Annotated in this window: 54 protein-coding genes and 1 tRNA gene (2 of these 55 cut by a window edge); 36 read left to right on the top strand and 19 right to left on the bottom strand. The window is 59.2% G+C overall.

Going from position 1 to position 57,671, the window contains the following annotated elements; translation table 11 throughout:
- On the top strand, positions 1-169 hold the 3' portion of the coding sequence (locus HF949_RS05795) for a sensor histidine kinase (RefSeq protein WP_292898958.1). The gene continues 1,031 nt to the left of window position 1, outside the view; the window shows 169 of its 1,200 coding nt (coding positions 1,032-1,200); the start codon falls outside the window, past its left edge; its stop codon occupies positions 167-169.
- Here HF949_RS05795 and HF949_RS05800 read toward each other — a convergent pair.
- Entirely contained in the window at positions 154-891 is a 738-nt protein-coding gene (locus HF949_RS05800) for a response regulator (protein ID WP_292898960.1), read from the bottom strand. The two genes, HF949_RS05795 and HF949_RS05800, sit on opposite strands and share 16 nt — an antisense overlap.
- Before the next feature lie 377 nt (positions 892-1,268).
- Here HF949_RS05800 and fmdA point away from each other — a divergent pair, with 377 nt between their 5' ends.
- From fmdA to HF949_RS05825, 5 genes are all read left to right on the top strand, one after another.
- Complete coding sequence (gene fmdA / locus HF949_RS05805) at positions 1,269-2,495, top strand: formamidase (protein WP_292898962.1); 1,227 nt, start codon at positions 1,269-1,271, stop codon at positions 2,493-2,495.
- A gap of 141 nt (positions 2,496-2,636) precedes the next feature.
- Positions 2,637-3,149, top strand: a complete 513-nt coding sequence (locus HF949_RS05810) for an AmiS/UreI family transporter (protein WP_292898964.1) — start codon at positions 2,637-2,639, stop codon at positions 3,147-3,149.
- 62 nt (positions 3,150-3,211) lie between these two features.
- Positions 3,212-3,517 carry an FmdB family zinc ribbon protein gene (locus HF949_RS05815; RefSeq protein ID WP_292898965.1) on the top strand — a complete coding sequence of 102 codons (306 nt, stop codon included), beginning with the start codon at positions 3,212-3,214 and terminating at the stop codon, positions 3,515-3,517.
- Between the two features lie 138 nt (positions 3,518-3,655).
- Positions 3,656-4,066: an ABC transporter permease gene (locus HF949_RS05820; RefSeq protein WP_292898966.1), complete on the top strand. Its 411-nt coding sequence runs from the start codon at positions 3,656-3,658 to the stop codon at positions 4,064-4,066.
- A 3-nt stretch (positions 4,067-4,069) separates the two neighbouring features.
- Positions 4,070-5,260: a phosphopentomutase gene (locus HF949_RS05825; protein WP_292898968.1), complete on the top strand. Its 1,191-nt coding sequence runs from the start codon at positions 4,070-4,072 to the stop codon at positions 5,258-5,260.
- A 122-nt stretch (positions 5,261-5,382) separates the two neighbouring features.
- Here the strand turns inward: HF949_RS05825 and HF949_RS05830 are convergent, their stop codons facing one another.
- Entirely contained in the window at positions 5,383-6,429 is a 1,047-nt protein-coding gene (locus HF949_RS05830) for an MORN repeat-containing protein (protein ID WP_292898970.1), read from the bottom strand.
- Between the two features lie 413 nt (positions 6,430-6,842).
- Positions 6,843-7,724: a GlxA family transcriptional regulator gene (locus HF949_RS05835; protein WP_292898972.1), complete on the bottom strand. Its 882-nt coding sequence runs from the start codon at positions 7,722-7,724 to the stop codon at positions 6,843-6,845.
- 337 nt (positions 7,725-8,061) lie between these two features.
- On the opposite strand from HF949_RS05835, the gene HF949_RS05840 reads away from it, so the two are divergent.
- The 16 genes from HF949_RS05840 (at position 8,062) to HF949_RS05915 (ending at position 26,274) form a co-directional block, all read left to right on the top strand.
- The gene (locus tag HF949_RS05840) at positions 8,062-9,045 is read left to right on the top strand and encodes a TRAP transporter substrate-binding protein (protein WP_292898974.1); all 984 of its coding nucleotides are present in this window, start codon (positions 8,062-8,064) and stop codon (positions 9,043-9,045) included.
- A gap of 17 nt (positions 9,046-9,062) precedes the next feature.
- Positions 9,063-9,563 (top strand): TRAP transporter small permease, encoded by a 501-nt coding sequence (locus HF949_RS05845; RefSeq protein WP_292898976.1) that lies wholly within the window; start codon positions 9,063-9,065, stop codon positions 9,561-9,563.
- Between the two features lie 8 nt (positions 9,564-9,571).
- A complete protein-coding gene (locus HF949_RS05850) occupies positions 9,572-10,852 on the top strand; it encodes a TRAP transporter large permease (protein WP_292898978.1) in 1,281 nt (426 codons plus the stop codon).
- A gap of 39 nt (positions 10,853-10,891) precedes the next feature.
- Entirely contained in the window at positions 10,892-11,908 is a 1,017-nt protein-coding gene (locus HF949_RS05855; protein ID WP_292898980.1) for a proline racemase family protein, read from the top strand.
- Positions 11,909-12,353: 445 nt separating this feature from the next.
- Positions 12,354-12,617, top strand: coding sequence for a hypothetical protein (locus HF949_RS05860; protein ID WP_292898982.1), 264 nt, complete (start codon positions 12,354-12,356; stop codon positions 12,615-12,617).
- Between the two features lie 601 nt (positions 12,618-13,218).
- Complete coding sequence (locus HF949_RS05865) at positions 13,219-14,205, top strand: GntR family transcriptional regulator (RefSeq protein WP_292898984.1); 987 nt, start codon at positions 13,219-13,221, stop codon at positions 14,203-14,205.
- A 10-nt stretch (positions 14,206-14,215) separates the two neighbouring features.
- A complete protein-coding gene (locus HF949_RS05870; RefSeq protein WP_292898986.1) occupies positions 14,216-15,367 on the top strand; it encodes an ABC transporter substrate-binding protein in 1,152 nt (383 codons plus the stop codon).
- A 367-nt stretch (positions 15,368-15,734) separates the two neighbouring features.
- The gene (locus tag HF949_RS05875; RefSeq protein WP_292898988.1) at positions 15,735-17,171 is read left to right on the top strand and encodes an amidohydrolase family protein; all 1,437 of its coding nucleotides are present in this window, start codon (positions 15,735-15,737) and stop codon (positions 17,169-17,171) included.
- 71 nt (positions 17,172-17,242) lie between these two features.
- A complete protein-coding gene (locus HF949_RS05880) occupies positions 17,243-18,808 on the top strand; it encodes an ABC transporter substrate-binding protein (RefSeq protein WP_292898990.1) in 1,566 nt (521 codons plus the stop codon).
- Positions 18,808-19,749, top strand: coding sequence for an ABC transporter permease (locus tag HF949_RS05885; RefSeq protein ID WP_292898992.1), 942 nt, complete (start codon positions 18,808-18,810; stop codon positions 19,747-19,749). The genes HF949_RS05880 and HF949_RS05885 overlap by 1 nt, the downstream gene beginning before the upstream one ends.
- 19 nt (positions 19,750-19,768) lie before the next feature.
- Positions 19,769-20,650 (top strand): ABC transporter permease, encoded by an 882-nt coding sequence (locus HF949_RS05890; RefSeq protein ID WP_292898993.1) that lies wholly within the window; start codon positions 19,769-19,771, stop codon positions 20,648-20,650.
- Complete coding sequence (locus tag HF949_RS05895) at positions 20,647-22,299, top strand: dipeptide ABC transporter ATP-binding protein (protein WP_292898995.1); 1,653 nt, start codon at positions 20,647-20,649, stop codon at positions 22,297-22,299. Before HF949_RS05890 ends, HF949_RS05895 begins: the two co-directional genes overlap by 4 nt.
- A 276-nt stretch (positions 22,300-22,575) precedes the next feature.
- A complete protein-coding gene (locus tag HF949_RS05900) occupies positions 22,576-23,892 on the top strand; it encodes an MFS transporter (protein WP_292898997.1) in 1,317 nt (438 codons plus the stop codon).
- A gap of 569 nt (positions 23,893-24,461) precedes the next feature.
- Positions 24,462-24,535, top strand: a tRNA-Gly gene (locus tag HF949_RS05905).
- Positions 24,536-24,641: 106 nt separating this feature from the next.
- Positions 24,642-24,905, top strand: coding sequence for a DUF6460 domain-containing protein (locus tag HF949_RS05910; protein ID WP_223019589.1), 264 nt, complete (start codon positions 24,642-24,644; stop codon positions 24,903-24,905).
- A gap of 22 nt (positions 24,906-24,927) precedes the next feature.
- Positions 24,928-26,274 (top strand): MATE family efflux transporter, encoded by a 1,347-nt coding sequence (locus HF949_RS05915; RefSeq protein ID WP_292898999.1) that lies wholly within the window; start codon positions 24,928-24,930, stop codon positions 26,272-26,274.
- 4 nt (positions 26,275-26,278) lie between these two features.
- Here HF949_RS05915 and HF949_RS05920 read toward each other — a convergent pair whose 3' ends face one another.
- Together HF949_RS05920 and HF949_RS05925 are read right to left on the bottom strand one after the other, a co-directional pair.
- Complete coding sequence (locus HF949_RS05920; protein ID WP_292899001.1) at positions 26,279-27,370, bottom strand: quinone-dependent dihydroorotate dehydrogenase; 1,092 nt, start codon at positions 27,368-27,370, stop codon at positions 26,279-26,281.
- Complete coding sequence (locus tag HF949_RS05925) at positions 27,367-27,714, bottom strand: DUF952 domain-containing protein (protein ID WP_292899003.1); 348 nt, start codon at positions 27,712-27,714, stop codon at positions 27,367-27,369. The genes HF949_RS05920 and HF949_RS05925 overlap by 4 nt, the downstream gene beginning before the upstream one ends.
- 137 nt (positions 27,715-27,851) lie before the next feature.
- On the opposite strand from HF949_RS05925, the gene HF949_RS05930 reads away from it, so the two are divergent.
- Positions 27,852-28,304 (top strand): hypothetical protein, encoded by a 453-nt coding sequence (locus tag HF949_RS05930; protein ID WP_292899005.1) that lies wholly within the window; start codon positions 27,852-27,854, stop codon positions 28,302-28,304.
- Between the two features lie 45 nt (positions 28,305-28,349).
- On the opposite strand, the gene HF949_RS05935 is transcribed toward HF949_RS05930, so the two are convergent.
- Positions 28,350-28,724, bottom strand: a complete 375-nt coding sequence (locus HF949_RS05935) for a hypothetical protein (RefSeq protein ID WP_292899007.1) — start codon at positions 28,722-28,724, stop codon at positions 28,350-28,352.
- Positions 28,725-28,893: 169 nt separating this feature from the next.
- Between HF949_RS05935 and HF949_RS05940 the strand changes: the two genes are divergently transcribed.
- Positions 28,894-29,580: a response regulator transcription factor gene (locus tag HF949_RS05940; protein ID WP_404933805.1), complete on the top strand. Its 687-nt coding sequence runs from the start codon at positions 28,894-28,896 to the stop codon at positions 29,578-29,580.
- An 8-nt stretch (positions 29,581-29,588) separates the two neighbouring features.
- Here HF949_RS05940 and HF949_RS05945 read toward each other — a convergent pair whose 3' ends face one another.
- Entirely contained in the window at positions 29,589-33,077 is a 3,489-nt protein-coding gene (locus HF949_RS05945) for a PAS domain-containing hybrid sensor histidine kinase/response regulator (protein WP_292899009.1), read from the bottom strand.
- A 200-nt stretch (positions 33,078-33,277) separates the two neighbouring features.
- Here HF949_RS05945 and mscL point away from each other — a divergent pair, with 200 nt between their 5' ends.
- Complete coding sequence (gene mscL / locus HF949_RS05950; protein ID WP_292899011.1) at positions 33,278-33,694, top strand: large conductance mechanosensitive channel protein MscL; 417 nt, start codon at positions 33,278-33,280, stop codon at positions 33,692-33,694.
- 100 nt (positions 33,695-33,794) lie between these two features.
- On the opposite strand, the gene hemA is transcribed toward mscL, so the two are convergent.
- The gene (gene hemA / locus HF949_RS05955) at positions 33,795-35,072 is read right to left on the bottom strand and encodes a 5-aminolevulinate synthase (protein WP_292900012.1); all 1,278 of its coding nucleotides are present in this window, start codon (positions 35,070-35,072) and stop codon (positions 33,795-33,797) included.
- A 134-nt stretch (positions 35,073-35,206) separates the two neighbouring features.
- Positions 35,207-35,707: a MarR family winged helix-turn-helix transcriptional regulator gene (locus tag HF949_RS05960; protein ID WP_292899013.1), complete on the bottom strand. Its 501-nt coding sequence runs from the start codon at positions 35,705-35,707 to the stop codon at positions 35,207-35,209.
- 90 nt (positions 35,708-35,797) lie between these two features.
- On the opposite strand from HF949_RS05960, the gene HF949_RS05965 reads away from it, so the two are divergent.
- From HF949_RS05965 to HF949_RS05980, 4 genes are all read left to right on the top strand, one after another.
- Positions 35,798-37,573 (top strand): N-acetylglutaminylglutamine amidotransferase, encoded by a 1,776-nt coding sequence (locus HF949_RS05965; RefSeq protein WP_292899014.1) that lies wholly within the window; start codon positions 35,798-35,800, stop codon positions 37,571-37,573.
- Between the two features lie 3 nt (positions 37,574-37,576).
- Entirely contained in the window at positions 37,577-39,391 is a 1,815-nt protein-coding gene (gene ngg, locus HF949_RS05970; RefSeq protein ID WP_292899015.1) for an N-acetylglutaminylglutamine synthetase, read from the top strand.
- Between the two features lie 96 nt (positions 39,392-39,487).
- The gene (locus HF949_RS05975; RefSeq protein WP_292899016.1) at positions 39,488-40,645 is read left to right on the top strand and encodes an osmoprotectant NAGGN system M42 family peptidase; all 1,158 of its coding nucleotides are present in this window, start codon (positions 39,488-39,490) and stop codon (positions 40,643-40,645) included.
- 323 nt (positions 40,646-40,968) lie between these two features.
- Complete coding sequence (locus HF949_RS05980) at positions 40,969-41,757, top strand: ABC transporter substrate-binding protein (protein WP_292899017.1); 789 nt, start codon at positions 40,969-40,971, stop codon at positions 41,755-41,757.
- A gap of 166 nt (positions 41,758-41,923) precedes the next feature.
- Here the strand turns inward: HF949_RS05980 and HF949_RS05985 are convergent, their stop codons facing one another.
- On the bottom strand, positions 41,924-43,381 hold the full coding sequence (locus tag HF949_RS05985) for an aminotransferase class V-fold PLP-dependent enzyme (RefSeq protein WP_292899019.1): 1,458 nt from the start codon (positions 43,379-43,381) through the stop codon (positions 41,924-41,926).
- A gap of 107 nt (positions 43,382-43,488) precedes the next feature.
- Here HF949_RS05985 and HF949_RS05990 point away from each other — a divergent pair, with 107 nt between their 5' ends.
- Together HF949_RS05990 and HF949_RS05995 are read left to right on the top strand one after the other, a co-directional pair.
- Positions 43,489-43,950: an Lrp/AsnC family transcriptional regulator gene (locus HF949_RS05990; RefSeq protein WP_223019602.1), complete on the top strand. Its 462-nt coding sequence runs from the start codon at positions 43,489-43,491 to the stop codon at positions 43,948-43,950.
- 16 nt (positions 43,951-43,966) lie between these two features.
- A complete protein-coding gene (locus tag HF949_RS05995; RefSeq protein ID WP_292899022.1) occupies positions 43,967-45,190 on the top strand; it encodes an MFS transporter in 1,224 nt (407 codons plus the stop codon).
- On the opposite strand, the gene HF949_RS06000 is transcribed toward HF949_RS05995, so the two are convergent.
- From HF949_RS06000 to HF949_RS06035, 8 genes are all read right to left on the bottom strand, one after another.
- Complete coding sequence (locus tag HF949_RS06000) at positions 45,191-45,541, bottom strand: RidA family protein (RefSeq protein ID WP_292899024.1); 351 nt, start codon at positions 45,539-45,541, stop codon at positions 45,191-45,193.
- Positions 45,542-45,552: 11 nt separating this feature from the next.
- The gene (locus HF949_RS06005) at positions 45,553-46,659 is read right to left on the bottom strand and encodes an NAD(P)/FAD-dependent oxidoreductase (RefSeq protein ID WP_292899026.1); all 1,107 of its coding nucleotides are present in this window, start codon (positions 46,657-46,659) and stop codon (positions 45,553-45,555) included.
- A gap of 357 nt (positions 46,660-47,016) precedes the next feature.
- Complete coding sequence (locus HF949_RS06010; protein WP_292899028.1) at positions 47,017-48,255, bottom strand: Gfo/Idh/MocA family protein; 1,239 nt, start codon at positions 48,253-48,255, stop codon at positions 47,017-47,019.
- Between the two features lie 13 nt (positions 48,256-48,268).
- Positions 48,269-49,288: a LacI family DNA-binding transcriptional regulator gene (locus tag HF949_RS06015; protein WP_292899030.1), complete on the bottom strand. Its 1,020-nt coding sequence runs from the start codon at positions 49,286-49,288 to the stop codon at positions 48,269-48,271.
- Complete coding sequence (locus HF949_RS06020; RefSeq protein WP_292899032.1) at positions 49,285-50,241, bottom strand: ABC transporter permease; 957 nt, start codon at positions 50,239-50,241, stop codon at positions 49,285-49,287. The genes HF949_RS06015 and HF949_RS06020 overlap by 4 nt, the downstream gene beginning before the upstream one ends.
- Positions 50,238-51,227 (bottom strand): ABC transporter permease, encoded by a 990-nt coding sequence (locus HF949_RS06025; RefSeq protein ID WP_292900014.1) that lies wholly within the window; start codon positions 51,225-51,227, stop codon positions 50,238-50,240. Before HF949_RS06025 ends, HF949_RS06020 begins: the two co-directional genes overlap by 4 nt.
- 2 nt (positions 51,228-51,229) lie before the next feature.
- Entirely contained in the window at positions 51,230-52,732 is a 1,503-nt protein-coding gene (locus HF949_RS06030; RefSeq protein ID WP_292899033.1) for a sugar ABC transporter ATP-binding protein, read from the bottom strand.
- A gap of 61 nt (positions 52,733-52,793) precedes the next feature.
- On the bottom strand, positions 52,794-53,816 hold the full coding sequence (locus HF949_RS06035) for an ABC transporter substrate-binding protein (RefSeq protein WP_292899035.1): 1,023 nt from the start codon (positions 53,814-53,816) through the stop codon (positions 52,794-52,796).
- A 351-nt stretch (positions 53,817-54,167) separates the two neighbouring features.
- Between HF949_RS06035 and HF949_RS06040 the strand changes: the two genes are divergently transcribed.
- Positions 54,168-54,494 carry a hypothetical protein gene (locus HF949_RS06040; RefSeq protein ID WP_292899037.1) on the top strand — a complete coding sequence of 109 codons (327 nt, stop codon included), beginning with the start codon at positions 54,168-54,170 and terminating at the stop codon, positions 54,492-54,494.
- Positions 54,495-54,523: 29 nt separating this feature from the next.
- On the opposite strand, the gene HF949_RS06045 is transcribed toward HF949_RS06040, so the two are convergent.
- Positions 54,524-54,742 (bottom strand): hypothetical protein, encoded by a 219-nt coding sequence (locus HF949_RS06045; protein ID WP_292899039.1) that lies wholly within the window; start codon positions 54,740-54,742, stop codon positions 54,524-54,526.
- A gap of 286 nt (positions 54,743-55,028) precedes the next feature.
- On the opposite strand from HF949_RS06045, the gene HF949_RS06050 reads away from it, so the two are divergent.
- The 4 genes from HF949_RS06050 to HF949_RS06065 form a co-directional block, all read left to right on the top strand.
- Positions 55,029-55,820: a GGDEF domain-containing protein gene (locus HF949_RS06050; RefSeq protein ID WP_292899041.1), complete on the top strand. Its 792-nt coding sequence runs from the start codon at positions 55,029-55,031 to the stop codon at positions 55,818-55,820.
- A 260-nt stretch (positions 55,821-56,080) separates the two neighbouring features.
- A complete protein-coding gene (locus HF949_RS06055; protein WP_292899043.1) occupies positions 56,081-56,590 on the top strand; it encodes a hypothetical protein in 510 nt (169 codons plus the stop codon).
- 79 nt (positions 56,591-56,669) lie between these two features.
- Positions 56,670-57,257, top strand: coding sequence for a L,D-transpeptidase (locus HF949_RS06060; RefSeq protein ID WP_441338385.1), 588 nt, complete (start codon positions 56,670-56,672; stop codon positions 57,255-57,257).
- A 294-nt stretch (positions 57,258-57,551) separates the two neighbouring features.
- On the top strand, positions 57,552-57,671 hold the 5' end (the start) of the coding sequence (locus tag HF949_RS06065; protein ID WP_292900018.1) for a TolC family outer membrane protein. The gene runs 1,281 nt beyond the window's last position; 120 of the gene's 1,401 nt are visible here — the first part of the coding sequence; its start codon is at positions 57,552-57,554; its stop codon lies beyond the right edge, outside the window.

The raw sequence follows: 57,671 nt of genomic DNA on the forward strand, positions 1-57,671 counted from the left end.
TCTTCAACCCATGTTCACAACCAAGCCGCCAGGGCAGGGCAGCGGGCTTGGCCTGTCGATGGTGGATGGTTTTGTGCGCCAGGCCGGTGGCAGGCTTGGCATTCTCAGCACACCCGGCAAGGGGACCTGTGTCAATCTCTACCTGCCTGCGCACTATTCGTCGGATTGAGGCGCAAACATGTAGCCGACACCTCGAATGGTCTTGATGAACTGTGTGTCGCGGGCATTGTCACGCAGTTTGCGACGGATCTTGCCGATCATCACGTCAATGCTGCGATCGTAGGGGTTCCAGTTGCGATTGGCGACGATATCAAGGATCTGCTCGCGCGAAAGCACGCGTCCGCGGCGCTCCACCAGTGCGGCCAGAAGCTGGAATTCCTGACTCGTGAGGCGCACGGATTCACCTCTTGGAGAGGCAAGGTGGTGGCGTGAGGGGTCAAGCTGCCAGCCGGCAAAACACATGACCGGTGAACGGCTTTTCTCCTGGGGCTCCGGCACGCTGATGCGCCTCGCAAATCGGCGCATGACGGTGCGGATGCGAGCCAGCAATTCACGTGGCTCAAACGGTTTGGTCACGTAGTCGTCAGCGCCCAGTTCAAGGCACACCACTTTGTCGATCGTGCTGTTTTTGCCAGAGAGCATGATCAGCGGCAGGTCGTGCTGGGCCCTCAGGCCGCGCGCCAGCGAAACACCGTCTTCGCCCACGGGAAAGGTAAGATCGAGAATGACCAGATCGAAATCCTCGTCCGCCATGGCCCGCCGCATCGCGCGGCCGTCTTCAGCGCTCGTGACGGCATAGCCTTCACTCGTGAGGAAACGCTGAAGAAAGCGCCGAAGACGCTGATCATCATCGACCACAAGAACGCGATGCTTTTCGTCCAAGATCCCCATGGCTCATACGATAGTCGCAAACGCTTGCGCTGGTCGAGACAGGATCGCTCTCCGATTGCTCGTAAAACTCAGCCTCCGTCTGCACGTAAAGGAAACAGACGCATCTGCCGAGAGGGGAACTCTGGTTGAAATGTCGAACAACCAATTGAAAATCATTTCATATTTTCGATTGTTCAGCCTTAAACAGTTTTTATGTGCCACCTCGGACGGTTACAAAAAATTACACAGCCTGCGTTCTCCGGAGCCAATCGGGTTACAGACCAAACCTAATCTTCTCCGGCACGGTTTCGCCTGGGTGCATCTTGTTTCCGGGCGCAAAAATGACGGGGGGCTCGAAATGGAAACCTCCGACTGGCCGTTCAAGAGGAGGAGACCCAATGCCTAAAACAGTGTTTTCTGTCGATCTCAACAAGGCGCCAGAGGATCAGGCGATAAAGACGCACAATCGCTGGCATCCCGACATTCCCATGGTTGAGACTTTCAAGCGCGGTGAAGTTTTCCGTGTCGAGTGCTACGACTGGACCGGCGGACAGATCGGCAACAATGACAGCGCCAACGACGTGCGCGATGTCGACCTGACCCGCGTTCACTATCTAAGCGGTCCATTCGGTTTCGAGGGCGCAGAGCCGGGAGATCTGCTCGTCGTCGATATTCTTGACATCGGCGCAATGCCTGAATCCGAATGGGGCTTCAACGGCCTGTTCGCCAAGGAAAATGGCGGCGGCTTCCTGACGGAGCATTATCCCAACGCAACCAAGTCCTGCTGGGATTTCCAGGGCATCTACACCACATCCCGTCATATCCCCGGCGTGCGCTACCCTGGCATCATTCACCCCGGCCTGATCGGCTGTCTGCCCGATCATGCGCTTCTGGCTGAAGCGAACCGCCGTGAGGAAGAGCTGGTTTCGACCGACCCGAACCGGGTGCCGCCGCTGGCTGCACTGCCTTACTCCGACACGGCGCTCATGGGCCAGATGTCGGGCGATGCGGCGCGCAAGGCCGCTGCCGAAGCGTGGCGCACCGTGCCGCCGCGTGAACACGGCGGCAACTGCGACATCAAGAACCTGTCGCGTGGCTCCAAGGTCTATTTCCCTGTCTACGTCAAAGGTGGTGGCCTCTCCATGGGCGACATCCACTTCTCGCAGGGCGATGGCGAAATCACCTTCTGCGGCGCCATCGAAATGGCTGGCTGGATCGACATCAGCGTCGATGTCATCAAGGGTGGTATGGCGAAATACGGTGTCATCAACCCGATCTTCAAGCCGAGCCCGATCGACCCGCATTTCGATGATTACCTGATCTTCGAGGGCATCTCGGTCGATGAGCACACGGGCGAACAGTATTATCTGGACGCGCATGTGGCCTATCGACGGGCCTGCCTCAACGCCATCGAGTACCTGAAGAAGTTCGGTTACACGGGCGAGCAGGCTTACAGCATCCTCGGCACGGCCCCGGTGGAAGGACGAATAGCCGGCATCGTGGACATACCGAATGTATGCGCCACGCTGGCCATTCCGACCGCGATCTTCGACTTCGACATCAATCCAAACTCGACCGGCCCGACCAAACAGGTCTCCGGTGTGGATGTCGCGCGAACAAGCTGAGTGGCCTGGAGCATTGGTCGGGGGAGGCGGAGCCTGCGTCCCGGTTGTTCCGGTGCTTCATCTGGCCGTGTTTAAAAAGAAACGAGTGGGACAGCCGGGGTGGGACCCGGCTGAACCCGCCTTTCGGGAGGAAGAGCTACCATGCTGCTCGGGTTTGCCTTGCTATACGTCGGCGCCGTCCTGTTCCTCAACGGGCTGTGGCTGATGGGGAAAATCGACGACAGGGAGATTGTCGTCATCAATGTGGTGTCCGGCTTTGTTACGCTCTGCGTAGCGCTGGCTTCGGCGTTCGGTGCCGGGGCTGATGCAGCGTCGATCAAATCGGCGGCGCTCACACTGTTGTTCACCACCACCTATCTCTGGGTTGCCTACAACCGCGTCGTCGCGGTGGATGGGCGCGGACTCGGCTGGTTCAGCCTGTTCGTGGCCATCACCGTCGTGCCCATCGCGGTTGAAGGACTGGCCGGCGCCCAGACCTTCACCGACACCTGGCTCGGCCTCAACTGGGCCATCTGGGCGGTGCTCTGGTTCATGTATTTCCTGCTGCTTGCCTTGAAGCGTCCGATCCTGCAGGCCACTGCAGTCTTCACGCTTCTCACGGGCATCGTCACCGGCTGGTTGCCGGGATTCCTGCTGCTTCAGGGAATGCTCTGAGCTTTTTCGTGCGGCGGCGTCAGGCCGCCGCACCACGCCATATAGAATTTTCGGAGACCAATATGCCGCTGTACAATTATGTTTGCGAAGATTGCGGACCTTTCAACGAGTGGACGTCGATGGCGGACGCAGGCAATGCGTGCGCCTGCCCAGGCTGCCAGACGCCGAGCAACCGCGATGTGGCCGCGCCAAGCCTCAGCCTGATGAACGGTACGCTCCGGCGCGCGCTGGCGCGCTCGGAAAAGAGCGGCAGCGAGCCGCGCGTGGTCAAGAAGGAACATCTTGCCGGCTGTGGCTGTTCCCTCTGCAAGATTGGCAAGAAGGGACCACCTTCGCCGCGCAAGAAATGGATGATCGGCCACTGCTGAGGCCGAAGCCGATCTGAAGACCATACTTTCGGCAAGCCCCCCGTTCCCCTGAGGCGATATACGCCAGGATGAGAGCGGTCGGGGCTTGTTGCTTCAATTCACGTTTCTCATAAACATCCTCAGTCCACCGGTGACCCCGTGGCTGGCGGTGAAAGCACCTTCTTCCCTGTGATGACGGGCATGCTGTCCGGCGTGCGTTTCGTCAGCAAATCCTATCTGGATCTGGCGCGCGTCCTGAAGCTGTCGCCCCTGCAGCGCTTCCTGCGCATCGAGCTGCCTTCCGCACTTCCGACGCTCTTTGCCGGCGCGACAGTGGCGACCACGCCTGCCATGACGGCAGCCATGACGGCGGCCATGACGGCGGCCGTGATTGGCGAGCTGATGGGCGCCAATGAGGGCGTGGGCTATCTCCTTTCCTCTGGACAGGAGAATGCCGACACAGCCACAGTGATCGGCATGGTGCTGCTCCTCTCGCTTATGGGCTGGAGCTTTTATGAACTGTTCGAAGCGTTGCGCCGTCGCATGGAGGCGCGCTTCGCGGAAGGGTGATGGATGTCTGTAAACGGTCGTGTCTTCCTGTGCGTTCTGGATTCGGTAGGCATAGGCGGTGCACCGGATGCCGGGCGGTTCGGCGATGCCGGCTCGAACACGGTTCTTCACATCGCTGAAGCCTGTGCCGCGGGCAGGGCGGAGGAGGGGCGTTCCGGCCCGCTTCATCTTCCCAGTCTTTCCGCGCTTGGTCTTGGTGCCGCACTCGAGCTCGCCTGCGGCCAGTCGGCACCGGGGCTTGCCCCTCCCGGATCAGGCGCTTCCTGGGCGGCCCTTCAGGAAGAAAGTGCGGGCAAGGACACCCAGACCGGACACTGGGAGCTGGCGGGCCTGCCACTTTCCAGAGACTGGCATTACTTCCCCCATGAGGTGCCAGCGTTTCCCCAAGACGCGATGGCGCGGTTGCGGCAGGCGGGCGGGCTGGACCGCACGCTTTTCAACGCGCATGGCTCCGGCTCGGATGTGCTGGAGCGCTTCGGCGCGGAGCACATGAAGACCGGCGCACCGATCGTCTACACCTCGGCTGACAGTGTGGTGCAGATCGCCGCCCATGAGGAGACATTCGGTCTCGAACGGCTTTTGCGACTGTGTGAGGCAGCAGCCGAGATCTTCCATCCGATGAATGTGGGGCGCATCATCGCGCGGCCTTTCGTTGGGGATGCGGAAAGCGGGTTCACCCGCACCGCCAACCGGCGCGATCTCGCCATCGCTCCGCCCGGAGAAACGATCTGCGACCGTCTGGTGGCCGCTGGTCGAACCGTGCATGGCGTGGGAAAGATTGGAGACATCTTCGCCGGCAAAGGCATTTCGCGTGTCCTGAAAGGTTCCTGCGACGATGAGCTTTTCGACCGGCTTCTGGAGACTGTCGAAACTGTTGCCGATGGTGATCTCGTCTTTGCCAATTTCGTCGAGTTCGACAGCCTTTACGGCCACCGCCGCGATGTCGCCGGTTATGCACGGGCGCTCGAATGGTTCGACCGTCGCCTTGCCGAGCTCCTCCCGAAGCTGCGTCCCGGCGATCTTCTGATGCTGACGGCTGACCACGGCAACGACCCGACCTGGGCGGGAACAGACCACACGCGCGAGCGGGTTCCTCTGCTTCTGGCCGGCGAAACGCTGCCCTGGGTTGGAAGTGGCGGCGTCTTGCCGTTCAAGAGAGTGGCGACACTGGTGGAGGAGCATCTGCTGGGCTGACAGACCGCCCTTGCGCCAGATGCGGTTCTCATCCTTCTTTTGCAAGATTCTGCTCGCCTGCCGTCAGCCCTCGCGCCGTGCCGGGAGGCAGCGGCTAGCCAAAACCACGCTTGAATGGCGCGCTATTGCCGCCTCATGTTCCCGGAAGAGCATCTGACGGGCAGGTCCCGCTTGTTCTTCATGCTCATGACCGACCATCCCTTCCAGTCGCCGGAACGCACGAGCCTCTCGGCAACGCGCCGGGCCTTTTTCTTGGCTGCAAGTTCGCCCAGAAAGAGCGTGCCGCCTTCAATGCCTGAATTCCTGTCTTCGACGCGTTTCAATCGAGCATAAAACCGGTCGAAGGATCCTTTTTTGATCCTGTATTCATCCACCGTCACCCCTGAACTGATGAGGTGGCAGCGCCGGCTGTCCCTGCCTCTCAGTCTGAACAGCAGATACTGGTCAACGCGGCGGCGTGTTGCGACTTCCGACTGGGCACGATCGGGATAAAGTTCGCCAGGGTCGATACTGTCTTCCGCCCCCCAGGTGACAAGATAGAGGCTTTTTCGGCTTCCATCCTTTTTCCCATATTTCTCGCGCGTTCTGTATTTCCGCTCCTCGACCTTCGCTTCAGCGCGGGCGCGCGCCTCTGGCGTCAGGCGACCGAAATTTCTCTCCTCAGCCTTTTTGGACGCAAGAACCACACGCCCATCCGACCATTTTGCCTTTTCAGGCCGGCCTCCTTTCGCGGTGAAGGTGCCTTCGCCCTCTCCAGGCGACCCATGAAATGTCCCTGAATAGACGTCGCCTTCCTTCGTTTCATAGGTTCCCGCGCCCTGGATCTTGCTGTCGAGGAATTCGCCCACATAAACCCCGCCGGACTTGGTGACCATGCGGCCCTTGCCTTCACGCCTGCCCTGGACCCAGGCGCCTGTGTAGTGGCCGCCGTCCTTCCAGTAATAGGTGCCATGGCCGTGCCGGCGACCATTGAGCACCTCACCGGTGTACCGATCGCCGTTCTTGTAGACGTAGTCTTTCACCTTGGCGTAGCCCTTGGTCACAGGGTTCTTTGCCGACAGCAATTCTGCCTTGGACGGGAGCTTCAATTCTCCGCGCAACACTTTTTGAACATTGCTGAAGCTTGGCTTGTGACCGGCCAGACGGAGGCGCTCCTCGATTTGCAGCATCTGCTGGAAGGGGTCCTTCTTTGCCCCATCATCGGCGGTTTGAGCCAGGGCAGGTGGCTGAATGCAAACGAGAAGTCCGAGAAAAAGCCAGGGGAGCGCAAAAGACTTCAAGATCCTGAACAATGATAGGTGTAACGCCAAAATGTCATCCAATAAAATTAACCAGCTCAATAGATTCAAGATCACTGACGTATGTCAAGCAATTGGCCGCCCAAAAATGGGGGCCAATAAGTGTCGACCGATATCGATTCTTGTTTCCCTTTGGCGGAATTGAAGACAGGTATAACTCTGCCCACCTTCGCTCCATGAGGGGAGCTCGAAGTTGCTGACGATGTGTCTTGGCGATGTGTCAGCGCTCCTACGCTCTTAATGACCGCATCTATGCCGTGCCGAGGTGACCTGAAGACGCAGCTTCAAAGCGCGCGTGCAACTGTTGGAATCTCCGCAGTTGGTTCTGCGTGATCTCTGGTCTCGGGTTGCATGGCGGTTCGATATCCCTGGGGCGTGGTACTGTATAGTGCCCGAAAGGCACGGCTGAAATGCGCCGCGTCGGCAAACCCGGTATCGACGGCAATTTGCGCAATCTTGTCCGTTGTATGGGTCAGCAGCCAGGCTCCATAGCGCAGGCGCATGTCACGGAAGTAGCGTGAAGGCGTCTGGTTGAGCTCTGCGATGAACCGCCGATCCAGCTGCCTTGGACTGATACCAGCCTGCCTGGCGAGTTCCGGAACCTGCGGCGGCTCGTTCAGCGACTGCTCCATCAAATGCACAACCCGGCGCACCGCGCTGTCGCGCACATTCTGCATCTCTCCATAGAAGTGAGCCTGGGGATGCGTTGACGGTCGTACTCCCTGAAGCATCATGTGGCGGATGCTCTGTTGTGCCTTTTCGTGGCCGCAGTGCTGCGTGATGAGATGCAGTGCCAGGTCGCACGCGCCAGCCGAGCCCGCGCAACTGATCCGGTCGCCGGCATGAATGAAAATGCGGTCGGGGACAGCGCGAATATGCGGAAACTGCTCCTTGAATGCTTCGAATACATTCCAGTGAACGCACGCGACATAGCCCTCCATGAGACCGGCCCGCGCAATGTTGAAAGTGCCGGTACAAAGGCCGATGAGTGGTGTCCCGGCTGCTGCCGCGCGATGAAGGTAGTCGTCGAGCCACCGGGGCTGCTGCCTTTCCAGATAGCCGTTGCCGCCGCAAACGGCGATGTAATCAAACAGCCCGGGGTCGGCCAACTCACTGGTGGGGGTTATCTTCAGACCGCAGCTTGCGGTGACGTCCTTGCCACCCATGATTTCCCAGCCGCAGGCGATTTGCCGACTGCGACCGCCTTTGTCCGCGGAAAGGCGCATCGCTTCGATGAAACCCGAGAATGCGTTGAGCGTGAAGGATTCGAGCAAGACGAAGCCGACACGTAATTGCTGTCCCTTTTCCGCAGGCATTCCAGTCTCTGGCCCCGCATGCCACCGCGTTTCGGCAGCTTGGTGTGAAATGCCGGTAAGCATATCGTTTTGACCAAAAAATTCAATAATGCGTCTGGAATCTTCTCGCCGAGGCCGTGTTCTACGCCTTAATCTCTGCAGGGTAGATCGCTCCGATAGAGTGCGAGACAACAAGAGGGAACAGGATATGTTCAAGAAAGCTGTGATGCTTGCGATGGCCGCCGGTCTGGCGCTGTCTGGTTTTCCTGCGATGGCTCAGCAGATTCAGCTGAAGGCCAACGTGCCTGGCAATGAAGAAGGCATCGCCTTCCGCTCTGTCCAGCATTTCGCTGATCTGGTCAAGGAAAAGACCGGCGGTGAAGTCGCCGTGAAGGTGTTTCACTCCAGTGCGCTGGGTGATCAGCCGAGCTCCCTGGAGTCGCTTCAGGTGGGAATTCTCGACATGGCGACCATCGAAACGCCGATCACGGGCGTGGATCCGGTGCTGGGCGCGACTGCCCTGCCATACATCTTCACTGATCGTGATCACATCGCCCGTGCGCTGGGCGGCGAAGCCGGCGACTGGATCCGCGAGAGACTCGCCGCAAAGGGGCTGCGCGTCATCGGTTATCTTGAAGGCGGCTTCCGTCAGATCACGAACAACATTCGTCCGATCGTCACGCCAGCAGACCTGAAGGGTGTGAAGATGCGCACTCCAGACAGCAAGTTGCGCATCGATATCTTCAACCATTACGGCGCCAATGCCTCTCCGCTTCCGTTCCAGGAACTATACTCTGCATTGCAGACCGGCGTGTTCGATGGTCAGGAGAATCCGGTCATCTGGGCAAAGAGCACCAAATTCTATGAGGTGCAGAAATACCTCTCCCTGACCAATCACCTCTACACCGTGACCTATCTCCTGATGAGCGAGAAGGCTTTCCAGAAATTGCCTGAGAACGTTCAGGCGGTTTTTGCAGAAGCCGGCGAAGAAGCTGTGAAGAAGTCCGTTGAACTGGGCATCGAGGCCGATCGCGATATCGTCGCCTTCCTCAAGGAGAAGGGTATGGAGGTGAACGAGGCCGACATCTCCGCCTTCACTGCAGCGTCGGAGGAAGTCTGGTCGAACTGGGTCGCCGAACGGGGCGATGACGCTCAGAAACTGGTCGATCTGATCCGCGCTTCGGCACAGTGAAAAACAGGAGCGCGGACGTGATCAATCGAATTCTTGAAGCGATCTGCGCCGCGCTACTTCTGGCCACGGTCGTTATCGGTTTCATGGCGGTGATCTACCGCTATGTCTTCGACAGCGCCCTTTCCTGGAGTTTCGAGGCGCTGCTTGGTCTGCTGACCTACATCACTTTCATCGGCGCCTATCTTGCGCTGCGCAAGAATGCGCATCTGCGTGTGGACTTTCTGGCGAATGCGCTCCCGCGGCCGGGGCGGCTCATGGTGTTCCTTTGCAATCAGGCGCTTATTGGTCTGATCGGGCTGCTGATGCTGCGTCAGGGCTGGCGGCAGACTGTGTTGTTCCAGGATCAGACCACGCAGGTACTCGAGATATCCAACGCATATCTCTACGCAGCCATTCCCGTGTGCGGGTTCTTGATTTGCATTGACGCAGTGACCCGCATTTTCGTCGGTCTACGCCGGTTTTCTGCAGGCCAGGAGCCGTTTGACGAGGCTCCCATGTCCGGCAAAAGCGAAATCTGAGACATCCCATGGAACTGCTCTTCGTTCTTTGCATCCTGCTGGGCCTCATCGGAATTGGCCTACCCATTGCGTTCGCACTCCTGGCGATCGCGATAGGAGTTCTGTTCTTTGGCGACGTCGATCTGGTCATCGTCGCGCAGCGTCTCTATCGGGGTGTCCAGAGTTTCCCGCTTCTGGCGGTGCCGCTCTTCATTCTGGCCGGTCAGATCATGAGCCGCAGTGGCATCTCTGCCCATCTGGTGGAGTTTGCCAAGACGCTGGTGGGACAGATGCGTGGCGGCCTCGCGGCGGTGAACATCGTCACCAGCATGTTCTTCGCCGGAATGAGCGGAACTTCCATGTCCGACACTGCGGCTGTCGGGGGCATGCTGATCGATCCCATGATCAAGCGTGGTTACAGCCGTGCCTTCACTGCTGCTGTCACGGCATCCTCTTCCACCATCGGCATCATCATTCCGCCCAGCGTTCCCATGGTCATCCTTGGAGCGTATCTGGGTATTTCGACTGGTGCCCTGTTTGCGGCAGGCATTGTCTCAGGTCTTCTGCTCGGGCTCGCGCTGATTGCGGTCGCCTGGGGCATTTCGGTCCATCGGGGCTATCCGGTCGAAGAGAAATTCAATGTCCGCGTGATGCTGAAGGCGATGCTGCGGGCGACCCCCGCATTGACAATGCCTGTCATCATCCTGGGTGGGATCCTCGGGGGTGTTTTCACTCCGACGGAAGCCTCGGCGGTGGCTGTCGTCTACGGAATACTTGTCGGCGTCGTCTATTATCGCACACTCACCATCCGTGTTCTCTACGAAACGTTCTGCGAGGCTGCGGTCCTCAGCGGAGCCGTCATGTTCGTCACTGCAACAGCTCATGTGATGGGGTATGCCTTCACCTTCGAGCAGCTCGCAGATGGTCTGCTTGGTCCCATCGCACGCATGGACATGTCCCCGGTGACCTTCCTGATCGTGCTCAGTGTAGTGTTGATCATCGCCGGCACGTTCCTGGACGGCATCGCCATGATTTTCATCGTGGTGCCGCTCTTCTTCCCGGCGGTTCAGCTTCTTGGCATCGACCCGGTGCATTTCGGCATGGTTGTCGTTTTGTGCTGGGGCATCGGCCAGCAGACACCACCTGTCGGCGCGGCGCTTTTCATCACCAGCGTGATCGCCCGCGTCAACATTTTCAGCCTCACGCTCGCCAATCTTCCCTTCGTCGCCGTGATGCTGGTGGTGCTTGGGCTGGTGATCCTGTTTCCCGAGCTGATCGTTCTCTGGGTCCCGCGCGCCCTCGGTCTCTGACCTCCTCTCAGTCTTAAGCATAGAAAAGGACTCATCGAAATGATGAACAAGAACAGATACATCGATGTGATCTACACGCACACCGATGGTGAGCCCACCTGCATCATCCATGGTGGCATCCCCTATCCACACGGTCTCGATATTGTCGGAAAGCGCCAGTTCATTCGCGACAATTACGATTACATCCGCACCGCGCTCCTGCGTGAGCCTCGCGGTCACAACGACATGGTTGGTGTGTTTGTAACGCCGCCCTCCAGCCCTGACGCGGATGCCGGTATGCTGTGGGCCGATGGCGATGATTTCATGGAAATGTGCGGTCACGGAACCATTGCGCTTTCCATGGCGATGGTCTCGCACGGTTTGGTTCACAATGTTGCGGAGCCCGTCACCAGGATCCGCTTCGAGACACCGGCCGGCATGGTCGTCTCCGAGGTCGCGTCCGAAAACGGACAGGTTCAGTGGACGCGTTTTCAAAATGTCCCGGCCTTCGTCCTGGAGCAGGATGTGCCAATTGAGCTGCCTGGCTATGGCGCCCTGACCGCCGACATCGCGTTTGGCGGCAACTTCTTTGCTGTGGTGAAATGGCCTGACCAGGATCGCCCCATCGGGCCTGAGAATGGTCGACTGCTCTCCGATATGGGCGTTCTGGTGAAAGATCAGATCAATGCAAAGATGGATGTGCGGCATCCGACCGAGAAGCATATTCAGGGGCTGAACTTCACCACGTTCTGGCAGGATCCGGATCACGCTGACAGCCTCTACCGCAATGTTCACGTGTTCAGCGATGGCAAACTCGACCGTTCTCCCGGCGGCACGGGTACCAGCATGATGATGGCGGTGTTCGAGGCACGCGGGAAAATCAAGATCGGGCAGACCATCAAGTCGGAGGGTCTGCTGGGCTGCGGTCGTTTTGAAGGTTGCCTCCTTGGCGAGACGATGCTTGGCACACAGCGTGCGGTCATTCCCACCGTGAAGGGCACCGCAAAGGTGGTCGGCTATGCGAAGTGGTTGATTGATCAGACGGACCCGGTGGGCCTCGGTTTCGTGGTGCGCTGAGAACTGCGTCCGGCCCGGTGGCCATTCAGTACAGGCTTCACCATCGGGCAGCATAAGAATTAAAGCAGGGAAGTCTCAATTCCTGTTTCACAGTGCCGCGAAGCCCAGAGCACGACCTTAAGACATTGATCGGATCGATACGCAATTCCCGGTTCAGAAAGTTCATAGAAGCATTCGTAACCGGCATTGCACCCGATCCGATCTCCTTTTATCGACCACCCACACCGCCATCCGCGCCACCTTCTCGTAACCCCGCTTGGCTCCGGGCTCCGGGTCGAGGATTCACGCGCACTGCGCAGGTATGGTCCAATCGTATCCTGAAAGCTTCCCCGCACCTTCGTTGAACCGGTCTTCTCTATTCGTCGGGCAAGCCTGCTGACAGTAGTCGAACCATCTCGGGATCCTGCCGAGCCATTTCCGTTGCTTGTTGTGATCAATGAGAAGGATGGTCGCCGCAGTCAAAACGAGATTGTCAAATGACAGCGAGGAAGCAGGAAACAGAGAAGCGGCGGTCGTTATTGGTGAAGACGCAACAAAACTCATCGAGCAGGCCATCGCCCACGGGCAGGTATTGATTGGCCAGGGCAGAGCCATGGGCGATGCGTCGATGGCGATTTATCGCGTTGTGAACACTCAGCCGCAGGAAACCGTTGTTTCAGTGATGATAGAGGGTGCGGGCCTGACACCGAAGGACGCATTGACGTATTGATACAATTGCCGTCGAAAACATGCCATGAAAGCGAAAGGCCGACCAGCCAGTCAGGGGGACAGAATGGATTATGTAAAATAACAAGAATATCCCCCTGTCATTCTTGATTGAGTGGATCTGGCAGGGATGTCTCCAAAAATCTCACTCCTAACAGAGAAAACATGAGCCGGGCTCATCCATACAGAGTGAAGGGCGTCATCGTGTTTTCGGTGTGTGAACCGCCTTTCCTCCAGGGGCCTTTCCTTGTTCTGGTGGATGGATCGAAATTGTCACTTTGGTTCGTTTGGGGGGCTTGGCAATCTGCCAGGAGAGGCTTGCCTGTTTCAGGCATTATACCGATTTGAATGCGGCAGGCGTGGGGGATCGGTTAGAAGCGTCAGCCACCCCGAAATCAGAAATGTATCAGCCGCAGGCAATGATGAAGCGTTCGTGAAATGGAGGATGAAGGCGGGGGCACGCCGATCTGCGCGGACCTGGTGGGCCGATTTTTCATTCTCTTTCATGTACTCTATTAACGGTGCGAGCCTGGTCACTGAAACCTTGGGTGCGATCCGGGCTGGCAGGAACTATCGAGGTTTCGGTTTATCGGCGTAAGGGCAAAATGCGAACCAAGACATATTATCAACTGGTGCGGGATGTGCTTGCGAAGAACATCGAAACGGGAAGATTGCCGGCCGGTACCCGTCTTTATACGGCCGCGGTGGCCGATCGTCTCGGCATCAGCCGTCCCCCCGCAAAGCGCGCGATAGAGATGCTGGCCAGCGAAGGGCTTTTGAGTGCTTTGCCCAAGCAGGGATATCAGGTCAGTGGACCGGATATAGGTGCAACCGCCGTGCGCGAGAACCTGCATTTGCTGGATCTCGACTTGTCCATGATGACAAATCAGAGCAATACGCCCTTGGCGCCCCGTTGGGGTGAGGTCCATGATCGGTTGAAGGGACAGCTTTTGAATGTAATCCCCTTCGGCACCTATCAGATCTCTGAGAGTGCGGTGGCGGAGACCTACGGCGTTTCCCGTACGGTGGCGCATGAAGCCTTGGCGCGGCTCGATGCCGAGGGCATCGTCCGCAAGAGCAGGACCTCCCATTGGACTGCCGGTCCTCTTTCGGTGAGGATGCTCGATGAGGCCCAGGAAATTCGTATCTTGCTGGAACCTGCAGCATTGGTACAGGCGGGGCCGGATATTCCCCGCGAAGAGCTGCTCGCTATTCGGGCCGCCTTGCGCAACGCGGCTGCCGACGGGCCGGCGCTTTCCATCCCGCGTCTTGCCGAACTGGAAACTGCGCTGCATGTAACTTGCCTTGCGGCGTTGAAAAACCGTAAGTTGCATGATCTCCTGATACGGCTTCAGTTGGATCACATCGTAAATGAGTTGTTCCGGCGTTATGTCACCACGCCGGATGACCGGGACATGATCGCAGAGCATTCGCTGGTTATCGATCACTTGCTGATTGGAGACTTTACGGGAGCCGGAGAGGCCTTGCGCTATCATTTGCATGAAGATCACCAAAGAACACGCGCACGCCTGAAGGTTTTGTCGCTCTTCAGGGAGCCGCAGATTGCCCCCTGGCTTAGTCCGTTGAATTAAGGGGCTGAAGATGCGTGCTGGCAAGACCTCGGCCCTGCGTGTGATTATTCGAAGCGAGATGATTGGGCAGCCGATCATCGACCGGGCGCGTGTGGAGCTACCATTTCCGATAGTCTTCGAGACGATCGACAGTCTGGAAAGCTTGCGCCGGGTGATACAGCAGCCCGAAAGCTACGATGTTTACCATCAGTGGCATACGGTTGATCTCATGTGGACCGCGCGTGCGATACAGCCAATCGAGGTGTCTCGCCTCAGCAATGGCAGCGCGCTTTTGGCGCGTGCGCGCAGGCCGTTGGGCAATTATCCGTTTGCAGGTATATTTGTACAGCCCGATGGGAGACTCGGTTCTGCTCATAGTTCCCATATTGCAATCATGCCGGTCGCGCAGGGGGTGGATTGCTTCGGTTACAATCCGGCGCTGCGGGAGAAGATCGGCGAAGACGAGCCGGAAAGCTGGAGTTGGCTGCTTGATTCCCGCCTGAGAGGTCGGGTCGCACTGCTTGCAGATCCTGTTCTGGGCATGATCGAAGCCGCGCTGGCGACCGAAGCAGCGGAGGGGCTGCGCTACAACAATGTAGCCAATCTCAGCATCGATGAGATTGATATGGTGGTGGATGGTTTGATCCTGCGCAAGAAGAAAGGTCACTTCAAAGGGTTCTGGTCCAATTCCGATGAGTCCGTGCGGCTGGCACGACGTGGCGGGGTTCTTATCCAGAGCATGTTCGGGCCTACCGTACAGCGTCTGCGTCGTGAGGGCATTCCCCTGCGAGTCGCCAGCGCGGAAGAAGGGGGGCGGGGATGGCATACGGACCTTTGCATCTCAAGGGATACGAAAGGTGAGATGCTGGACGCTGCTTATGCTTATCTGGACTGGTGGCTGTCCGGGTTTCCTGGGGCCGCGGTTTCGCGGCAGGGATATTATTCGATCCTTCCGGAAACGGCGCGCGGGCACCTGAGCACTGAGGAATGGGACTATTGGTACGGCGGAAAGCCAGCGGCGCGAACGCTTCTTGATGGCGATGCACACCCAACAATCCGCGAAGGCGATGTCAGGGATGGCGGTTCCTATTATGAGCGCATGGCCAGTGTGCGCGTCTGGAACGCTTTTATGGATGAGCATACTTATCTTACCCACCGCTGGCAGGAGTTTCTGAACGCATGAGCCCCGCATCGGGCGCCGTCACATTTGTCGTTCCCCGACATTCGTTTCGGATGATAAATTATCCATAAGATCTGAACTCCGAGCGCATAATTCTATTTTTAAAAAGAAGAATCTCTCTGTGCTTTGGGCGCGCGCGTCCGCAAATGCGGGTGCCTTCGCGCAAGAATCCGTAAAACTCTAAAATGGATAACCTTGATCGCCGTCCGCTCAGGGCAGGTGGCTGGCGGGTCTCGTCATTGAATGAAGGGTAAGGCTGAATTTTTTAAGGTGATGGTTTTGCTTCACCAGCGCTGTCTTCTCAAAAAAAGTGTTGATCGCATGCGTTGTTCATTTTAGCTTGATCGAAAGTCACAAGGAGAAACCCATTATGGTGGTGAAGCTAATCCGCGCGGGCCATATCATCGCGTTTCAAAACGGCACTCACACTCATCTTCGCGATGGGGTGATCGTGGTTGAGGACGACCGCATCGCATATGTGGGAAAGACGTTTGACGGTGAGGCGGATGAGGTGATCGACGCTTCTGACAAGATCGTCACGCCGGGCTTCATAAACACCCATGTTCACATGAGTGAATCGCCGCTCGATCGTTCTTTCGTGGAAGATCGGGGGCCGCGCAATTTCTATCTTTCGGGCTTGTTTGAGTTCCTCACCGCGCGCGACGGAGCGATCACCGATCAGGCGCGCAGGGCTTCGATTGCGATGTCAGTGCCGGAGATGATCCGTACCGGCACCACCACTGTCGTCGAGATGGGAAGCCATGGCGATTACGTTGCCGAGCAGTGCGAGAAGGTGGGGCTGCGGGCCTATATCGGAGAGATGTATCGATCCGGTCGCTGGTACACCGACGACGGCCGCAGCGTGAAATATGAGTGGTGGGAGGATGACGGCCGTGAACGTATGGACCATGCGGTCAACTTCATTGAGCAGCTCGAGGGCCGTGCCAATGGGTTGCTCAAGGGATTTCTTACGCCCGCGCAGGTGGATACGTGTTCGGCAGCGCTTCTTAAGCGTACGGCCGAGATAGGGCGGGAGATGAAAGTACCGGTCGCCCTGCACGTCTCCCAGTCCGTTCCCGAATTTCAGGAGATGGTCCGCCGCAACGGATGTTCTCCAGTGGAATGGCTGCATGAACTGGGTTTCCTCGGCGATAACGTGCTGCTTGGGCACGTCATCATGCCGTCAGGGTCAAGCTGGGTGAACTACCACGGAAACGACCTGGAAATCCTCTCGGACACCGGCACGAACGTGGCGCACAACGTTTGGGTGTTTGCGCGGCGCGGCATCGCGATGGAGAGCTACGCGCGTTATCTGGAAAAGGGAATCAACATGGTTCTCGGTACAGATACCTGTCCTCAAAGCATGATCGAGGCGCTTCGCTGGACTGCGGTGATAAGCAAGATCCAGGACCGGCGGACCGAGGTGGCTACGGCAGCGGATGTTTTCAATTCCGCAACGCTGGCGGGCGCGAAATCGCTGGGCCGGGACGATCTCGGACGGATCGCCAGGGGAGCAAAGGCAGACCTGCTTTTCTGGGAGGGGCAGGGGCTGTTCATGACCCCGCTTCGCGACCCCATCCGCAACATTGTCTACTCGGCGACGCCGGAAGACCTGCACTCCACAATGATCGATGGGCGGATGGTTATGGAGAACCGGGTGATCCCCGGCGTCGATTTGGACAAGCTCTCCACGGATCTTCAGCTCGGAGCCGAGCATATGTGGGAACACATGCATGTGACCGACTGGGGCAAGCGCAACATCGAGCAGCTTTCCCCGTCGAGCTATCCCGAGTTTCGTGCGCAATAAGCGTTTCGATACTGAGCAGCCCCGTTTGGAGCTGCTCTCATAACAAACATAAATCAAAAAGGGGAATTTCCATGAAACACCGTAGCCTTGCATTGGCTTTGATGGCGGCTGTCCTGAGCGGGCCTGCCTCTGCCGAGACACTGAAGATCGTAATGGAAAGCCGGCTTGGCAATCTCGATCCGATCCTTTCCGCATCCCATCAAACCCGCGAGCACGGATATCTCATCTACGACACGCTATTCGCGGAGGATGCACAGGGTCAGGCGCAGCCGCAGATGATCGATGAGTATTCGGTCTCAGAAGACGGCAAAACATATCGTTTCAAGCTCCGCGAGGGGCTGGCCTTTCACGACGGAGCACCAGTAACGGCGAAAGATGCGGTGGCATCGATCAAGCGCTGGGGACAGCGTGATCGGATGGGGCTTGCCATCATGAAAGCAACAGACAGCCTTGAGGCGGAAGACGACAACACCTTCGTTCTTAAACTGAATACACCTCTGGGCGTGGTGATCGACGCCTTTGCAAAGCCAAGCGGCGTGCCCCTGTTCATCATGCCGGAAGCTGCCGCTGCAACGCCGATCACGGAAGCCATCACCAATTACGTCGGCTCAGGCCCCTTCAAGTTCGTTGAAGGGGAGTATTCTCCGGGTGTGAAGAGCATCTACGTGAAGAATGAGAACTACAAGCCACGCAGCGAGGAGCCCAGCGGCATGGCCGGTGGAAAGGTCGCGAAAGTCGATCGGATCGAGCGTATTGAGATTGCAGATCCGCTGACTGCCGTCAATTCGCTCACTGAAGGCGAAATCGACTTCATGCAGAATGTCCCCCTTGATCTTGCCCCCCTCGTGGAAGGCAATGAGGCGATCACAACCGCTCATCTGGACAAGGCGGGTTATCAATACGGCTATCGGTTGAATTTCCTCCATCCGCCCTTCGACAACAAGCTGATCCGGCAAGCGGCACTGTATGCGGTCGGTCAGAAAGAGATACTCCAGGCCCAGTTCGGCGACGCCGATAATTATCAGGCTTGCGGTGCAATCTTTGGCTGCGGAACGACTTATGAATCCGATGTGATGGCGGATATCGCGATCGAAGCCCAGCCTGAAAAGGCCAAGGCCCTGCTGGCGGAAGCTGGCTACAAAGGCGAAACCGTTCTTTTGCTTCATGTCACCGATAACCCGGCCATGGCGGCTGTCGGACCGGTCATGGCTCAGCAGCTGCGTGCTGCCGGGTTCAATGTGGAAATGCAGGCGATGGACTTCATGACAATGTTGTCCCGCAGGGCATCACAGGAGGCCGTCGAAAAGGGCGGATGGAGCATTTTCATCACCTCCTGGCAGGTGCCGGAGGTTTCCGATCCCGTCCGGTCGTACATGATAGTTTCGGAAGGCACGAAGGGCTATGCCGGCTGGGGAGACGTCCCTGCCATCGATCAGAATATCCAGGCATTTCTGGCCGAGACCGATGTCGCCAAGCGGAAGGAGATCGCTGCTGAAATTCAGAAAGTCGTCTATGAGGAAGGGATCTACGCCCCGCTCGGACAAAGCAGCCGCCTGAATGCATGGACCAATGGGGTTGACGGTCTCATTCCAAACGGGCCGACCGTCTTCTGGAACGTAACCAAGTCGGCAGAATAATGATCTTCTACATACTGAGGAGAATCGTTGCGACCATTCCTGTCATGGGGGTGGTCGCCCTTCTGGTTTTCAGCTTGCTGTATTTGGCTCCGGGAGACCCGGCGGTGATCATCGCCGGTGAATCCGCAAGCACCGAACAGCTTGAAAAGATGCGAAAGGACATGGGCCTGGATCAACCTTTGCCCGTGCAGTTTGCCAAATGGATCGGGAAGGTTGCCACGGGGGATCTGGGCACTTCTCTTCACTCGGGGAAAAAAGTTTCGGAGATGATCGGTGCGCGCGTTGGACCGACACTCTCCTTGGCGACCGTGACCATTCTCCTGTCGCTGATACTTGCGATTCCGATGGGGATTCTCGCGGCCTGGGCGCGGGGTAGGTGGCTGGACAGATCACTGATGAGTATCGCTGTACTAGGGTTCTCCACCCCGGTCTTCGTCGTCGGCTACGTGCTGATCTTCCTTTTCTCGGTGAAAGCGGGTTGGTTCCCGGTGCAGGGGTTCACGCCGATCAGTGAAAACCCGTTGCGTTTTCTGCGAACGGTCACGTTGCCAGCGTTCACGCTGTCTCTGGCGTACGTGGCTCTCGTCTCCCGTATCACGCGTTCGAGCCTGCTTGAGATGCTCGGAGAGGATTTTATCAGAACAGCGAGAGCCAAGGGGGCTTCGGAAAGGCGGGTCCTCTTGCGGCACGCACTGCGTAATGCCGCCGTGCCCATTTTGACGGTGGCAGGTTCCGCCGCGGCGTTTCTGATCGGCGGGGTCGTCGTCACGGAGAGCGTTTTCAATCTGCCGGGCATGGGACGCCTGGTCGTGGAATCCGTTCTTGCACGCGATTATCCCTTGATCCAGGGACTGATCCTGCTCCTGTCGCTGGTCTATATCGGCATCAATCTCCTCACCGATATTCTCTATTCGGTTTTCGATCCACGTATCCGGTATTGAGATACGACGGGGGAACCCAATGAACAAATCTTCTCATTCACCAAGCGTTGAAAGCGATGAGCTTCTCGCTATCCGGATGCGGCGCATTGCGCTGTTCCTGCATGACAACATATTCGCAATCACCACTCTGGTTTTGGTGGTTCTCGCAGGTCTACTGGCACCGCTACTGACCTCGGCGGATCCGGACTTCATCAACCCCGGCATGAAGCTCAAGCCGCCTTCTGCAGAGGCCTTCTTTGGAACCGACCTTCTCGGGCGAGACGTGTTTGCCCGTGTTCTCTACGGCACCCGTGCGTCGCTGTTGGTGGGGCTCTTTGTGGCTCTCGTTGCGCTTGTAGTCGGTCTCCTGATCGGCCTCGTTAGTGGGTATTTCCGGTCTCTGGATGGTGTCATCATGCGTGTCATGGATGGCATTATGGCGATACCGGCCATCATTCTGGCAGTCGCTCTCGTTGCCATCATGGGAGCCAATTTCATCACCGTCGTCACCGCGATCGTGGTGCCGGAGGTCCCCCGCGTCGCGCGTCTTGTACGTTCGGTGGTTCTATCTCTGCGAAGCGAGCCTTATGTCGAGGCGGCAGTATCGCTCGCCACTCCGACCTGGCGCATCCTCTTGCGCCACATGCTGCCCAATACACTGGCACCGCTGATTGTTCAGGGCAGCTTCATCGTCGCTTCGGCGATCCTCACGGAATCGGCCTTGAGCTTTCTGGGGGTGGGCCTCCCGCCTGAAATTCCCACATGGGGAAATATCATGGCGGAAGGGCGCAGGTTCTTCCAGCTCCTGCCCGGCCTTGTTTTTTTCCCCGGTCTGTTCCTGTCACTGACGGTCCTTGCGATCAATCTGCTGGGCGACGGGCTGCGGGACCGTTTCGATCCCAAATTAATAAAGCGAGCATGATGATGACGAATGAAGCAAACCAGCGAGAAGTCGTCCTCCAGGTCGATGGCCTGACAGTGTCGCTGCACTCGGGGCGTGAGATTGTTTCGGATATCAGCTTCAACGTACGGGCGGGTGAAACGCTTTGCATCGTCGGCGAGAGCGGATCGGGCAAATCGGTAACGAGTTTTGCGGTCATGCAGCTTCTGGATTCGGCCGCTCTGCGCCCCACGGCCGGCTCCATACGGCTTGAAGGTGTGGATTTGCTGAAAGCCAGCTCTCAGGAATTGCGGCAGCTCCGAGCGGCCCGGATGTCGATGATATTCCAGGAGCCGATGACTGCGCTCAACCCGGTGGAACGCATCGGCAAGCAGGTCATGGAGGTTCTGGAAATTCACCGGGAGGGCGATCATGCAGGCCGGCGCGCGCGTGTCCTGGAGATGTTTCAGATGGTGAAGCTTCCCGATCCCGAGCGGGTCTTCAATGCTTACCCTCATGAACTTTCAGGCGGGCAACGTCAGCGTGTCGTGATCGCCATGGCGCTGATCCTGCGTCCGCGCCTGTTGATCGCCGATGAGCCGACAACGGCTCTCGATGTGACCACCCAGGCCCAAATTCTGGGGCTCATTTCCGAGTTGCAGAAAGAGATGGGAACGGCGGTGTTGTTTATCACCCATGATTTTGGGGTTGTGCATGACATTGCAGATCGAATTCTCGTGATGAATAAGGGACGGGTCGTCGAAGAAGGCAAGAGTACGGACATCCTGACCTCTCCCACAGCTGATTATACACGCAGGCTGATCTGCGCTGTTCCCAGCCTCGTTCCGGTGCCCAGCCGTGAACTGTCGGGGGAGGGCGTCCTCGAAGTGAAGGGCATGGCAAAACGATATGTCATGGGCAGTTTCCCGCGAAAACGATATTTCGACGCGCTGCATCCCACAGATCTGCTTCTGCGCGAGGGGGAGATTCTCGGGGTTGTTGGAGAAAGCGGCTCGGGAAAGACGACCCTCGCGCGCTGTATTGCCAGACTCGTGCCGGCGAGTGAGGGCGTGGTTCGGCTGAAGGGCGCGAGCATCGACGACCTGTCTTCGGCGGACAAGCGCCGTAGCAGGAAGCATGTTCAGATCGTCTTTCAGGACCCGTATCGTTCGATGAACTCGCGCTTGAAGCTGCGCGACATCATCGCTGAAGGAATGGTGAACTTCGGCTACGCTCCTGCAGAAATCGAAAGACGCTGTAATGAACTCATCCAGGCCGTCGGGTTGCAGCCATCCATGCTGGATCGATATCCGCATCAGCTTTCGGGTGGTCAAAGACAACGTATTTGTATCGCAAGAGCATTGGCGCTGGAGCCATCTGTCCTCATTTGCGACGAGGCCGTTTCTGCATTGGACGTTTCCGTACAGGAACAGGTGATCGAGCTGTTGCTCGACCTTCGGGACAGACTCGGGGTGGCCATCCTGTTCATCACCCATGATCTGAGGGTGGCAGCGCAATTGTGCGACAACGTGATTGTCATGCGTAACGGCCGTGTTGTTGAAGCCGGCAGTGCCGCAGACATACTGACGAATCCGCGGGACGAGTATACGCGCTTTCTCATCGACGCGGTTCCTGCGCGTGAATGGAATTTTCGGGAACGCGTTTCGGGGACTGTTGCAGCAAGTCAATGAGCCCCGCTAGAGGGCGGACAGCCCCGGATGTCGAGAAAGTGCAGAGGTTTTCTGCACCTGGGCCTGCTTCCTGTCCTTGAACGACAGCCGGCTATCGGCCCCTGTCCGGGACGCTGGCTCGCATACTCCAATTGTCGTCAAGCTGCATCGATCTGCGTGATGTCCTGAGCATTTTTAATTCGGGCAGAAACACGTGGTGCCCGCATCTACGCCGGAAAATGAAGAACCTTAAGGAAGTGCCGATTGTGCGAAGATTCCAGCCGTAACAGGGCCTCCATGGCATTTCTCGATGAACCCACTTCTAAAAGGGACGTTGTCAGCCGCAGTGCCTGGCTTGCCATCGTTGTCATGGCCCTTGGTGCTTCCTGTTTTGTAACCTCGGAACTTCTGCCGGCAAGCCTGCTCAGTCCGATCGCCGAGGGACTAAGCGTATCGGAAGGGGTCGCTGGGCAAGCGATTTCGGTCACTGCGTTCTTTGCGGTTCTTGGAAGCCTGTTTGCCTCCACCTTTACGGGGATGCTTGACCGCCGCCTCGTTGTGATCATCTGCATTTGGCTTGTGATTCTGGGAGCTGTGTCAGTGGCGCTCGCTCCGAATTACTATACCATGCTGGCGGGACGGGCATTGTTCGGATTGGCGTTGGGGGTTTTCTGGGCGACATCGGCTTCCATCGTGCTACGGCTCGCCAGGCCGCAGGATGTTCCTCTCGCATTTTCCCTGATGTTCGGCGCAATCCCGATCGCGATGACAGTAACCGTACCAATCGCAAGTGCATTGGCTGCATTGTGGGGTTGGCGTTCAGCGTTCCTCCTGATCGCCGGTCTAGGTACGATGTTCCTGCTGTTGCTGGCAGTTGTACTGCCTCCGCTGCCTGCGCATCGGCGCGCGAATATCATGGGGGTCCTGAGCGTGTCGAAACGGGAGGGTATTCCGGTTGCCATGCTCGCGATATTTCTAGTCTTCGCCGGAAAATTCTCGCTCTTCTCGTATGTGCGCCCTTTCCTGGAGGGCGAGTTCGGTCATCAAAGCAGTGCCATCGTGACGATGCTGTTCGTTTTCGGCGTTGCAAACCTTGTCGGCACGTCCGTCTCTTCGTTCATGATCAGACACGACTTGATAGCCACCCTGTCTCTATCGTCGCTGGCGGTCTCATTGTCGGCAGTTGGCCTTATTCTGTTTTCCGGTAGCATCTGGAAGGTTGGGATGCTCATTGCCGTTTGGGGATTCTCCGTCGGCTGTATTCCACCGGCGTGGACCACATGGATCACACGCAGGCTCCAAGACGATGCCGAGAATGCGGGTTGCCTCCAGTTTTCAGTCATGCAGCTGGCAATTGCTGCGGGGGTAGTGTCAGGGGGAGTGGGAATTGAGCAATTCGGCCGGACAGGCCCCTACATTCTTGGGGCGGTCTTCCTGATATCCGCGGCCATTATAATCCGGTGGAAACTCTCTCGGGTCGAAATGCCCGTCAGTCTTGCTATCCCTCGTTCGCGTCGAACTGTTTGCGAACAGCGTGCGGACGGGCTGGGCGCAGAAGACATGGGCGTAGAAGACATGGGGGCGGAAGAGATGGGGACAGAAGACATGGGCTAAGTACAACGCTGTCCGCATTGAAAGCCGCCTGTTACTTCTTCCTCCGCCGTTCGTGTCACGCCGACCACGCGGGCATCAAGTGCCGTGCATGAGGTTTGAGAAACCGGTCGACAGCGCCTGCCACCGAATGAGCGGGCAGAAGCTCCTCGGGCTGGGCCGCGTGTGCGCGCGACGAAAAAGGTGTTGTGCCGTCGTTCCCTTGAAGAACAGCGTTGCGGCCGTTTCGTCGTCAATTGCGTCCGGTACGCGAATAAGCCTGTCTTCTGCGTCGTCGTGAAGGCCGGAGCAGCTCCCGCCCCCGAATTCATATCAATGACCCGGGCGCCGATGCGCCGAATCCGCATCCTGTTCCCCATTAAGCACACAGGCGCGTTGCCTCTCCATGCGCTGACGCTGTTAGCGGCGGCGCTCTGAGCCCTGTGTCTAATCGTCAGCGCCCGGTCAAACGCCATTACTAACGAAGCGCACGAACCTGCTGGCCGCTCATCTCAAAATCGAGAATCAACCCCAGCACCCTGTCACAAACCCGCTTGACGCCGGGCTTAAGGTCGCGGATTAATGCGCGCTGCGCGGGTATGATGTAATGGTAGCCTGTCAGCTTCCCAAGCTGATCGCGCGGGTTCGATTCCCGCTACCCGCTCCAGCCTCCCGATTCGTGCCCGATCTATGGAAGTCTTTTCGCACCACCCGAGCTTGCGTGCCCGTCCGTGTATGCGTATCTCTTTGCGGTCAAGATCAAGGAGCTTCCGGTGTCGGCACTGACCAGATTCCTGGGCGACAGCCCGCTGCGCGTCATCATCAAACTGCTGATCGTTTCGCTTATCGTCGGTTTCGTGATGAGCGCCTTCAACTGGTCGCCATTCGACATCTTCTACGCTCTGCGCGACACGGTCGTTCATCTCTGGAACATGGGCTTTGATGCGCTGGGCCGGTTTGCGAGCTACATCCTGCTCGGGGCTGCCATAGTCGTGCCGGCCTTTCTGATCCTGCGCCTTTTGAATTATCGCCGCTAGGAAGCCCTTTGGGGCGCATTCGATGGATCACGCTCAGCCGCAAGCCCGCGTCACGCATCCTTTCAGGGTGACGAACCGTCTCGTCCTGTCGATCGCCCTGCCGATGACGCTGGCTTATCTGACGACCCCGCTCCTCGGTATCGCCGATACGGCTATCGTCGGCCAGTATGGCGATGCGGCGCTCCTGGGCGGGCTGGCCGCAGGCGCCATCGTTTTCGACGTGGTCTTCACGACATTCAATTTCCTGCGCTCCGGCACAACCGGACTGGTTGCCCAGGCCTATGGTCAGGCAAACGCGCTGGAAGAACAGGCGATCCTGTGGCGAGCACTGCTTGTCGCCCTGGTCGCCGGTCTCCTCGTCGTTCTCGCCGGCCCTCTCATCATCGCCGGGGGGGCTTATTTCATGGATGCCGGCCCCGAGGTCACGGCCGCCATGGAGGCCTATGTCGCGATCCGCATCTTTGCCGCCCCGATTTCCCTCATCAACTACGCGATCCTTGGATATGTTCTGGGCCGCGGCGAAGGGGCGCTCGGGCTGGTGTTACAGGTCGTTCTGAACGGCGCAAACATCGCGTTGTCGATGTATCTGGCGCTGTCGCTTGGCTGGGGCATAGAGGGTGTGGCCTGGGGCACGGTGGGTGGAGAGGCGATCGGCATGCTGTCCGGGTTTGCGGTGCTGGCACGGCGCTTCCGGCAGGGGCCGCGGGTCTCTCTGAGACGGGTGTTCGACACCCATCAGCTGGTGCGCATGGTCGCGATGAATCGCGACATCATGATCCGGTCTTTCTCTCTTCTCGCCGCCTTTGCACTGTTTACCAGGCAGGGCGCCCAGTTTGGCACTGTCACCCTCGCCGCCAACGCCGTACTTTTGAACTTCTTTCTCGTGGCGGGCTACTTTCTCGATGGCACCGCAACCGCAGCCGAGCAGCTGGCAGGTCGAGCGGTGGGCGCGCGTTATCGGCCCGCTTTCCTGAGTTCCGTCAGGTTGACCATGGCATGGGGGTTCGGCTTCGCCATCCTCATGTCGCTCTTCTTTCTTCTGGCCGGCGAGGCCCTCATCGCGTTCATCACAACGGCACAGGAGGTGCGGACCGCCGCAAACACGTTCCTGCCCTGGGCCGCGTTGATTTCCATTTCGGGTGTCCTTGCGTTCCAGATGGATGGCGTCTTCATTGGCGCCACGTGGTCACGCGACATGCGCAACATGATGTTGCTGTCTTTCGCGCTTTATCTCGCCTGCCTGTTTGTTCTGACGAGGGCCTTCGGCAATCATGGCCTGTGGGCCGCTTTCCATGTTCTGCTGCTGGTTCGCGGTTTCAGCCTTTTTGCAATCGTGCCCTCGCGCATGCGCAGAACATTCGCCGAGTAGGCCGTCAGTCGAGCCGGCGTGCGGCCCATTCGTCGACACGGGTGTCGCGGAGCTGGCGCAGGGAAGAAAGGTTTTCGCGCTGGGTGAAGGCACTCATTTCTGCGAGAATTCGGCCGGGCAGGCACGTGCCGCCGAAAATCAGGCCGCTATACATCTGCACCAGATCGGCGCCGGCTCGAATTTTCTCGAGCGCTGTCTCCGGGGAATTCACACCACCGACGCCGATCAGCGGCATGGCGGGGCCGATCAGCAGTCGCAGCTTTGCCAGCACGATTGTGGACCGCTCGAAAAGGGGCAGGCCGGAGAGGCCACCCGTCTCGTGAGCCAGACGGCTCGTGACACCCGTCCTTGAAAGAGTGGTGTTGCTGACGATCAACCCATCGATACGCTTGTCCAGTGCCACATCGGCGATGTCCGAAAGGGCGGCGTCGGTCAGATCGGGCGCGATCTTGAGGAAGAGAGGCACGGGAGCACGCCGCAGCTTCGCGACCTCGTTGCGCGTGGCAAGCACGCGTGAAAGGAGTTCGGACAGGTTCGCGCGATCCTGCAACGACCTGAGGCCGGCCGTGTTTGGAGAGGAGATGTTGACGGCAAGATAGGAAGCGATGTCGCCAAAGGCCCGCACTCCGGCCTCATAATCGCCGATGCGATCCTCGCTGTCCTTGTTCGCGCCGATGTTAACGCCAACGATCCCACCCTTGCCGGCTCGATCCAGAATCCGTCTGCGCACGGCCGCCATGCCGTGGTTGTTGAACCCCATTCGATTGATGAGCGCGCTGTCTTCTTCCAGCCGGAACAGGCGCGGTTTAGGGTTTCCCTCCTGCGGCAGCGGCGTGACAGTGCCGCATTCCACAAAGCCGAATCCCAGGCGCAAAAGCCCATCGGCAGCTTCGGCATTCTTGTCGAAACCTGCGGCCATCCCGAGCGGGTTGGGAAACACCATGCCGCCGACGATGGTTTTGAGACGCTTGCTGACCTGTGGAGGGCGGGCGAGGGGCATGCCGCTTTTTAATGCCATGATTGCAAGATTGTGCGCGCGTTCGGAGTCCATCCGAAAAAGGGCTTGTCGAGCGATCTTGTCGAGCAGGCTCTTCATTCTGGCAGCTCTGGAAAAATGTGAAGACCGTCAGAGCCGAGCGGCAGGGGACGAACCCACTCCACCTTGTCGAGCTCAAGTGGGGCGTAAAGATGCGGGAAGAGAGCGCCTCCCCGTGAGACCTCGTACTTCAGGGCGCTTCCAAGCGATGTGGCATCAATGGCGATCAGCAAGAGGTCATCCTGCTGCGCAAAGTGCTTGGCCGCGGTCTCCGCAACCTGTTCGGCCGTGGAAAAATGAATATACCCGTCGGCATGATCAATCGGTGCGCCATGGAACACTCCCGCCATCTCGGCTTCCTGCCAGAGCGCACGGGGACAGATTTTATAGATCAGGTGAGCCATGCCAGCGGCTATACTTGCAATACCGCTGTAGCGAAAGGCCCGAAAAAGCGTTTTCAGGGGATTGCACGTTATCCCAATTATGGCGCATTCCTGGGGCATGAAGCCATCGTCGGAAGCATGAACGCGGAGCAGACCCCATGCGCAATACAATGATGCGCAATACAATTGCAGCGACAGGCGCGCTGATCATCCTGTCCACGCTGACGAGTGCCACGGCGCAGGAGGCCGAGCGCTTTCAGCTGGAGCGCACGGACGAAGGTTATGTGCGCATGGACACGAGGACTGGTGCCATGTCGCTTTGCCGCGAGCGGTCAGGGCAGCTTGTCTGTGCGCCTGCGGCCGACGAGCGCACGGCCTATGAGGAAGACATCGCCGCGCTGCAGGACCAGCTCGAGACCCTCGAAAAGCGTGTCGAGGCGCTGGAAAGCGCTTCCTCCGAGGCTTCATCGGAATTGCCGACTGAGGACGAGTTTGAACAGACCCTGGGATTGATGGAACGTTTTTTCCGCAAGTTCATGGGGATCGTGAAGGATTTCGAGAAGGAAGACAGCACAACCTCGCCCGATGCGCCGGCCCCCGATCGAACCTGAGCGAAGGGCGGCTTTTTAAGCCGCTTCAATAAAGCTCGAAACACTCTAGGTGGCCGCTCGCACCAGACGCAGCACCATCGAGAATGCGAAGAACCCGCAGCCGACCTGCAGGCTCAGGGCGGCAAAGCGCAGATAGATGTCTTTCAGTATTGCGATAAACACCTTTGCGCCCGATCGCCCGACCGGGCGCGCATCTGGATTGAGATGCATCCAGACCTCGGTCTTCTTGGGGTTCTGTTTGGCAAGCGCATAAGCCTTGAGTATCAGAAGTTCGGACATGATGAGCGTCATCAGGGCTCCGGCACTGAAAGCGAGAATCAGGTCGAACGAAAAGCTCAGCATCACCAGCCCGATGGCGAATGCGCCGAACATCACGGCGCGTCCGATGCAGAATAGGGCTACCTTGTGGATTTTCTCCATAGCAGGCTCACGGGTTTTCACCCTCCGGCCGAGTCTGTGGCATAGATCTGGGGCAGACAAGTAAATCTTCCGCGAGCATTTTGGCGAGTGGTGGAGCGTCTGGCCTTGGCAGAGCTTGAAATGATGGCTATTCCCCGCATAATCGCACCGAGACCCGCGGCGGAAGAAGATGACAATAAAGCAGCGGGCGCGGGAGGGACTTTTGGCATCGGGCTATAGATTTCTGGTCGCCGACGACCATCCTCTGTTTCGGGGAGCGTTGAAAGGCGCTCTTTCCGGACTCGACGATGCATGCAAGATACTCGAAGCAGGCGACTTCGAAGGCGCGAAGGCGTTGGTGGATGACAACATCGACCTCGTCCTGCTCGACCTCACCATGCCCGGCGTGAGCGGTCTTTCCGGATTGATCGCCTTGCGTGGAATGAATGCGGTGGTGCCCATCGTTGTTGTTTCTGCTCGCGACGATCCCGAAACCATCCGACGGGCGCTGGAGCTGGGCGCTTCCGGTTTCATCTCGAAATCGTCAGGCATGGACGAGATCAGAACGGCGGTTCGCACGATTCTGGACGGCGGCATCTACACCCCCGCCGACATCGATCTGGGAGCCGAAGCCGATCCGGAGATCGCCGACCTTATCAGCCGCCTTCAAACCCTGACACCGCAACAGACCAGGGTGCTGAGCATGTTGGCTGAAGGGCTCTTAAACAAGCAGATCGCCTATGAGCTCAACGTATCCGAAGCCACGATCAAGGCGCATGTATCGGCCGTTCTGCAAAAGCTTAACGTGGACAGCCGCACCCAGGCTGTCATTCGTCTGTCCAGGATAGGCGCTGATACCATCGTCACCGAAAACTGACCCGAGAGCTACTCCGCTGCGGCGAGCATCTGGCGGCATCGCATGAGCAGCGTGCGCAGCGAGGCCGGGCGCAAAGGCTTGTTCAGCACCATGGCTGTCAAGGCTTCGGCCTCGGCGCGCACCTCGTTGGAGCGATCAGCCGTTATCAGGATTGCCGGTATCGTGCCCCCGTACCGGCTTCGCAAGGCCACGATCACGTCGAGCCCCACTTCATTGTCGAGATGATAGTCGGCGAGGATGATGTTTGGAGGGCTGCCGGAAAAATCGGGAAGGGAAGATGATCCGGTTGCCGTTGCAACGACACAGCCCCAGCCTTCGAGGAGACGACGCATCCCATCGAGGATGCGTGGATCATTGTCGATGCACAACACGCGCAAACCTTCCAGCATCGTTTGCTGGATAGCGGTCGGGCGTGGGGGAATGTCAGCCGCGCTGGCTCTGCTGAAACTGATAGGAATGATGACCGAGAAGCGTGTGCCGCCGTCGATCTGGGAATCGAGACGTATCTCCATGTTCAGAACGCGTGCGATGCGGTCGACGATCGACAGGCCGAGGCCCAGCCCCTGTGCCTGACGCACGCCTTCCTCCAGCCGTGTGAATTCGCGAAACACCGTGTTCAGCTTGTCGGAGGCGATTCCGATGCCGGTGTCGATAACCTGCAGCTCGAGCAACTCGCCGCGCCGCCGCACCCCCACAAGGACGCGACCGCTGGGCGTGTACTTGATTGCGTTGGAGACAAGGTTCTGAACAAGGCGGCGAAGCAGGTTCCGGTCGGTGTTCACAGTCAGAGTTGAAGGAACGATGGTGAGCTTCAGCCCTTTTTCCTCAGCCAGCGGCATGAAATCCGTTGTCAGCTGGCGCATCAGCCCATCCAGCTGAAACACGCTCGGAGAGGGTTTGAGCGCCCCGGTATCCAGACGCGAGATGTCGAGCACGGCGCCGAGGATCGCCTCTACCGAATCGAGCGACGATTCGATGTTGCTCACATACTCGCGGGTCTCCCCGCCTTCTGCGCGTTCCATGAGCGACGAGCAATAGAGGCGGGCAGCATTGAGGGGCTGGAGAATGTCGTGGCCGGCCGCTGCCAGAAACCGCGTTTTCCCAAGATTGGCTTCTTCGGCGATTACCTGCGCCTGCGCCAGTTCTTCGTTGACGCGCATCAGTTCCGCTGTGCGATCGGCCACACGCTGCTCAAGTGTTTCGTTGATGCGCTTTAGCGCGATGTCCGCCTCCACGCGCGGGGTGATGTCGGTATAGGTGGCGACGATACCGCCATCGGGCATCGGGTTTGTGCGCAGTTCGATGATGCGGCCGCTCTTCTGGAGCCGGATTTCCCATGGCATCCCAAAGTCGGTGAAGCGGTTCAGTGTCACTGTATAGGCATCGAGTGGTATTTCCCCACGCACGGTGAGGAGGTTGACGAACCGATCAAGCGACACGCCGACCTGGCCCATTTCGTCCGGCAGATTGAAAAGCGTTCTGTATTGCCGGTTCCAGCAGATGAGCTGGAAATCCCTGTCGAAGACCGTGACGCCTTCCTCCATCTGGTCGAGTGCGGTCTGCAGCAGATCGCGATTGTGCTGCAGTGCCATGGAGGCATCGTCGAGCAGTCTGAGTGCATCACGTGGCGACCGGTCGTTCCTCTGGAAGAGCAGGGACAGAATGAGCCGGGAGGAAGAGGACCCCACAGCGCTGGCGAGCAATTGTTCTGAAAAGCGCACCAGCGCAATGCCGGTCTGATCGTTGCCGTTGAGACGAACGCCATGGGTGGCTTCAAACGTGGCAAAGGAGCGCTCGGTGCGCTCCGCTCCCAGATAGCGAGAGATCGTGTCCTTCAAATCGTTCACGGTGACTGCCGTGCGGAACCGGCGCAGGGTCGGGATAGGGCCCGTGTCGCGTGGCACGAAGATTGCGGCTTGAATACGCTCGAGCGGTTGTGCGGCGCGTGAAAGAGAACCCAGAACGAAGAAAAGCGTGTTGACGGCAAGGCTCCACAGCACGCCATGGTTCAGTGGCTCTGCAACGGTTCCGAAAAGGGCTTGTGGTCTGAGCGCGGGTAGACCGAAGAGACCGTCCGTAATGATGCTGGTGCCTTGCGGGGCAAGGGAGGGGAAAAGCAGCGTGTAGCCCCAGATGGCAAACCCTGCGCCCATGCCCAGCAGAGCGCCGCGAGCGTTCGCACCACGCCAGATCAGCCCACCGAAGAAGGCCGGTGCAAACTGTGCGATGGCCGCGAAGGAGATAAGGCCTATGGCGGCCAGACGGGTGTTGTGAGTGGTTTCGCGGTAATAGAGAAACGCCGTGAAAAGGATGATGAAGATCGCTGCGCGGCGGATGTTCAGAATGCTCGCCGACCAGTCGTTCTTTTCGTGATGGTCAGGACGCAGCAGACGGCGCAGAAACAGCGGTATCACCAGGTCGTTTGAAACCATGATCGAGAGCGCCACACTGGCGACAATGACCATCGCCGTAGCTGCTGAAAGCCCGCCTATGAAGGCGATCAGTGCGAGAAGGTCATGCCCTGCAAGCAGGGGAAGAGCGAGCACGTAGAGATCCGAATTTGCCTTATCTCCCACCAGTGCGAGCCCGGCGAAGGCTATCGGGATCACGAACAGGTTGATCAGCACCAGATAGAGCGGGAAAAGCCAGCTGGCAGTCTCAAGCTCCGTAGTGCTGCGGTTTTCCACGATGGTGACATAGAACTGCCGGGGCAGCATGATGATGGCGAAAGCGCTGAGCGTCGTCATGACGATCCAGGTCGCCAGCGATGTGGGATAGGTGTACGCCTTCTGTACCTCCGGAAGGCTGCTTACAGCCCGCGCCAGGTCCAGGGGCCCTCCGAAAAAGAAATAGGTGATGGCAATGCCCACCGCGAGGAAGGCTGCGAGTTTCACGAGGGTCTCAACCGCTACCGCAAGAACCAGCCCCTCCTGATGCTCGGTTGCGTCGGCGTGACGCGTGCCGAACAGAACGGCGAAGATTGCCAGGAGAAAGGTCACAATCAACGCCATGTCGCCGACAAAGAAGTCGATGACCGGAGGCGCGCCATCGTAATGTGTCACCATGAGGCTGACGGAATCGGAAATCGCCTTCAGCTGGAGCGCGATATATGGAACCGTGCCGAAGGTGGCGATCAGCGTTGCCACTGATGCGACGGCGAAGCTTTTCCCGTAGCGGGCCGCCAGGAAGTCCGCGATGGAGGTGATCTTTTCGGATTTCGCAAGCCGAATGATGCGCTTGAGGATCGGGAAACCGAACAGGAAAACCAGCACCGGGCCGATATAGATGGCCAGAAACTCCAGTCCGCGCTCGGAGGCCAGACCCACCGAGCCGAAGAATGTCCAGGATGTGCAGTAGATAGCGATGCTGAGCGCATAGATGTAGGGGCGCGAGCCAAGCCCGCCCTGACGGGCAGCCCGAATGTCGCCGACGCTTGCTATGAAGAAGAGCAGCGTCACATAGGCAACGGCTATGATTGCGATGACCCAGCCCTGCACCGGTCGCGATTCTCCTCCTCACAGGTCCATTGAAAGGCAAACACAGGCCAGGTTGCGTGTCCAATGCTTCTTTCGGTGAATGTGCTTGCGGAAACGATCGAATGGTTTTTGTTGCGCTTTCCACGCGTGACGCTTCTACTGTTCAGGTGTTGGCGGCCTATGAGTCGCCGGGGTTGCAGCTAGATTGGGGAGATACCCTTATGATGAAGGAATTTCGGGAGTTCATTGCACGAGGCAATGTGATGGACCTCGCGGTCGGCGTGATCATTGGCGGCGCGTTCGGTCTCATTGTGAAATCGTTGACCGATGACATTATCATGCCGCTCATCGGGGCCATCTTCGGTGGCTTCGATTTTTCCAACTATTTCATGCCGCTTTCTTCCTCCGTCACCGCCACCACTCTGGAGGCCGCGCGGGAGCAGGGGGCTGTGTTTGCCTACGGCAATTTTCTCACTGTCGTCGTCAACTTCCTGATCCTGGCATGGATCATCTTCCTCATGGTGAAAGGCGTGAATTCACTGCGCCGGAAGGAAGCCGAAAAGCCGGCAGAGCCCGAGGCTCCGCCCGCAGACGTTCAGCTTCTTACGGAAATCCGCGATCTTTTGTCGAAAAAGTAGCGCTTTTTCGCGGTTTCGCCGAAAACGGATGAGAAAAATCGAAAACGCCGTCGAACGAAAATTCGACGGCGTTTTCGTTGTTTACATTGAAGAAATCAGCTCACCCGCCGGATTTCGGCACCAGAAGCGAGACTACACGTTCGGACTTCGCCTGCTGAGGCTGATCCGCTTCCTTGAACGGAATGCCGAGCGCTTCCCAGGTTTCCAGAAGCGCATCGCGCAGGGTCTCGATCAGCCCGTCGTCATGAAATGGCGTCGGCGTGATGCGCAGCCGCTCCGTTCCGCGCGGCACTGTCGGATAATTGATCGGCTGGATGTAGATCCCGTGCTTTTCAAGCAAACGGTCAGAGGCCTGCTTGCACAGTTCGGGATCGCCGACGAGCAAAGGAACGATATGCGTCTGAGACGGCATCACCGGCAGACCGGCGGCCAGCAGCCCCTCCTTGGTCCGTTGCGCCTGGCGTTTTTGCGCCTCCCGCTCGACGGATGAGGATTTGAGATGACGGATCGATGCAGTTGCCGCCGCCGCGATGGCCGGTGGCAGGGCGGTAGTAAAGATGAAGCCGGAGGCATACGAGCGCACCGCGTCGATGACGGCACCCGAACCCGTGATATAGCCGCCGATAACGCCAAAACCCTTGGCAAGCGTTCCCTCGATGACGTCGATACGATGCGCGAGCCCGTCGCGCTCGGTGATGCCGCCGCCGCGCGCGCCATACATGCCGACGGCGTGGACCTCGTCGATGTAAGTCATGGCATTGTACTTGTCGGCCAGGTCGGCAATCGCCTCAATGGGCGCGATATCACCGTCCATGGAGTAAACGGATTCAAAAACGATCAGCTTTGCCCGGCTGGGGTCGGCTTCTTTCAGAAGGCTTTCAAGATGGCCGACATCGTTGTGGCGGAAGATTTTCTTTTCCGCACCAGACCTGCGCACTCCCTCGATCATGGAGGCGTGGTTCAGCTCGTCGGACAGAACCAGACAATTGGGCAAAAGGCGGGCGATGGTCGAGATGGAGGCTTCATTGGAGATGAAGCCGGACGTGAAAACGAGACCGGCTTCCTTCCCGTGAAGATCCGCGAGCTCGGCTTCTAGCTCCACCAGCGGGTGGTTGGTCCCGGAGATGTTGCGCGTGCCGCCGGCGCCTGCACCCATCGAGCCCGCGGCCTGCTGCATGGCGGAAATCACGCACTCATGCTGGCCCATGCCGAGATAATCGTTCGAGCACCAGACAGTGATCTCGCGCGTCTCTTCGCCGGACCGCCAGATGGCGCGCGGAAACGCGCCGACGATCCGCTCAAGGTCGGCGAAAACGCGATAACGGCGTTCAGCGTGAAGTTGATCGATCGCTTCTGAGAAAAAACGCTGGTAATTCATTGAACCTTCCTGCTGTGCGGCGCGATCATAATCGCGCACCCGGTCTGCGTCCATTGCGTGTTTCGGGCAAATTGACACGTCTGTGTGACGTGGCCTTGCGCTCGATCAATTTTAACCCGTGCGCGCAGTCGCGCTCAGTGCTGGAGGGGGTGTTTCTGCAGGTCGTCGCCAGGTGCCATCATGTCGGCAATGGTTGTCAGGGATGAAATAAGCTGGCCTCGGCGTTCCGGAGAGAGAGCTGCAAATCGCCGGGCGAAAGCGTCGCCCATCGGCTCGGGCGCGCGCATTAACAGCCCACGGCCTTGATCCGTCAGCCGGGTGTGGACCACACGTCGGTCGTTGCGAGACCGATAGCGCTCCACCACTTGCCGCGCTTCCAGATTGTCGAGGATGGTGATCACGGTCGCCGCACTCAAATCGACATGGGCCGACAAAACCGTCGTTGTGACCTCCCCCAGCGCCGCGATTGCCTTGAGGATGATCAGCTGCGGCGCCGTGAGGCCGATCTGCTTGGCAAGCGCTCTGGATTGCACATCGTTGGCACGTACGATGCGGCGGATGCACTTTTCCACCCCTCGTAACTCCTCGTCACGGAACCCGTTGGTGACTTTGTCAGTTGTCGTCTCGGAAGTCATGCGGACGCCATTAATTTGACATCTAATAGTTATAACTATAACTAAAATACGCTCCGACGCAACGACAAACAAGGGATCAGATCGCTATCCATGTGCGGAATCTGCGGAGAACTGCGGCTTGATGGCCGCCCTGCCTCACCTGTCGCTCTTTCGAAAATGATGGACTGTCTTGCGCCGCGCGGACCTGACGGCGCCGGCGCCGTCATTCATGGCAGCGCGGCGTTCGGCCATCGGCGGCTGAAAATCATCGATCTGTCGGAAAAGGCCCGGCAGCCCATGGAAGATGCCGAACTGGGCCTCACCATCGCCTTCAACGGCTGCATCTACAACTATCCCGAATTGCGCGCGGAGCTGGAAAGCAGAGGCTATCGCTTCTTCTCCACCGGCGATACCGAGGTCATCCTCAAAGCCTGGCACGCCTGGGGCGAAGATTGTGTGAACCGGTTTCACGGCATGTTTGCCTTTGTTCTCCGGGAACGTGAGACGGGTCGCGTGGTGATGGCGCGAGACCGTTTCGGCATCAAGCCGCTCTATCTGGCGGAAACGCCGGAACGTATTCGCTTCGCCTCCTCGCTTCCAGCCCTGTTGGCAGCCGGGGACGTGGACACGTCCATCGATCGCCATGCGCTGCATCACTACATGACATTCCACGCGGTCGTCCCCCCGCCGCGCACCATCCTCAATGGCGTGAAGAAACTTCCCCCCGCCACCATCCGGATCATCGAAGCCGATGGTAAGCAGCGGGATCGGGTCTATTGGGATCCGCCCTTCGCGCGCGATCCCGAAATGGCTGCGCTTTCTCCGGATGAATGGCGGGACCGGACCCTGGAAGCCCTGCGTCTTGCCGTCAAGCGCCGCATGGTGGCCGACGTTCCGGTAGGCGTCCTGCTTTCGGGGGGTGTGGATTCCAGCCTCATCGTCGGGCTTCTCGCCGAGGCCGGCCAGAAGGGTCTCATGACCTTCTCCGTCGGTTTCGAGGAGGCCAATGGCGAAAAGGGCGATGAATTCATTTATTCCGATCTGATCGCCAAAGAATTCGGCACCGATCACCACAAGATCTTCGTGCCGTCGGCCGATCTGATGGATGCGCTACCGGGCACGTTTGCGGCCATGTCGGAACCCATGGTCTCTTACGACAATGTCGGCTTCTATCTCCTCTCCAAGGAAGTATCGAAACACATCAAGGTCGTGCAGTCGGGGCAGGGCGCCGACGAAATTTTCGGTGGCTATCACTGGTATCCGCCGTTGATGAGCTCCAATGATGTGGTGGACGATTACGCCAGGGTCTTTTTCGATCGTTCGCACGAAACCCTGAGCAGGCAGCTCTCGCCTGAGTGGATCGCGGATCGTGATGCAAGCCGCGAACTCGTGTCGGCACATCTCACGCGAGCAGGGGCCGATACTCCGGTCGACGCCGCGCTGCGGCTCGATTCCACCGTCATGCTCGTCGATGATCCGGTCAAGCGGGTCGACAACATGACCATGGCCTGGGGGCTTGAGGCACGGGTGCCTTTCCTCGATCATGAACTGGTGGAGCTAGCTGCCCGCATCCCGCCCGAAGAAAAGCTCAAACAGGGCGGGAAGGGTGTGCTGAAAGAGGTCGCGAGGCAGGTAGTGCCAAACGAGGTCATCGACCGGAAAAAGGGTTATTTCCCGGTGCCGCAACTTAAATATGTCGATGGGCCCTATCTCGACATGGTGCGCGATGCGCTATCGTCGCAGTCGGCGCGTGAGCGCGGCCTGTTCCGTCAGGACTATCTGGATACGCTGTACGCCGCGCCGGCTGATCACATTACGCCCTTGCGCGGTTCCGAACTCTGGCAGGTAGGGCTGCTCGAACTCTGGCTGCAAACCCACGGGGTGTGACCGATGGCCAAGAAAGAGGATGTGGCTTTGCGTGCCTCGCGCGGGCGTAGTGACAAGGCGCTCGGCTATCGCCTGAAACGTTTGCGCAGCGAAACCATGAAGCCGACCAGTGCGCCGGCAGATCAGTCCTCCGCTCAACAGGACAAGCATGTCTCTCTGGAACTTGGTTGGGGACGGCTTCTCTTCGCACAGACCTTCGACACCAATGAAGAACTTGCGGGAGCGCTGCGAGACGAGGGGCCGGCGCGGCGCGACATCGCCTTCTATATACGCGATCCGCATGTGCTCCTTTCGATGGCGCCGCAGGAATTGTTCCTCGATCCGTCACACACCTATCGGCTCGATCTTGCGACCTATCGGCCGAGCCGGCGTCAGCCGCGTGGCTTTTTCATCCGGCGGCTGACCTCGGAGGCTGACGCGAACGCGGTCAACGCGATCTACCAGAGCCGCGGCATGGTCACGGTGCGGCCGGACTTCTTCTGGACCAACCGTGACAGCCGCGCCGTCACCTATTTCGTGGCCGAGGATGACCAAACGGGCGACATTCTGGGAACGGTTACGGGGGTCGATCACCGCCGCGTGTTCCAGGACCCAGAAAACGGTTCCTCGCTTTGGTGTCTTGCGGTCGATCCCCAGTGCCGCCACGCCGGAGTGGGCGAGATGCTGGTAAGACGGCTGGCCGAGCATTTCGCCGCGCGGGGTGCAGGCTTCATGGATCTCTCGGTCATGCATGACAATGACCAGGCCATCGCGCTCTATGAAAAGCTCGGCTTCCACCGCGTTCCGGTGTTTGCGGTCAAGCGGAAGAACCCCATCAACGAAAAACTCTTCACACATCCTCCTGCGGATTTTGACCGTCTTAATCCCTATGCGCGGTTGATAGTGGATGAGGCCCACCGGCGCGGTGTCGCAGTGGATGTAACGGATGCCGAAGGCGGCTTTTTCCGCCTCTCTTTCGGTGGCCGTTCGATCCAGTGCCGGGAAAGTCTCTCGGAGCTTACCTCGGCTGTCGCCATGTCAATCTGCGACGACAAGGCCGTCACCCGCCGCGTGGTGGAACGCGCGGGGTTGATCGTGCCGGAGCAGATGGAGGCCGTGGATGACGACGCGGTGCTCGAAGCATTCCTGCACAAGCACGGGCGTGTTGTGGTGAAGCCGGCGCGCGGTGAACAGGGCAAGGGCGTTGCCGTCGGTCTCGAAACGCTCGACGAAACGAAGAATGCGATACGCATCGCCCGCGAGCTTTCCGACCGCGTTCTCATCGAGGCCTGTTTCGAGGGCGAGGACCTGCGTCTGGTGGTGATCGATTATCGTCTCGTTGCCGCAGCGGTGCGCCGTGCGCCCCGTGTGGTGGGTGACGGTCACAAGACCATTGGGGAACTGATTGAAAAGCAGTCGCGCCGGCGCGCGGCGGCAACGGGCGGCGAGAGCCGGATCCCCATTGACGACGAGACGAGGCGTTGTGTGGCCGGTCTCGGCTTTGAGATGTCGAGCGTCTTGCCTGAAGGCCAGGAAGTGGTGGTCCGGAAAACGGCAAATCTCCACACCGGCGGCTCCATTCATGACGTTACCGAGAAGGTGCATCCGGATCTGGTCCGCGCGGCCTGCACCGCAGCGCGGGCCATTGACATTCCGGTTGTCGGCATTGACCTTATGGTCCGGTCGCCGGGCCAGTCAGATTATGTCTTCATCGAAGCCAATGAACGGCCTGGCCTTGCGAACCACGAACCGCAGCCCACTGCAGAGCGCTTCGTCGATCTGCTTTTCCCGCGCTCCGGCGTTAAATCGGCGGAACGGGCATTGGCCCCCAGAGGGTAGCGGGTTTCACACAGCGTGCAGGCTCGACGGTCTGCTCAGATAATCGCAGCCGGGCTGAAGCGAGGCCGGGCGAAATGGGCAATTCAAGGGGTATGCATGTCGCGACTGAAGATCGACGTTTCCTATCTGGTCGACCAGCTCAAGGCGCTTCTGGAGATCGACAGTCCCACTGGTTACACTGACACGATCGTCCGACATGTCACGACGGAGCTGGAGCGTCTGGGGCTCGAACCCGAGCTGACACGGCGAGGCGCTATTCGAGCCGTTGTGCGCGGTGGCCGTCGCGAAGGCGCACGCGCCATCGTCACCCATCTCGATACGCTGGGCGCTCAGGTCAAATACATCAAGGACAATGGTCGCTTCGAACTCATCCCTATCGGTCATTGGTCGGCGCGCTTCGCCGAAGGCGCACGGGCAACGCTTTACACCGAAAAGGGGACCTATCGGGGCTCAATTTTACCGTTGAAGGCGTCCGGACACACCTTCAACGACGACGTCGACACCATGCCGGTTGGCTGGGACTATGTGGAACTGCGTGTTGATGCCATGTGCTGGAACCGTGCCGACGCGCACAATCTGGGCATCGACGTCGGCGATTTCGTCGCCATCGACCCGCAGCCTGAATTTCTTGAAAACGGCTTCATCGTTTCACGGCACCTCGATGACAAGGCCGGCGTTGCCATCGCGCTTGCAGCACTGGAATCGCTTCTCGGCAACGAGGTGACGTTGCCGGTCGATACGCACTGGCTTTTCACTATCGCCGAAGAGGTTGGGGTGGGCGCCGCCTCGATCGTGACGCCAGAGATAGCCTCCATGGTGACCATAGACAACGGAACGACAGCACCGGGGCAGAACTCTGCGGAATTCGGCGTCACCATCGCCATGGCCGACCAGGCCGGGCCATTCGATTATCATCTCACGAAGAAGCTCGTCGAACTGTGCCGTGAGGAAGACATTCGCTATCAGAAGGATGTGTTTCGTTACTACCGCTCCGATTCCGCTTCCGCAATCGAGGCCGGCCATGATGTGCGCACGGCGCTGATCGCTTTCGGTATCGATGCTTCCCACGGGTATGAGCGCATTCACGTTCATGCGCTGCGTTCGGTTGCCGAGCTTGCTACTGCTTACGTGGCAAGCCCCATGGAGATCGAGCGCGACGTGGAGGAAGTCTCCGATATCGAGGGCTTCACCGAACAGCCGACCAACGAGGCGGAAATGGCGAGACGCGCCAACAATCTGCCGAAGCAGGACTAGACATTTTGCAGTCAGATGGAAACACCTGACGTCCGCACAAATGCGGAAAAACTGATGGATAGAGCGGGGCAGCGTTTCCGTGAAACGGTGAACCGCTCTGGCAGCTTGTCATTCGCGCCACGTGAAATCCTGGAGCGCGGTGGCGTTTTCCGGCCGCCGCTTCTGCATGGACCCGATCGGGGGAGAAACCTCTGCCGGGGATATGCGCGATTTTTTGAGCTTCAAATATCCATTGATCTGCTGCAGAATAAATGATCATGTGATCAAACAATTTCCGGGCTCCACTGGGAACAGGGGCCGGTGAGAATGGGAGAAGATCGATCATGAAGATCCGCGCATTTGCTCTGTCCATCGCGCTCGCAGCGGCGTCATTTGTGCCGGCGGCATTCGCAGAAACCATCACGGTAGGTGCCTATCCGGCCAACCCGCCGTGGGAGTACAAGACCGAGACCGGTGACTTCGAGGGATTTGAGGTGGACGTCGCCCGCGAGGTTGCCAAGCGTCTGGGCATGGAGGTCACGTTCCAGGATCTGGGTTTTCAGGCACTGTTTGCCGCAACAAGCTCAGGGCGGATCGACTTTGCCATATCGTCGATCTCGATTACCAATGAACGGCTGCAGAACCAGTCTTTCACTCAACCCTATTACGACAGTGACGGCACGATTGTGGGGCGCGAGGATTCTGAAGTCGCGACGCTGGAGGAGCTTGAGGGCAAGACGATCGGCGTCGTGGCTGCCACCACCGGCGAAGCCTGGGCGAAGGAGAATGCCGAGAAGTACGGCATTGCGGACATCCGCTCCTATTCGGCGCAGCAGGATCTCCTGCTTGACGTCCGGGCGGGTCGTCTCGAAGGCGGTGCTGGTGAAATCGCTGGATTTCAGTATGCGATGACGCAGGTGCCGGGCCTCAAGATCCTTGTACGCATCCCGACTGGCGAACGCTTTGCGATGATGACACGCAAGGACCATCCCCTTCTGGAAAAGGCAAACGAGGCAATCTCGGCCATGAAGGAAGACGGCACGATGGCAGCCATCCACAAGACCTGGTTCGGCGTTGATCCTGATCAGGGCACGAGCACCGTCAAGGCAATGCCTATTCCTCAACCGGAGTGAGGCCAGGAGCATCCGAAGCAGCGGCGTCCCTTCAAAGGACGCCGTTTTTGTGAGGAGAAAAAGCCGGTCCTGAAACGGGGCACGACTGGCTCCCGGAGTTCTCCTTCACGCAATCGGCTTCAATCGGACGAAGCCGGGGGAACAGCCACTGCACCAGCGGACAGGGTCAACCCGCCAGCGCGAGGCCCTTGTGGCGGAAACGCGCGGTGCTCGGGTCGAAATCATAGGCGCTCGCGTGACGTTGTGCCTCGCGCGCCAGGCGGTCGACCGTGTTGATGACGAAATCGGCCTTATCGTTAGTCATCAGATAGCTGAGGTTCAGCCGCACCCAGCCAGGCTTCTCCATCTCCCGGCCCTCTCGAATGCTCTCGAGCAGCGCGGCTGAGTGCCGTTCATCAATGCCAAGCAGGTGATGCGCATAGGGGCCCGCGCAGGCACAGCCGCCGCGCGCCTGAATGCCGTGAAGATCGCTCAGCATCCGCGTGAAAAGCTGATGGTGCAGCGTATTGCCTTCAGGGCAAAGAATCCGGAACGAGAAGATCGGCAGCCGCGGCGCAGCGGGGTTGCCAAGAAGCTGAAGGCAGGGGTTCAGCGACCAGACGCCGAGCGCCCGTTTACGCAGCTCCTCGTGCCGGCGATCAATGAAATCCTGGCCAAGTGCTTCCTTCACCAGGAGGACGAGCGCGGCGCGGATGTCGCCCACCACATTGGGGGTTCCGGCTTCCTCGCGGGCTGAAAGGGATCGGGAATAATCATGCGCCCATGGTGACACGAAGGTCACCGAACCGCCGCCGGGCATGGTCGGCTGTGCGGTGCGCGCGATGGCGTCGCGCAGGATCAGAAGGCCCGAAGCGCCGGGACCGCCGGGGAATTTGTGGGGTGAGAGCACCACGGCATCCTTTGCGCAGTCGGTGCCCGATTTCATGTCGATGTCGAGATAGGGCGCGCCGCCTGCATAGTCCCAGATGGCGAGCGCATCATGCGCTTTGAGAAGCCGCGTCACCGCATCCGTGTCGGTCGTTATGCCGGTGACATTGGAGGCTGCGGAAAAGGTACCCACCTTCAATGTTGCGTCGGCATTGGCTTCAAGTGCAGCGCTCAGCGCCTCCATGTCCGGACCGCCGCAGGCGGTTTCGGGAATGGCGATGATCGTTGCACCGCTCTCGCGCCAGGGCAGAATGTTCGAATGATGCTCATAAGGGCCGGTAAGCACCACCACCCGACCGCCGGCCGCGATGGTTTCTGTGATCTGCAGCAGGCGCACGAGCCGGTTGATGCCGGATGTAGCGCCCGATCCGGAGAAGACCACGCTCGTCTCTTCATCCGCTTTGACGAGGCGGTGAATCTCGGCACGCGCCGCCTCGCGCAAGCGCGTTGAGAACGAGCCGCAATACGAGGCTTCGGTGTGGCTGTTGGCGTAGTAGGGCAGTACCTCATCGCGGATGAAATCCTCTACCTGCGCAAGCGCGCGGCCAGAGGCCACATAATCCGCATAGATCAGCGGCTTTTGCCCGCAAGGACCGTCGATCATCGCATTCTCGCCGATCAGACCGGTCCGCAGATACTCGGCAATGTCCGCGCGTTTGAGGCTGTGCTTGAAGGCGTTCAGAACATCACGTGCCATGGTTCAATCCATCAAAGTCGTCAGAACGAAAGGATCGCACAGTGATCGTCTATCATTTTCACAGATAATGATGGATACTGCGAGAAATTTGGGTCATATGATCGGATATGGTTGAGAAAATAGATCAGTTTGACAGGCGTATATTGCGGGCGCTTCAGCGAGACGCATCTCTCTCGCAAAGGGATCTCGCGGAAAAGGTGGGTCTTTCCCAGAATGCCTGCTGGCGACGTCTCAAGTCGCTGGAAGAGCGCGGCGTGATCCGTGGCCGCACGCTTCAGGTGGACAGGAACAAGCTGGGGCTGGGCCTTGTTGTGTTCGTGATGGTGAAAACACGCCATCACTCCACGGCATGGCTGCAGACGTTCCGTCAGCATGTTTCCAGCATTCCCGAAATCGTCGACTTCTTCCGCATCGGCGGCGATTATGATTACATGCTGCGCATCGTGACGACCGATATGGAAAGCTATGATTCCGTCTATCAGCGCCTGATCCAGAAGGTCGAGCTTGAATCCGTCACGTCTTATTTTGCCATGGAGGCCATAGAAGAGCGCCGCCCCCTGCCAATCTGACCGTTCAGGCCTGCTGTTGAAAAAACCGTCCATCTCGTTCGAGCGCGTCGCGCTCTACGCGTTTCTCACATCACTGACAGCAATCAGCATCGATGCGGTGCTGCCGGCCTTGCGGATCATTGAGACGGAACTCCATGTGGAGCCGCCACTCTCCACACAGCACATCGTGTCGCTCTTCATCTTCGGCATGGTTTTCGGCGAGTTGTTCCTCGGCCCGATTTCCGATGCCATAGGGCGCAAGAAGGCTCTCGTCTTGGGACTCGGTCTTTATATGGCGGGCACATTGGTGGCGATGTTGTCGACAAGCGTCGGCGTGATCGTTCTGGGCCGCGTTCTGCAGGGCATCGGCGTGGCAGGGCCGAAGATCGCCACTCGCGCTCTGATCCGGGACCAATTTGAGGGTGAGGCAATGGCGCGGATCATGTCTTTCATGTTCGTGCTGTTCATTCTCGTACCGATGCTCGCCCCGGCGATGGGGCAGCTCGTTCTGGCTTTTGCCGGCTGGCGGGCCATCTTCATGGTTTATCTCGCTCTCTCGGTGTTTCTGTGCATCTGGCTGATGGCACGGCAGCCCGAAACACTTCCGCCGCAAAGCCGCATCCGTTTCCATCCGGTCTCCCTTGTGCAGAACGCTGCGCGCATCCTGGGCAATCGGCGTGTGACGCTTCTTATCGTGGCGACCGGCCTCGTCTTCGGTGCACATCTTCAATATTTGAGCACGGCAGCCGACATCTTTTTCGACGTATACGGCGTGTCCACTCTGTTCCCCGCCTATTTCGCCGCGTTTGCCGCCGGCATGGGCCTTGCGTCCATGGCCAATGCACAGGTGGTGCGCCGCTTTGGCATGCAGGCGATGTGCGAGGGGGCTCTGATCGGCCTTGTCATCCTGGGCCTTGGCCTGCTTTCCCTGTCAGTTTTCTACGAAGGCAGGCCGCCATTTCTGGTCTTCATGGCAATGGGGTTCGTCATCTTCTTCTGCATCGGCATTCTGTTTGGCAATCTCAATGCCATGGCGATGCAGTCACTCGGACAGCTGGCGGGGCTTGGGGCCTCACTCATTGCGTCCGGATCGAGCCTCGTGGCCGTGGTCTTTGCGGTCGGCTTCGGCGCATTCTACAACCAGACGACAATACCGCTCGCATCCGGCTTTCTGGCCACAGGTGTGTTTGGGTTCGTTCTCGTCCGGCTCGCCCTGGGGGCGAGCCAGGAGCCGGTGATACCGGTAAAGCGTGCGGCGTGATCAGCCGGCGGCTGCTACCACGATGATCTCGACCGTGTAATCAGGCGTGGCCAGCGCGGACTCGCCGCAGGCGCGGGCTGGCGCGTGGCCGGGCGCGACCCAGGCGTCCCAGACCTCGTTCATCTCGGAAAAATCCTTCATGTCCGCAAGCCAGATGGTCGCCTGCAGGATGCGGGTCTTGTCAGAACCGTTCTGCTCCAGAAGCGCATCGATCTTCTGCAAGATGTCTTTGGTCTGCGCAGCCACGCTCGCGCCCGGCGTACCCACCTGGCCGGCGAGATAGATCGTGCCATTATGAATGACGGCCTGGCTCATGCGGGTGCCGGTGTCGACGCGTTTGATTTCGGACATGAAATTTCCTTTCAGGACTTGATGAGACGGTTCGGTGCAAGGGCCTGCACCACGGTATCGGGCAGGGTGGCAGAGCGCCCCGCACAAAGATCGGCTGCCAGCGCAGAGAGGGCGGGCGAGGTCTGCACGCCATACCCGCCCTGGCCGGCCAGCCAGAAGAAGCCCTCCGCATCCGGCGCGAAGCCCACGGCGGGCGTGCGGTCGGAGAAAAAGCTGCGCAGGCCCGCCCAGCTTCGCTCGATGCGTGTGACGGGCACGGTCACAGCCTGCTCGAAACGATGCAGCCCTTCGGCCAGTACCATATCGTCGGGCCAGGCATCGAAGGGTTCGGACGGGTCTTCGTCCGCCGGCGAGACCATAAGCTTGCCGGCATCCGGCTTGGCGTACCAGCCTTCGCCGGCACAGGCAAAAAGCGGCCAGCCTGTCACGTCATGCCCGTCAGGCGCAGGCAGGATCACGGCGGAGCGGCGCATCGGCGTCAGGCCCAGCGGCTGGACACCCGCCAGCCTCGCAATCTCGTCGGCCCAGGCGCCGGCGGCGTTTACGATGACGGGCGCGGAGAACGAGCCCTGCGGTGTTTCCAGCGTCCACGTGCCGTTTTCGCGCGAAATAGCGGTCACGGGCGCCTTGTTGACAATGGCACCACCGCGATGGCGCAGCATTCTGGCAAAGCCCTGCAAAAGGCGGTCGACATCGATGTCCTGAGCGCCCGGCTCGATCGCGGCTGCAACGACGCTTTCGCGTTTCAGAATGGGAACGCGCGCGACGGCCTCGTCCACGCTAAGCCGTTCCATGCCGGTCGCGCCCTGGAGGATATTGTCGAGCGCGTCCACATGCTCATCGCTGGCCACATACAGCAATCCCCGCGGGCTTAGAACGCTCTCCTCACATATGCCTTCCGGCTCGCGGAACACCGGTTCCGAGGCCGCGTTCAGTGCGCGCAGCGTGACGTTGCCATAATTGCGGATATAGATCGCTGCGGAGCGACCTGTTGCGTGGTAGCCGATAGCCTCTTCCGCCTCGAGGACAGTGACTTTCGCATCCGCTGAAATCCGCGCACCGGCGCCGATGCCGGCGATACCGCCGCCGATAACGATGATGTCGGATGTTTGGCTCATGTTCCCCTCCACGTCGTTCCTTCGCCTGACCCAGCACCGTGAGTGTCCACACACGGCAGACCGGTCGTTCGAGCAATCTCGTCTACCGTGTCCCCATAACGAGCTCTTGAATATGGGCGACCCTTAGCCGCCCACAGATACCGATCAAAGGGGGAAAGCAATAGGTTCAACACCCGTGTGGCATTATGGCACCGGCCTTCATAACAACGGAGGCATCGGAAATCGGGATGGGCCCAGGCGGCGCGCGCTCCGACGAGGTCGGCTGCTGGAAAGCCGGTGTGCCGCAGATGTCAAATGTGCCACGGGAGGCAACTCACCGGCTGGCTGTGCGCTCCAGCCGGTGAACCAAGCACAGTCTTACCGGCGCGCCACCACTGGCACGTAATTCTCCAGATCGGGATTTGGGAAGCGCACCGTGTTCCCGGTTTCCGAGGAGAGGTACAGACCCATAAGAATTTCCATCACCGCAACACCGTCGGCAAAGGTCTCAATCGGCTCTTCGCCCTTTCGGAAGCACTCGACCATGTGCCGGTTCTCATCCGTGTAGCCATAGACCCCGGCTTCATCTTCCAGCACCGGCATCAGGCCCTGCTCGGCGTTCTGCTTTTCAACGAGATCCTCACCCTCGTCGCCGGTCACCTCGCGCGACATGAAGATCTTGAGCCCGGTTCCCAGCGAGTTGAACTCCATCGCATATTCGGGGCCAAGAAGCTCAAGCTGAATGCGCAGGCCGGCTCCCACATAGGCCCAGGACGTGCTCGCCTCGATCATCAGCTCGTTGCCGTCCTCGTCTTCCAGCATCACATTGCCACGCGCGAAATCTTCCGAAGGACGGTTCGCATAATCCACTTCGGGGCCGAAGCGCTTCTTCAGGTCTTCCACATAGCGCGGCCGGGTCCATTTCAGATTGGCCACATTGCCCTGCACCGCCTTGAGCTTCAGCGAATCGCGCTTCTTGCCCGGTTCTGTCAGGAGATGGCGTGCCACCTCGACGCTGTGGCACATCATGTCGAGCAGCACGCCGCCGCCCTGCTTGTCGCCCTGCCAGAACCACGGTTCGTGCGGGCCGGAATGCTCTTCCGCTGCGCGAGCCAGATAGGGCCGGCCGGTCGTGGAAGCGGCGCGCCGCCAGATGATCTCCTTGCCGCGCAGAACGGGCGTCGCAAAAACCTGATTTTCCAGGTAGCCATGGTTCAGCTTGGCGGCTTCGGCCAGCCTCAGCATCTCGCGTGCATCGGCCACCGTCCGAGCCAGCGGCTTTTCGCAGGCCACGGCAAACACCTTGCTGCGCCCGGCCACCACTTCGTCATGGATGGTGCGCATGGTGTCCACGCGCGTGTCATTGGGCGAGAGGATCCAGATCGCGTCCACATCGTCCGCCTGCAGCATGGACACGAGGCTGTCATGGCTCTTGCACTCGCCGAGCCCCAGTTCAGCCACCAGTTTGACAATGCGTTCGCGGTTTTCCGCCTTGCGGCTGTAGACGGCGGTCACGTCCACATGGCGCACGGCCACCATGGAGCGCAGGTGAAATTCGGCGATGAAGCCGGTGCCGACAAGGCCGATGCGCAGGCGTTTTCTTGGCTGTGCGGACATGGTTGTTTCCCTTTCAAGCTGATTTGGGTGGTGCGGTGGTGCCGCGCACGCGCAGCGTGGCCGGCAGGACGACTGGTTTTGCCGGCACAAGCGCACCGGACAGCATCTTGAGAAGAATGCTCATTGCCTGTTCACCGATGTCGATACGCGGCTGGCTGACGGTGGTGAGCGGAGGATAGAACGCCTCACTCAGATATAGATCGTCGAACCCGACAACGGATACGTCGCCCGGCACGTCGCGTCCCGATTCGCGCAGGTGGTGAATGGCACCGAAGGCCATTTCGTCATTGGCGACAAAGATTGCCGTGGGCGGTTCGGGAAGCTCGAACAGCGCCTTGCAGGCCCGCGCCCCGCCATGGAGAAGATAGTCGCCGCGCTGCTCATAGCCCTCCGGAATGGCAAGCCCCGCTTTGCGCATGGCACGGCGATAGCCCTCCTGGCGGCGAAGGCTCATCACCTCCGGCACGGGACCGGAAATATGGGCAATGCGCCGATGGCCGAGCCCGATCAGGTGTTCCACCGCCTCGCAGGCTGCCGCGACATTGTCGATCTGTACATGGGGAAAGCCAGACCCTTCAATCGTTTCCAGCGCCACCACGATGGGCGCGTTCGGGGGTAACCTGTTCCGCGGACCATCTTCCTCAGGCAGTTTGCCCGTCATCAGGATCATGCCGTCTGCATGCCCGTCGCGTAGCATGTCGAAATATTCGATCTCGCGTTCGGGGTCGTTTTCGGTGTTGCCCATCAGCACGGAATAGCCGGCAGCACGTGCAGTCGCTTCCACGCTTTTCAGAATATCGAGATAGAACGGGTTGCCCACATCACGCACCACCATCAGCACCGCCATGGAGCGGGCGGTGCGCAGGCTGCGGGCGCTGGCATTGGGGCGGTAGTTCAGTGCATCGGCCGTTTTGCGCACGCGCGCGCGGGTCTCGCTCGTCACGAGGTCGCTGCCGCTCAGTGCGCGTGACACGGTGGCCGGGGAAACGCCAAGCGCCTGGGCGATATCCTTGATCTTGGGGCGACGGTTCATGCGCGCAGCCCCCGCCCACGGCCATAGAACAGCATCAATACCAGAAGCGTGGCGCCGAACACCATCTGCCGGCCCGATTCATCGATATTGATCGTGGTCAGGATGCTCTGCAGCACCACCAGCAGAACAGCACCCGCCATCGTGCCGGTGTAGCCGCCTTTGCCGCCTGAAAGCGGCGTGCCGCCAAACACCACGGCAATAATCGAAGGCAACATGTATTGCTCCCCCACATTGGCAAATGAGGAGCCGGAATAGCCAAGCAGGCAAAGCCCGGCAATGGCGGCAAACACGCCTGAAAGCATGAAGAGCGCAACCCTCATGCGCCGCACCGGCACACCGGCCATGAAGGCGGCCTGCTCGTTGGAGCCGATCGCATAGATGCGCTGGCCGAAGACCGTGCGGTGCAGAATGAAGGCCATCAGCAGGCCAACGCCGATCCACAGCCAGATGATGCCGGGCAGACCGAGAAGGAATGGCCGGGTCACGAATTCCGAAAGGGCAGGGGCCGCACGGCCCGAAGGGATGCCCTGCCGGATGACCACCAGAAGCCCTTGAAGTACGCCCAGCATGCCAAGCGTCATCACCAGTGGCGGAATGCGCAAGAGCGTAACACCGAGCCCATTGAACAGGCCAAAGAGCGCGCCGGTCGCAACACAGGCCAGAATGGCCAGCGGGATGCCGCCATCCATGCCGTTCATCACATTGCCGGCAACGATGGCTGAAAGGGAGACCACGCCGCCGACCGAAAGGTCGATGCCTTCCCGCCCACCCAGAATGACGAGGTTCTGCCCGGCCGCCACGATGCCGAGCAGGGCGGCAACGATAAGCAGGCGCAGAATCTGCCCGCCCGAGGCGAAACCCGGCGAAAGCGTGTTGCCGAGAAACAGAAGTGCGGCGATGAGCGCCAGAGCGATCAGGAGCGGATTTTTCGCGATTTCGATGACCCGGCTCATGTGCGTCCCCTGCGGCTCACCAGAACGCCAACCATCAGGGCCGCGAGTATGGCGAGGCCCTGTACGAAGTTCTGCCAGTGCGAGGGTGTTCCGGCGAAGAACACAAGCGAGTTGATGAGCCCGATGATCAGCGCCGCGATGACGGAGCCCGCAACCGTGCCGAAACCGCCCGAAAGCGCGCTTCCACCCAGCACCACGGCCGCCACACTGAAGAGCGTCATCTTCGCGCCGACGAGAGGATCGCCGCTCGCCGTGTCGCCTGTGATGCAGAAGGCGGCAAGCGCTGCGAACACGCCGCACAGCGCGTAGCCGCCAATGCGGATCGCTGTCACGGGAAGCCCGCTTTGAAAGGCTGCCTGCTGCCCGTCGCCCACCGCCAGAAGTTGCGTGGCAAGCCGGGTGCGGGCAAGCAGGTAAAGCAGAATGGCGAGCGCCGCAGCCACATAGAAGACGAACGGAATGCCGAAGAATGTGCCGCCATACGTGCGCCAGAAAACGGTGGGCGCGGGCATGCCGGCCACCGGCAGGATGACGAGCGCCAGCCCGGTGAAGAAGATGCTGGTGGCAAAGGTTGCGACGATGGCCTGGAGCCGGAGTGCAGCCACCACGAAACCGTTGACCAGCCCGCAGGCGAGCCCCACGAGGACGCCCACGCCGAGTGCGGCCAGAACCGAAAGCCCACCTCCACCCATATGCTGCATCAGCACGATGATCGTCACATTGACCAGCGAGGCGATGGCGCCGACCGAAAGGTCGATGTCTGCGGCATAGACCACATAGGTCTGCGCCACGGCCAGAAGCATCAGCGCCAGATAGGTGCGCACGAGCCCTGTCAGCGAGCGGAAGCTCAGGCTGTTCGGTTCAAAAATGCCGTTCAGAACCAGAAGCACGACGAGAATCAGAAGGGCAGGGAGAAAGGGAAACCGCCCGAGCAGCGCCCGAAAGCTTCCATTGTCCTGTCTGGTGGGGCTGGAAACACTGGTCATCGTCATGCCGCCTCGTAGGCTGCCTGGTAGAGATTGTAGCGGGTGCGCTCAGCGCCGCTCAGCTCGCGGCTCACCGCCCCGCCATTGAAGACCAGAATCCGGTCGGCATTGTTCAGGAGCTCGGCGTCTTCGGAGGAGTAAAGCAGGATTGCGAGCCCTTCTTCGGCGAGCCTGCGGATCAGGACGAAAAGGTCCGCCTTGGCCGAAAGGTCGATGCCCTTTGTCGGATCGTCGAGAAGCAGGATATCTGGTTTGTCGATCAGCCAGCGGGCGATGACGATCTTCTGCTGATTTCCGCCCGACAGTGAGCCAATGGAATGGGAGAGCCCGGCAAACTTGGTGTTCAGTGCCTTCAGCGCAGGCAGCGCCTTTTCCGAAAGCGACCTGGGTCTTGCCAGTACAAGCCTGTTACGCAGCGCATGTATGGGAATGACATTTTCAAGAATGGGCCGTCCGCTGATGACGCCGTCGCGCCCCCGATCCCCCGAAACATAGGCGATGCCGTGCGCGATGGCCGCGCGCGGGCTTTCCGTGCGAAGCGGCTGCCCATTGAGCATCACCTGACCCGCACGTGCCGGCGGCGCGCCGAACAGCGCCTTGAGCAGTGCCGATTGTCCCTGCCCATGCAGGCCGCCAAGCCCGAGAATTTCACCACGCCGCACGGAAAAGCCGACATCGCGGAATCCCACGCCCGTCAGGTTCTCCACCGCCAGCGCCACATCGCTGGAAGCCTGAAGCGGCGGGGGTGCCGCCTGCGGCGCGGCCAGCACTTCCTGCTCGCCCACCATCATGCGGATCACGGCCTCTGGACTTGTGTGTGCGATGGCTTCTGTGCCCACCGTTTCGCCATCGCGGATCACCGTCACACGGTCACCGATGGCAAAAATCTCATCCATGCGATGGGAGATGAAAACGATGCTGCGTCCCTCACTTTTGAGGTCGCGCAAAATCTCGAAAAATCGATCCACCTGCGCCCGGTCCAGCGCGGAGGTCGGTTCGTCGAAAATCAGGATCGGCGCTTCAGTCGCCAGCGCCTTCATGATCTCCACCAGTTGCCGCTGGTCCGCCCGCAGTTCGCCGACGGTGGCCGTGGCATGCAGGCTGCCGCCTGCAACCGTTTCGAACAGCGCAATGTAGCGGCTGGCCTTTTCTGCCAGTGCTTCGCGATCGACGAAAAGCCCGTTCTTCCTCGGCAGGTCCGGCAGGCAGATGTTCTCGGCCACGCTGCGATGATCGGCGAGGCTCAGTTCCTGATAAAAAATGCCGATGCCCAGCGCCTGCGCAGCACGGGGGCCGCTCACGGTCACCGCGTTCCCGTCAAGCAGCACCTCGCCGGCATCGGGCCGCACGCTGCCAGCGACAATCTTGCAAAGCGTGCTCTTGCCGGAGCCATTGGCACCGATCAGCACATGCACTTCACCCGTGTCGAGTGCGAGGTCGCCGCGGCGTAGCGCCAGCGTGGCGCCGTAAGCCTTGCTTACACCGCTGAGCTTCAGTTTGGTCATGACATGTTTCCAAAGAGAGCGCCGCGCCAGTCAATGCCGGCGCGGCAATCATGGAACGGGCTTACTTGAACAGCGCTTCCGCATCCTCGATGGAAAGCGAGCTTGTATAGGAATAGTAGCCCGGCTTGCCTTCGACCGAAGCGGCCACTTCCTTCAGGTTCTCAGAACTGATGAAGGGAATCGGCAGATACATGGCGTTGTTGTACTGCCCGGCCGTGGCCGGCTCCTTCAACTCGCGTCCCTGCAGCATGAGAACAGCCACGTTGAGCGCGCTTGCCATCACGCCGGGCGGGTTCACCGATGCACCGGAGTTCAAGTCGTTTTCGGTCCAGATGTCGATGAAGTCCTTGCGGATTTCGCCGGTTGCGGCGATGTCGCCCGCCTTGTCGGCATCCATGATGGATCGCCACGCGCCGGCGGCCATGCCGTCCTGAACCCAGACGCCGTCAATGTCGGGATAGGTGGCAAGCAGGTTCTGCATCGCCTGCTGGCCCTGCGCCTGGTCCCAGTTGGCGTTCACTTCGTTGACGATCTCTATGCCCTCGTGCTCGCCGAACACCTCGCGGTAGCCGGCAACGCGCATTTCATTTGCCGGGTGGCCCGCCACGCCGTTGATGGCGACCACCTTGCCTTCGCCTTCCAGCGTTTCGGCCAGCCATTTGGCGCTTTCCATCGCCCAGCCTTTCTGATCGATACCCACATAGATGGCGTCGGGCGAAGAAACTTCGGCATCGGTGGCGATCACCAGAATGCCGGCTTCCTTGGCCTGCGCGAACACAGGGTCAAAGGCGGTCGGGCTGTTGGGGTTGATGATGATCGCGTCAACGCCCTGGCTGATGAAATTGCGCACATGGGCGATCTGACCTGGCACGTCGACATTGGCGCTCTGCGCAACCACTTCGACATTCACGCCTTTTTCCTTCCAGGCGGCTGCGGCCTGTTCGGCTTCCTCGATCATCTGGGTGCGCCACTCGCTGCCCACCCAGCCGTTTGAAAGGCCGATCTTGAAATCTTCAGCCAGGGCCGAGAGTGCGGTGCCCGCAAGGGCAGCAGCGGCCAGGGCGACAGTTGCCAGTCGTTTCATGAATTCCTCCCTGATGACAGACACCAGCGGCGCAGGCAGCCGAGGCCCCGTTGCCGATCGTGTGTTTCCTTCCCTTTGACGTGTCCTCCGCAGGTGTCCTGCCACGTCAATGAAAACGATTGTATGGCAAATGTAATCGATTTCAAGATGAAATTTTCCCCTGCTGAAACTCCGAATTTGACGGTTTCTCGCCCCGAGGGATGGCAGGCCACCCCTCGGGCGAATGAGGGTAAGGACAATGCATCGGAACCATGTTTCATAATGATACAATCTGTTCCCGTGGCTTGGTTGCCGGGCTTCTGATAACGCGGCTAACTTCTGAGCGTATGTAGTGATTCGAGTAGCGTCAAAGTGTCGAAAGAAGTGTCGCTGGAGGTGGTCCAGCTGGAAATGTTGCTGAACCTTGCAGATTTGATTGCGCAGGGTTTCGAGACCGCCCTTCTGGCCGCCCTGAACGACGTGGGCGGGAGCGTTCTCTTCAATCGCCGACTTGATGGGGATCCGCGATTTCAGCGGGTTGCGGCTGTCATGGTGGGCCCGGAAGCCGACGTCGCGCTGGTGTTTCTCGACCATTCCGGAACAACCATCCATATGGAAAGCGCTGGCGAGAGCACACGAATGATTGCGCGTGAGGCCGAGAAGGCCCGCGACCGGGTGTGCGACGGCGAAGCGCAATGACGCCGATCATACGGGCGCAGCGCGTTTACCTAACCGTGATGTGAGGTCTGCTTGGGTCGAGGGGAGCCTGCCTGCGGGAAGGGGATGACTTCGCACGACCGTGGCTTGGCTGAATATTCGGCTTTGAGGGCGGCATCCATCAGCAGTCCGAGCGTTTCTCGCAACTGCTGGGTCGCCGCGTCGGTGCCGGTGAGTTCCGCTTGCGCCTTCTCCAGACAAGCGTGCACGGATGCAAAGTTCGTCGGCATGATGGTCCTTCTTCGATGCCCCCGCATCTGAGTGATCATGCGCAGAAAATCGTAACCGGCAAACAAAATATATGGAGCGCATTTTAACGATCATGGCTCGGTGCCTGTCGTTCAGACACCGCAAACCCGAAAAAGCCAGTAGTCAAACTCCCCGGAGCCTTCATCCGCGATCGGGTCATTACTCGCCGCGTTCCCGTGATCGTTAAAACTCGATCCATCAATGAAGCTTTTGTTAGAAGTTTGCCGGTTATCTAAGACTCAGGCACACTGGGAGCGTTGAAAGCATATGGACAAGTCGCTCTTGCAACGCAAACCGCGCTGGACATGGCTCACGGCCTTTATACTGCTTGGCACCGTCGCTGCGGTGGGGCTTTCCTTTTGTATCCATTATCTCTTGTTCTTCGGCGATGACATCAATCCCTATCAGCGCAGTCTAATCGCCGCACTGGTTTTGCCTCTGTTCATTGCTACGCCCCTGTTTGCATATATCGGCCTGGCGAGTGAGCAATTGAGACGTGTAAAGCGAGAACGGAATTTCGCTGCTGCCCATGATCCCTCCACTGAGGTTTTCAATGGCGACATGTTCACCACTCTGGTGGAGCGACGCCGCGCTGCGACCGTTTCTGAAGCAGGCCGCACCTTTGGCGCCCTGCTGATCGTGGAAGCCGAGAACACGCGTGACATCAGCATCGACTACGGCTTTAGCTATGGCGAAGAGTCGATGCGCCAGATTGCATCGGTGATCCGGGCCAATGTGCGGCGCAGCGATGTCGTCGGTCGCCTGAGCGGCAATGAGTTTGGGGTGTTTTTGCCGGGTGCGACAGTGGAGCAGGCGCGTGATGTCGGTGAGCGCATTCGCAATGCTGTTGCAAAGGCACCCTTTGTTGCGCAGGGGGAAACGATCGAACTCGCACTTGATATTGGCGGGGTGATCTTCGAAGACCAGATAGAGTTTCGCGGCCTGATGAGGATCGCTTCGGAGCAACTCGAGAAAGCACGCCAGGGCGAGGCCGATGGATTTCGGCTCAGTGCACTCAACGCAATGGATGCGGAAGAGAATGGTCACAGTCGCGAATAGCGCACGCGCCGCCCGCCGCCTCCCTGAGCTTGCCTGAGCTTGCCTGAGCTTGCCCGAGCTTGCCCGAGCTTGATTGCCTTCGACACCACTGAACCTGGCGGCTGCTCTCGATGCACTGGACAGGCCGGATATTTAGCCGCACAATGAATAAAGCAAGCAGCCCATTCGGCCACAGGTAGCCTTGGGCAGTCGAGGCCGCGTGACGGGCTGCTTTTGCAGTGGAGGCGGCACGCTGTTGCGGGGTCGCCCAGGGGGTGGCGATGAACCTCAACGCGCTCATTGCGTCTGGATGTTTGCTTCTACTTGCTTGCGATTTCGTGCGCGCGAATGAGCGCGGCGCGAGGCTGTTCCAGGCGCCGATGCCTTTCTCAGATGAAATGCACAAAGACATTGCAGCCCTTTATGCTGCACGCGTCGATGTATTGAGGCGTTATGCATGGGCGATGTCGGCCAAACGGCATGCTCTTGCAGGGCCACGTGCGGATGTGGCCTACGGGGGAAGTTTCGCCGGGGCTTTTGGGGAGATCGGGGTCGCGGCATTTATGGGGCGAAATGAGGAACACGTCCTGAAACTGGGAAGCAACACGCTGATCATTGCGCGCGGCAAGCCGCTGGGGAATCTCTACACAGAGGTCGATTGTGTGATCGTGGAACGACCTGCCCTTGTATGTCGGGATGGGCGTACCAGGTCGATCTCGGCACCTGACACGACCTCCATCCGGATCGAGGGAGAGACGTTTGAGATGGCGAAGAACGATACACTGGAATAGTCACACTCGACCAGGCGCGGTGAAACGCGCATCGTGCAGGCAACTGCCGAAGGCAATCTTCCAGTCTGTCGCAGGCGCGTTGACGCTGTTGTTTGTTTTGTTTCCTGCGACGCCGGCAGATGCGCAGACCGCTGCGGTGCGTCAGTTCGATCCTGCAACCGGGACATGGGTGAGGCGTGAGCGGTCTTTGTCTTTCAAAGCGCCCTGGGCCGAAACAGATTTGAAGCCTTCGGTGGTGCCATTCTCGGAGAACCTGCCCGCGGGCTCCATTGTGATAGAGACGGCTGAGCGGCGGCTGTATCATCTGCGGGGTGACGGTACAGCGGTGCGCTATGGAATCGGTGTCGGTCGCGAAGGGTTTGCCTGGCGTGGCCGGGAGCGCATAACAAAGAAAGCGGAATGGCCGGATTGGCGACCGCCGATCGAGATGGTCAGACGTGAGGCGGCAAAGGGCCGTATACTGCCCTCTGTGATGGAGGGAGGGCCTGAAAACCCGCTTGGCGCACGCGCCCTGTATCTCGGATCCACTCTGTTTCGCATTCATGGCACCAACGAGCCCTGGACAATTGGCAGGGCTGTTTCCTCAGGGTGCATTCGAATGACCAATGAGGATGTTATAATACTTTATAGCAGCGTTAAGGTCGGGACGCTTGTTTTAGTGAGATAGGGCAATAAGACTGACAGTATTCAGCATATTTCAAACTTGAAATGCTTAACAAAAATCAATTTTTGTTGCTATTGGGCAACATTTTCTCAAAATGAGTCGACTAAAATACTCCTAAAGAGGTATTGGTGGGGCGTATATCATAGCCAGCCAAGGGGAGTTAGCTTAGCATAAAATAATATTTGGAGGTCTGGTCTTGAAGCTGGACGGGTCCTTGGTTGTGCCGGTGGAGGCACAGGCAAAGGGGGGGTAATGGCACACAGTTCACGTGTTTTGAGTATTCTCGCCGCAGCCTTGATGAGCGGTGCGGTTTTGTTTCCCACCAGCGCGAATGCGCTTTCCGTCAAGGAAGCGATGGCGGTGGCACTCGAATCCAATCCTGAAATCGGCCAGGCGATCGAGAACCGGGAGGCAATC

Source organism: Nitratireductor sp. (assembly GCF_017794765.1).
In the GTDB taxonomy this organism is placed as follows: domain Bacteria; phylum Pseudomonadota; class Alphaproteobacteria; order Rhizobiales; family Rhizobiaceae; genus Nitratireductor.

Coding starts and splice junctions, on each gene's coding strand:
- HF949_RS05800 (WP_292898960.1), bottom strand. CDS start 891: ATGGGGATCTTGGACGAAAAGCATCGCGTTCTTGTGGTCGATGATGAT.
- fmdA (WP_292898962.1), top strand. CDS start 1,269: ATGCCTAAAACAGTGTTTTCTGTCGATCTCAACAAGGCGCCAGAGGAT.
- HF949_RS05810 (WP_292898964.1), top strand. CDS start 2,637: ATGCTGCTCGGGTTTGCCTTGCTATACGTCGGCGCCGTCCTGTTCCTC.
- HF949_RS05815 (WP_292898965.1), top strand. CDS start 3,212: ATGCCGCTGTACAATTATGTTTGCGAAGATTGCGGACCTTTCAACGAG.
- HF949_RS05825 (WP_292898968.1), top strand. CDS start 4,070: ATGTCTGTAAACGGTCGTGTCTTCCTGTGCGTTCTGGATTCGGTAGGC.
- HF949_RS05830 (WP_292898970.1), bottom strand. CDS start 6,429: ATGCTGCAAATCGAGGAGCGCCTCCGTCTGGCCGGTCACAAGCCAAGC.
- HF949_RS05835 (WP_292898972.1), bottom strand. CDS start 7,724: ATGGGTGGCAAGGACGTCACCGCAAGCTGCGGTCTGAAGATAACCCCC.
- HF949_RS05840 (WP_292898974.1), top strand. CDS start 8,062: ATGTTCAAGAAAGCTGTGATGCTTGCGATGGCCGCCGGTCTGGCGCTG.
- HF949_RS05850 (WP_292898978.1), top strand. CDS start 9,572: ATGGAACTGCTCTTCGTTCTTTGCATCCTGCTGGGCCTCATCGGAATT.
- HF949_RS05855 (WP_292898980.1), top strand. CDS start 10,892: ATGATGAACAAGAACAGATACATCGATGTGATCTACACGCACACCGAT.
- HF949_RS05860 (WP_292898982.1), top strand. CDS start 12,354: ATGGTCGCCGCAGTCAAAACGAGATTGTCAAATGACAGCGAGGAAGCA.
- HF949_RS05865 (WP_292898984.1), top strand. CDS start 13,219: ATGCGAACCAAGACATATTATCAACTGGTGCGGGATGTGCTTGCGAAG.
- HF949_RS05870 (WP_292898986.1), top strand. CDS start 14,216: ATGCGTGCTGGCAAGACCTCGGCCCTGCGTGTGATTATTCGAAGCGAG.
- HF949_RS05875 (WP_292898988.1), top strand. CDS start 15,735: ATGGTGGTGAAGCTAATCCGCGCGGGCCATATCATCGCGTTTCAAAAC.
- HF949_RS05880 (WP_292898990.1), top strand. CDS start 17,243: ATGAAACACCGTAGCCTTGCATTGGCTTTGATGGCGGCTGTCCTGAGC.
- HF949_RS05885 (WP_292898992.1), top strand. CDS start 18,808: ATGATCTTCTACATACTGAGGAGAATCGTTGCGACCATTCCTGTCATG.
- HF949_RS05890 (WP_292898993.1), top strand. CDS start 19,769: ATGAACAAATCTTCTCATTCACCAAGCGTTGAAAGCGATGAGCTTCTC.
- HF949_RS05895 (WP_292898995.1), top strand. CDS start 20,647: ATGATGATGACGAATGAAGCAAACCAGCGAGAAGTCGTCCTCCAGGTC.
- HF949_RS05900 (WP_292898997.1), top strand. CDS start 22,576: ATGGCATTTCTCGATGAACCCACTTCTAAAAGGGACGTTGTCAGCCGC.
- HF949_RS05915 (WP_292898999.1), top strand. CDS start 24,928: ATGGATCACGCTCAGCCGCAAGCCCGCGTCACGCATCCTTTCAGGGTG.
- HF949_RS05920 (WP_292899001.1), bottom strand. CDS start 27,370: ATGAAGAGCCTGCTCGACAAGATCGCTCGACAAGCCCTTTTTCGGATG.
- HF949_RS05925 (WP_292899003.1), bottom strand. CDS start 27,714: ATGGCTCACCTGATCTATAAAATCTGTCCCCGTGCGCTCTGGCAGGAA.
- HF949_RS05930 (WP_292899005.1), top strand. CDS start 27,852: ATGCGCAATACAATGATGCGCAATACAATTGCAGCGACAGGCGCGCTG.
- HF949_RS05935 (WP_292899007.1), bottom strand. CDS start 28,724: ATGGAGAAAATCCACAAGGTAGCCCTATTCTGCATCGGACGCGCCGTG.
- HF949_RS05940 (WP_404933805.1), top strand. CDS start 28,894: ATGACAATAAAGCAGCGGGCGCGGGAGGGACTTTTGGCATCGGGCTAT.
- mscL (WP_292899011.1), top strand. CDS start 33,278: ATGATGAAGGAATTTCGGGAGTTCATTGCACGAGGCAATGTGATGGAC.
- hemA (WP_292900012.1), bottom strand. CDS start 35,072: ATGAATTACCAGCGTTTTTTCTCAGAAGCGATCGATCAACTTCACGCT.
- HF949_RS05960 (WP_292899013.1), bottom strand. CDS start 35,707: ATGACTTCCGAGACGACAACTGACAAAGTCACCAACGGGTTCCGTGAC.
- HF949_RS05965 (WP_292899014.1), top strand. CDS start 35,798: ATGTGCGGAATCTGCGGAGAACTGCGGCTTGATGGCCGCCCTGCCTCA.
- ngg (WP_292899015.1), top strand. CDS start 37,577: ATGGCCAAGAAAGAGGATGTGGCTTTGCGTGCCTCGCGCGGGCGTAGT.
- HF949_RS05975 (WP_292899016.1), top strand. CDS start 39,488: ATGTCGCGACTGAAGATCGACGTTTCCTATCTGGTCGACCAGCTCAAG.
- HF949_RS05980 (WP_292899017.1), top strand. CDS start 40,969: ATGAAGATCCGCGCATTTGCTCTGTCCATCGCGCTCGCAGCGGCGTCA.
- HF949_RS05985 (WP_292899019.1), bottom strand. CDS start 43,381: ATGGCACGTGATGTTCTGAACGCCTTCAAGCACAGCCTCAAACGCGCG.
- HF949_RS05990 (WP_223019602.1), top strand. CDS start 43,489: ATGGTTGAGAAAATAGATCAGTTTGACAGGCGTATATTGCGGGCGCTT.
- HF949_RS06000 (WP_292899024.1), bottom strand. CDS start 45,541: ATGTCCGAAATCAAACGCGTCGACACCGGCACCCGCATGAGCCAGGCC.
- HF949_RS06005 (WP_292899026.1), bottom strand. CDS start 46,659: ATGAGCCAAACATCCGACATCATCGTTATCGGCGGCGGTATCGCCGGC.
- HF949_RS06010 (WP_292899028.1), bottom strand. CDS start 48,255: ATGTCCGCACAGCCAAGAAAACGCCTGCGCATCGGCCTTGTCGGCACC.
- HF949_RS06015 (WP_292899030.1), bottom strand. CDS start 49,288: ATGAACCGTCGCCCCAAGATCAAGGATATCGCCCAGGCGCTTGGCGTT.
- HF949_RS06020 (WP_292899032.1), bottom strand. CDS start 50,241: ATGAGCCGGGTCATCGAAATCGCGAAAAATCCGCTCCTGATCGCTCTG.
- HF949_RS06025 (WP_292900014.1), bottom strand. CDS start 51,227: ATGACCAGTGTTTCCAGCCCCACCAGACAGGACAATGGAAGCTTTCGG.
- HF949_RS06030 (WP_292899033.1), bottom strand. CDS start 52,732: ATGACCAAACTGAAGCTCAGCGGTGTAAGCAAGGCTTACGGCGCCACG.
- HF949_RS06035 (WP_292899035.1), bottom strand. CDS start 53,816: ATGAAACGACTGGCAACTGTCGCCCTGGCCGCTGCTGCCCTTGCGGGC.
- HF949_RS06045 (WP_292899039.1), bottom strand. CDS start 54,742: ATGCCGACGAACTTTGCATCCGTGCACGCTTGTCTGGAGAAGGCGCAA.
- HF949_RS06050 (WP_292899041.1), top strand. CDS start 55,029: ATGGACAAGTCGCTCTTGCAACGCAAACCGCGCTGGACATGGCTCACG.
- HF949_RS06055 (WP_292899043.1), top strand. CDS start 56,081: ATGAACCTCAACGCGCTCATTGCGTCTGGATGTTTGCTTCTACTTGCT.